Below are 57543 nucleotides of genomic sequence, written 5' to 3'. Positions count from 1 at the left end.
GCACGACCTGGGCGTCCTCGGCCGCGGCCTGCGCGGCGACCGGGGCGGTCTGCCCCGGGTCGGTCAGCTCGACGATGACCCGGGTGCTGCCCTCGGCGACGGCCAGGCCCTCTTCGAGCTTCTCCCCGGCGGCCGTGGCGGACGGCGACGGCGAAGGAGTGGCGGGGGGTTCACCGGCGAGGGAGGGAGCGGCCGGCAGTAATGCCAGCAAGACCGAGCACACGATCAGGCGTCGCAGTCGCACACGTCCTCCGAGGGGGGTGATGATCTCGGAGTGTAGAGAGCTTTGTCCGCTTAGCCCAGAGGATGCGGTGGTTTCTCAGCAAACGTTCATGCGAAAGCCGCCCGAGATCCGGGCGGCTTTCGCGCGCGCTCAGCCGGTGCCCGGCGTGTGCCTCAGCCAGATCGCGCCCAGCGGCGGCACCCGCAACGTCGTCGCGTACGGCAGGCCGTGGTGCGACTCCTCGGCCGCCTCCACCGTCCCGAGGTTGCCCACGCCGCTGCCCCAGTAGTCGAAGGCGTCGGTGTTGAGCGCCTCCTCCCACTGCCCGCCGTACGGCAGGCCGAGCCTGAACTCCTCGTGCGGAGCCCCGCTGAAGTTGACCACGCACGCCACCGCGGACCCGTCGAGCCCGAACCGCAGGAACGAGAAGACGTTGCCGGGCGCGTCGTCGGCGTCGATCCACCGGAACCCGTCGGGCGTGGTGTCCTGCTCCCACAGGGCAGGGGTCTGCCGGTAGAGGGCGTTGAGGTCGCGGACCAGCTTCTGCACCCCGCGATGCCCGTCGAAGTCGAGCACCCACCAGTCGAGCCCGCGCTCCTCCGACCACTCCGACCCCTGGCCGAACTCGCCGCCCATGAACAGCAGCTGCTTGCCCGGATGCGCCCACATGAACGCGAACAGCGCCCGCAACTGCGCGAACCGCTGCCACTCGTCGCCCGGCATCTTGCCCAGCAGCGAGCCCTTGCCGTGGACGACCTCGTCGTGCGACAGCGGCAGGACGAAGTTCTCGCTGTAGGCGTACATCAGCGAGAAGGTCATCTGGTGGTGGTGGTACTGGCGGAAGATCGGCTCGTGGCGCAGGTAGGCGAGCGTGTCGTGCATCCAGCCCATGTTCCACTTGAAGCCGAACCCGAGCCCGCCCAGATGCACGGGACGCGAGACGCCCGGCCAGGCGGTCGACTCCTCGGCGATCGTCGAGATGCCCGGCGCCTCCCGGTAGCAGACGGAGTTCATCTCCTTGAGGAACTCCACCGCGTCGAGGTTCTCGCGACCGCCGTAGATGTTCGGCGTCCACTCGCCCTCGCGCCGCGAGTAGTCGAGGTAGAGCATCGAGGCGACCGCGTCCACCCGCAGCCCGTCGATGTGGAACTCCTTCAGCCAGTAGAGCGCGTTGGCGACGAGGAAGTTGCGCACCTCGTTGCGGCCGAAGTCGAAGACGTAGGTGCCCCAGTCGGGGTGCTCGCCGCGGGCCGGGTCGGCGTGCTCGTAGAGCGGCGTGCCGTCGAAGCGGGCCAGCGCCCAGTCGTCCATCGGGAAGTGCGCGGGCACCCAGTCGAGCACCACCCCGATGCCGCGCTGGTGCAGGGCGTCGACCAGGTGACGGAACTCGTCCGGGGTGCCGAAGCGGGCGGTCGGCGCGTAGTAGGAGGTCACCTGGTAGCCCCACGAGCCGCCGAACGGGTGCTCGGCCACCGGCAGGAACTCCACGTGCGTGAAGCCCATCTCCTCCACGTAGTCGGCCAGCTGCGTCGCCAGCTCGGTGTAGCCGAGCCCCGGCCGCCACGAGCCGAGGTGCACCTCGTAGGTGCTCATCGGCAGCCGCTGCGGCACCTTGGTCTGGCGCTGGGCCATCCACGCGTCGTCGGCCCACCGGTAGTCGGAGTGGTCGACCACCGACGCCGTCTGCGGCGGCACCTCCGTCCTGCGCGCCATCGGGTCGGCCTTGTCACGCCAGAGCCCGTCGGCGCCGAGGATCTGGAACTTGTAGCGTTCGCCCACGCCGATGTCGGGCACGAACAGCTCCCAGACTCCCGACCGGCCCAGCGAGCGCATGGGGTGGGCGACGCCGTCCCAGTGGTTGAAGTCGCCGACCACCCTGATGCCGCGCGCGTTCGGCGCCCAGACGGCGAACGCGGTGCCGTCGACGTCCTCATGGCGCATCGTCCGCGCGCCGAGGGACTCCCACAGCCGCTCGTGCCTGCCCTCGCCGATCAGGTGCAGGTCCACCTCGCCGAGGGTGGGCCAGTGCCGGTACGGGTCGCGCATGTCGTACGGCTCGCCGCCGCTGTAGCGCACCCGCAGGACGTAGTCGGGGACCTTGTCCAGCCCGCCGACCGTGGCCTCGAACACCCCGTGAGCGACATGCCTCATCGGTCGCGCGTCGTCGTCGAAGACCACCTCGACCTGTTCGGCCAGCGGTCGCAACGCCCTGAACGTGACCCCGTCAGGACCCAGGTGCGCTCCGAGAATCGAATGCGGGTCGTGATGCGCCCCACCTGCGAGGCGGTCGAGCTCTGTCCTCATCGGCATGTTCCTTACCCTGCCCTACAGCGACCTTCCAACCCATGCCCTTGACCGCTGCCGCCATGCGAATTCTGGAGACGGGCATTTCAGAAAAATCGGATTAACCGCGGCGGTCGCCGCCAGAAACGTGCGCGACCTGTCCGCCGCCGCCCGCAGCCCGTGCGAGCGCCGGTGATCGCCACCGTGGCCATGGTAACCGCCACTGCCCCGATCAACCCGCCGCCACACCCATAGCCGTCATTTCGGGTCCGGTCATGACCGTAAGGGCATGGTCCCTCACCTACCGGCTCGGGGCCGTCAGGCGAGGGACCATGCCCTTTCCGCGGTGTCAGTACGGGTTGGTGGCGGTGACGTCGCGGGGCGTCACGCGGAACCCCTGCCAGTGGATCGGCATCGGGTCGGCGTCCTCGTCCCTGGCGACGTGGTGGAAGCCCACGTTCACCCACACCACCGGATCGGTCACCCGCTCGTCGTTGGCGTACCGGTCGACCGACCTGCCGCACCTGGGCGCGACGTTCTCGGTCGCGAGCCGCTCGCAGGCCCGGTACTGCGTCACGTACACGTCCGCGTGCGTGAACGCCTCGTCGGCGGGGCCGCGGTACTCCGCGCTGTCGGAGTTGTTGATCTCCCACGAGACCGGGTGCCGGTCGGTGTTGCGCACCCCCGGGTCCACCACCCGCCACCAGCGCATCCTGCTGTTGAGCGCCCTGGTCTCCCGGTTGAACACCGTCTTCACCAGCGACCGCTTCTTGGTGCGGTTGCCGGCGAAGTCGTACTGCTCGACGACGTCGCGGGCCCTGCCCTCGATGTCGAAGTCCATCCGCCAGAAGACGTTGTGGCTGTGGGACTCCTCGAAGTGCTTGCGCCCGACCCCGAGCGGCCAGCCGTGCTTCGGCGCGGTCGTGGTGCCCGCCAGCGAGCCCGTGGCGCCGATCCGCGGCGTGATCGAGCCGTCGTCGCCGAACACCCACTCGGAGACGTAGGTGTACCAGCCGACCTGGTAGGCGGCCAGCACCACCAGTTCCTGGCCCTGCGCCGTCCTGCGCTGGCTCTCGTCGCCCCAGCCGTCCTTGAGGTAGGCGTGGCCGCGCGGGCGCGTCGTCACGCACACCTTGCTCTTGGCCAGCTCGCCGCCGGGACAGTCGGCCGCCGTCAGCGTCACCGCGGCCGAGCCGAGCGAGCCGATGTCGTGGTAGCGCGGCTCGCCGCTGTCGTAGGGGACGTGGATCTGCGCCAGCGCCCCGCTGCGCAGCACGCTGATCGACCGGCTGTCCTTGGGCATGTAGCGCACCCTCGTGACGGTCAGGCCCTCGATCGTGCGTATCTCCCAGCACAGCCGCCAGCGCGCGCCGTTCGGCAGCGTCCTGTCGACGAGGTACGGCGAGCCGCACGCGTCGGCCGCGTCGGCCGCCGCCGGTGCGGACGGGGGCGGCGCGGGCGACGCCAGGGGCACGGCGAGCAGGCCGGCGAGCATGAGACGGAGGATCAACTCACCACTCCAGGGTGTGAACCCGCTTGGCGGACAGGTCGAGGACGATGCGGCTGGTGTCGAGGAAGGTGCCGTTGGGCAGCCGGACGAACAGCCGCAGGCACCGGTGCGTCCGGCACGGTCCCCGCTCCGGCGAGTAGATCAGTCCGCGCAGGGCCAGGTCGGACGGCGAGGCGAGCTCCCGCCCCGCGGCCTTCATGAACGACTGGCGCACTCCCCGCCCCAGCGCCGGGTCGGCCAGCAGCAGCTCGGCGGCGCGCAGTTCCTCCCGCCTGGACGGCGGCGGCTGCACCCCTCTGCCCGTGGTCTCCTCGACCACCCTGCTCTGGCCGAGGTCGACGGTCCTGACGGTCAGCGTGTCGTTGCCGTAGTCGTAGATGTAGGCCTCGGCGCGCCGCGCCTGCTCGGCGTCCTTGTCGTCGTCGCGCTCGACGTAGAGCAGCTCGGCCTGTTCCGCCTTCAGGTGGGTGCCGGCCGTGGCGATCTCGCCGGCTCGGGCGATCTCCTCGGGCGTCAGGGGATCTCCCGGCGCGGGAGACTCCTGGACGGCCTGCGCCGCCTCCGGCCCTTCCCCGCTGGTGGCGATCAGGAGCGTTCCGCTCAGGAGCGCCGTGCCCAGCCCAGCGGCCGCGAACACAAGACCTCGTCGCATCCGCCCCCCTTACTCTTCGCTTATGTAGGCATGCGAAGAGTAATGCTCCGGGTGGGCTGCGGAGGGGGAAACGCCGGGAACGCCTCAGCGGAAGGCGGCCAGCGGGATGGGCAGCCAGGTGGGGCGGTGGCGGGCCTCGTACATGACCTCGTAGACCGCCTTGTCGTACTCCAGCGCCCGCAGCAGCGCCGCGTCCTCGGCGCCCACGTCGGCGTACCCCTCGAGGAAGGCCGTCCTGTTGTGGGTGGCCCACTCGTCCGCCTTCGGGCGCAGCGTCTCGCCTTCGGGGTGGTCGGTCAGCAGATGCCCTGCGGCGTAGTCGAAGGAGCGCAGCATCCCGGCCACGTCCCGCAGCGGGGAGGCGAGCGCCCTGCGCTCCTCCAAGGGCTGTCCCGGCTCGCCCTCGAAGTCGAGGACGAACCATCCGACGGGTGTCCGCATGACCTGGCCCAGGTGGTAGTCGCCGTGGACGCGCTGCACGCGCACCTCTCCGGTCAGCTCCTCCACCTCGTGGAAGGCGCGCTCGACGACGTCGGCGTGCTCGGCCAGCTCGGGCACCTCGGCGACCGCCCTGGCCAGGCGGCGGCGGAAGCCCTCCACCATCCACTTGACCTCGTGCGGCTCGACGACGTCGGTGGGGAAGGCGGCCGCCAGCCGGCGGTGGATCTCGGCCGTCGCCGCGCCGAGCCGGTGCGACTCGGCGGCGAAGTCGCCGCCCGCCTCGGCCGCGGACACGTCCTCCAGCTGGCCGTAGAAGTCGCGGACGCTGGCCAGCGCCAGGTCCCAGCCGTCGTTGCTGGTGGACAGGAACTCCTGCATGAAGGCCAGCGTGGTCGGCACGCCGTCGAGGTCGGTCTCGATCCACCCGTACGGCTTGGCGATGTGCGGCGAGCCGCGCTCGGCCAGCGCGGTGACGACCTCGAGCTCCGGGTTGACGCCCGGGATGAGGCGGCGGAACAGCTTGCAGATGTAGGCGTCGCCGTACACCAGCGAGGTGTTGGACTGCTCGGCCCCGAGGACCAGGCTGCGCTGCGTGGTGTCGATCTCCACCCCGCGCGTGTGGCGGAACCTGACGGGACCGTGGTCCTGCCCCTCGGCCATGCCCTCCAGCAGCAGCCGGGCCAGGGTGGGGTCGTGCGCGGCGTCGTAGACGTGGACGCCGTCCTGCGTGATGCCGACGAGGGCGTGCTTGAGCCGGTCGGGCAGCTCCGCGCGGATGCCGATCAGGAGCTGGTAGCGGTCGCGCGCGTCGGCCTGCCGTACGGACAGGACCAGGTGGCACAGCTGGGCTTCGCCTTCGGTGCCGAGGACGGTGTGCGACTCGATGCCGAGGTCGTCGAGAGGGCGCCCCTTGCCCGCGAACCAGCGTTGATGGGTGATCCAGCGGGCAAGGAGGTCCTCAAGCACGACTTACTCCTCCTGGGGTACAGCGGGCGGAAGGGTGAACCAATAGAACCCATGCCCAGGGAGCGTCAAAAGATACGGAAGTTCGCCAATCGGTGGAAATGGAACTCCACCCATCGTCTCCACGGGCGATACGCCGACGAACCTTCGCAGGTCCAGCTCCACGGGCTGGGGGAACCGCGAGAGGTTGTTCACGCATAGCATGCGATCATCGCCGAGCTCGCGCACGAATGCCAGCACGCTGGGGTTCGACGAGTTGAGTTCGATGTACTCGCCGAGGCCGAAGACGGGGTGCCGCTTGCGGATCTCGATCATGCGCTTGGTCCAGTGGAGCAGCGAGCCGGCGTTCTTCTGCTGCGCCTCGACGTTGATCGCCTGGTAGCCGTAGATCGGGTCCATGATGACCGGCAGGTAGAGCCGGCCGGGGTCGCAGTCGGAGAAGCCCGCGTTGCGGTCGGGCGTCCACTGCATCGGGGTACGGACGCCGTCGCGGTCGCCGAGCCAGATGTTGTCGCCCATGCCGATCTCGTCGCCGTAGTAGAGCACCGGCGAGCCGGGCAGCGACAGCAGCAGCGCGGTGAACAGCTCGATCTGGTTGCGGTCGTTCTCCAGCAGCGGCGCCAGGCGGCGGCGGATGCCGACGTTGGCCCGCATGCGCGGGTCCTTGGCGTACTCGGAGTACATGTAGTCGCGCTCTTCGTCGGTGACCATCTCGAGCGTGAGCTCGTCGTGGTTGCGCAGGAAGATGCCCCACTGGCAGTTCTCGGGGATCTTGGGCGTCTGGGCCATGATCTCCGAGATCGGATAACGGGACTCCCTGCGCACGGCCATGAAGATGCGCGGCATGAGCGGGAAGTGGAAGGCCATGTGGCACTCGTCGCCGCCGTTGACCGGGTCGCCGAAGTACTCGACCACGTCGGACGGCCACTGGTTGGCCTCGGCCAGCAGCACGCGGTCCGGGTAGAGCCGGTCGACCTCGGTCCTGATCTGCTTGAGGTAGGCGTGGGTCCTGGGCAGGTTCTCGCAGTTGGTGCCGTCCTCCTCGAACAGGTAGGGGATGGCGTCCATGCGGAATCCGTCGATGCCCAGGTCGAGCCAGAACCTCAGCACCTCCAGCATGGCCTCCTGCACCGCCGGGTTCTCGTAGTTGAGGTCGGGCTGGTGGTGGAAGAAGCGGTGCCAGTAGTACTGCCCGCGGACCGGGTCGTAGGTCCAGTTCGAGGTCTCGGTGTCGATGAAGATGATCCGGGCGTCCCGGTACTTCTCGTCGGTGTCGGACCAGACGTAGAAGTCGCCGAACGGGCCCTCCGGGTCGTGCCGTGACGCCTGGAACCACGGGTGGGCGTCGCTGGTGTGGTTCATCACCAGGTCGGCGATCACCCGCATGCCCCGCTTGTGCGCCTCGTCGACCAGCTTGACGAAGTCGCCGAGATCACCGAAGTCAGGGAGGATCTTCATGAAGTCGGCGATGTCGTAGCCGCCGTCGCGCAGCGGCGACTCGTACAGCGGCAGCAGCCAGAGGCAGTCGACACCCAGCCACTGCAGGTAGTCGAGCCTGCTGGTGAGCCCCTTGATGTCGCCTGTGCCGTCGCCGTTGGAGTCGGCGAAGCCCCTGATGAGCACCTCGTAGAAGACCGCCCGCTTGTACCACTGCGGATCGCGGGGCTCTTCCTCGTCGAAGGTGTTCGGGATGGCAGCGGAGTTCACGGTGTCGGACAAATTGGACTCCCCGATCGCTGTTACCGATGAGCCGCTCGCACGGTGAAAACGTGCGCCGGATGAATATGAGGGTCGAGGCGCACGTAGTTGTTCTGCCGCCACCGGTACGACTCGCCCGACATCTCGTCGTCCACGACGAACTCGGAGTTCCAGTCGAGACCGAGAGCGGGGAGGTCGAGATCGACCGTCGCCTCATGAGTATTGTGCGGGTCCAGGTTCACAACCGCCAGGACCACGTCGCCGAGTCCGTGCCGTCGTGTGGCCGTGTCGTAGGCGCCGGGCAGCCGCTTGGAGAAGCAGACCATGTCCGGGTGGTCGATCCTGTGGAACCTCAGATTACGCAATTCCTGGACGGCCGGGTGCGCCCTTCGGAACAAATTCAGATGGGTGATGAAGGGGGCAAGCGTGCGGCCCTCACGCTCGGCCGCGGCCCAGTCTCGCGGCTTGTACTGATATTTCTCGCTATCGAGGTATTCCTCGCTGCCTGGCCGTACTGGGCGGTTTTCGGTGAGTTCGTAGCCGGAATAGACGCCCCACGTGGGGGAGACGAGCGCGGCCAGGACGGCCCGGATCTTGAAGGCGGGCAGGCCGCCGTGCTGCAGGTACTCGTGCAGGATGTCGGGCGTGTTGACGAAGAGGTTCGGCCTCAGGAAATGCGATGTTTCGTGTGACAGTTCCGAAAAGTAGGTTTCCACGTCGTACTTCGAGTTCTTCCAGGTGAAGTACGTGTACGACTGGTGGTATCCGATCTTGGCGAGTGTCTGCAGCATCGCGGGGCGCGTGAACGCCTCGGCCAGGAAGACCACGTCGGGGTCGGTCGTCCTGATGTCGGCCAGCAGCCGCTCCCAGAAGCTCACCGGCTTGGTGTGCGGGTTGTCGACCCTGAAGATCCGCACCCCGTGGTCCATCCAGTGCCTGACCACCCGCTTGACCTCGGCGTAGATCCCCTCCGGGTCCTTGTCGAAGTTGAGCGGGTAGATGTCCTGGTACTTCTTGGGCGGGTTCTCCGCGTACGCGATCGACCCGTCGGCGCGGATCGTGAACCACTCGGGGTGCTCCTTGACCCACGGGTGGTCGGGCGAGCACTGCAACGCGAAGTCGAGCGCCACCTCCATGCCCAGCTCGCGGGTCCTGCCGACGAAGTCGTCGAAGTCGTCGATCGTGCCCAGGTCGGGATGGACGGCGTCGTGCCCGCCGTCCTCCGAGCCGATCGCCCACGGCGAGCCCGGGTCGTCGTGCCCCGGCGTGAGCGTGTTGTTGCGGCCCTTGCGGAAGGTCGAGCCGATCGGATGGATCGGCGGCAGGTAGACCACGTCGAAGCCCATGCGGGCGATGGCGGGCAGCCGCTTGGCGGCGGTCTGGAAGTTCCCCGACTTGGAGACGCCGCCCTCCTCGACGATCGCCCCCTCCGACCTGGGGAAGAACTCGTACCACGAGCCGAACAGCGCCCTGCGCCGGTCCACCCTGATCTTCTGCGGCTTGCTCCTGGTCAGCAGGTCGCGCAGCGGATGCGCCTCCAGCATCGCGGTCGTCTCGGGCAACTGGGCGATCGACAGGCGGGCGCGGGGGTCGAGCGTCTCGTCGCGCAGCTTCGCCGCCACGGCCAGCAGCGCCGCCCGGTGCCCGCAGACCTCGGCCGGCTTCAGCTCCGTGCCCGCCCGCAGCGCGCCGGCCGTGACCATGTCCGTCTTCAACATGTCCGTTCTCAACGCGCCCGGCTTCTGCGCGGCGGTCGTGCCGGCGCCGGTCCTCAGCGTGCCGTTGCCGTTGCGCGTGGTCCCGTTGCCGGCGTGCGGGGCCGGGCAGTCGGCCGGCCGTACGGCACGGGCGGCGCGCTCGAACAGGCGCGCGCCCTCCTCGCACATCAGGTCGACGTCCATGCCGCGCGGGATCTTGATCTCCGCGTCGTGCAGCCACGTGCCGATCGGATCGCCCCAGGCCTCGACCCTGAACAGCCAGTCACCCTCGTCGGGCAGCGACACGCTCACGGACCACCTGTCGGTGCCCTTGGCCACCTCTCGCATATGTTTCAGGTGGCCACGCCTCCCATCGGGCGAGGTGAGCACCACCCCGGCGGCCACCGCGTCGTGTCCCTCGCGGAACACGGTCGCGGCGATCTCAAAGGTCTCACCAGCAACCGCCTTCGCGGGCCACTGCCCGCAGTCGACGGCTGGGAAAATGTCCGTGATAGGGATTCGACCGATCATCGCGTCCTGTTCTCATGGTCGAGTGGCCGACTGTCGCAATGACGATCCTCGCACCTTCACGCGTGAAGCTGAGGACGCCATCCCGGACGGTGTTTCGGGTTCAAAGTGGGGAGTGCCCCAAGTGTCCCCATTAATGCATCTTCACGGAAGGGTTGTCAGAGGGAAGTGATCGATCTACGGGACTGCTGCTTGTCCACCACCACTCACCACCTAGGGTCGGAATCGTGAGAGCTATCCGCAGGTTCACCGTCCGCACCGTCCTTCCCACGGAGTTGGCCGCCCTCGGCGAGCTCGTGCACAACCTCAGGTGGTCGTGGCATCCAGAGACCACCGACCTGTTCTCCGAGGTCGATCCGGCCGTCTGGGAACGCGTTGGGCACGACCCCGTCGCACTGCTGGGCGCCGTCGACCCGGCCAGGTTGCGCCAGCTGGCGGGTGACCGCCGCTTCCTGCGTCGCCTCGCCGACGCAGCCGACGACCTGCGCGAGTACATGACCGCGCCGCGCTGGTACCAGACGCTGCCCGACGCGGCCGAGGCGATCGCCTACTTCTCGCCGGAGTACGGCATCGCCGCGGCCCTGCCGCAGTACTCGGGCGGCCTCGGCATCCTGGCGGGAGATCACCTGAAGGCGGCCAGCGACCTGGGCGTGCCGATCCTGGCGGTGGGGTTGCTCTACCGCCATGGTTACTTCACCCAGTCGCTGTCGCCCGAGGGCTGGCAGCTGGAGCACTATCCCAGCCTCGACCCCGGCGGCCTGCCGCTCACCCTGCTGAAGGACGAGGAGGGCACCGCCGTCCACATTCGGATCGGCCTGCCCGGCCACCGCGCCCTGCACGCGCAGGTGTGGGTGGCGCAGGTCGGCAGGGTGCCGCTGCTGCTGCTCGACTCCGACGTGGCCGACAACGACGCGGCCGCGCGCGACGTCACCGACCGCCTCTACGGCGGCGGCACCGACCACCGGCTCATGCAGGAGCTGCTGCTCGGCATCGGCGGCGTCAGGGCGATCCGCGCCTACTGCGGGATCACCGGTCACCCCGAGCCCGAGGTCTTCCACACCAACGAGGGCCACGCCGGATTCCTCGGCCTGGAGCGCATCCGCGAGCTGACCGAGTCGCGGCTGAGCTTCGACGAGGCGCTGGAGGCCGTGCGCGCGGGCACGGTGTTCACCACCCACACGCCCGTCCCCGCCGGCATCGACCGCTTCCCCGCCGACATGATCGAAAGGCAGTTCGGCGGCGACAACGCCTGGCCGACCGTGCCCGTCGAGCGCATCCTCGCGCTGGGCGCCGAGCGCGAGCCGGGCCGCTTCAACATGGCGATCATGGGCATGCGCCTGGCCCAGCGCGTCAACGGGGTCTCCGAGCTGCACGGCGAGGTCAGCCGGGAGATGTTCAAGGAGCTCTGGCCGGGCTTCGACCTGCACGAGGTCCCGATCGGGTCGATCACGAACGGCGTCCACGCGCCCACGTGGGTCGGTCGCGAGATCATGGAGCTGGCCGGTCGCGAGCTGCCGTCCCTGATCGACAAGGGGCAGGGCTGGGAGGGCGTCCACAAGATCCCCGACGCCGACATCTGGGAGATCCGCGGCCTGCTGCGCGAGCGCCTGGTCGAGGCGGCGAGGGTACGGCTGCGCCGCTCCTGGCGCGACCGGGGTGCCTCCGACGCCGAGCTGACCTGGGTCGACGACGCGCTCGACCCCAACGTGCTGACCATCGGGTTCGCCCGCCGCGTGCCCTCCTACAAGCGGCTCACGCTCATGCTGCGCGACCCGGCGCGGTTGAGGGAGCTGCTGCTCGACCCCGACAAGCCGGTGCAGATCGTCATCGCGGGCAAGGCGCACCCGGCCGACGAGGGCGGCAAGAAGCTCATCCAGCAGATCGTGCGGTTCGCCGACGAGGAGGACGTGCGGCACCGCATCGTCTTCCTGCCCGACTACGACATGGCCCTGGGCCAGCTGCTCGTGCAGGGCTGCGACGTCTGGCTGAACAACCCGCTGCGACCGCTGGAGGCCTCGGGCACCTCGGGCATGAAGTCGGCGCTGAACGGCGGGCTCAACCTGTCCATCCGCGACGGCTGGTGGGACGAGTGGTACGACGGCACCAACGGCTGGGCCATCCCCACCGCCGACGGCGTCGCCGACCCCGACCGGCGCGACGAGCTGGAGGCCGCCGCGCTCTACGACCTGATCGAGCACGAGGTCTCCGACCGCTTCTACGACCGCGCCGCCGACGGCCTGCCCCGCAGGTGGCTGGAGATGGTGCGCCACACGCTGGCCTCGCTCGGGCCCAAGGTGCTGGCCGGGCGGATGCTCCGCGACTACGTCGTGGGTCTCTACACGCCCGCCGCCGCCGGCGCCCGCGCGCTGTCGGCCGACGTCTACGCGCCCGCCAAGGCGTTCGCCGCCTGGCGGCTGCGCGCCGCCAAGGCGTGGCCCGGCGTCAGGGTGGAGCACGTGGAGGCGTCGGGTGTCGGCGACACGCCTGAGGTCGGCGCCGCCCTCGACCTGCGGGCCACCGTCGCGCTCGGCGAGCTCGAGCCGTCCGACGTGCTGGTCCAGACGGCGTACGGCAAGGTCGGCCCGCACGACGAGCTGCTGAACCCCGGCTACCTGACGATGGCGCTGGAGGGCACGAACGACGACGGCAAGGCGCACTACGCGGGGAAGGTGCCGCTCGAGAGCACGGGCGCCTTCGGGTACACGGTGCGGGTCGTCCCGCACCACCCGCTGATGGCCTCGCCGGCGGAGCTCGGCCTGATCGCGCTGCCCGAGGAGCCGGCCGGCATGACCAACGGCACCCTCCGCTGACCACCTGCCCGCGGGGCCCGGGACACCGGGCCCCGCGGGACGGTCGAGGGCCTGCGGGACGGTCGAGGGCCCGGTTCCCCCGGGTGGCCGGGCGGCCTTCGAGACCCCAGGTCGAATCCCGCTTTGACGGTTTGTGGGAAGGACGTCCGACAGCGATCGGTGCGCCCGTCCAGGCCCCATAATCGGTATGTGGAAGACACCCGGAACGCTCTCAGGGCCGATACGCTCGTGGCCACCGTCCGCGGCGTCCTCCCGTCGCTGACCCCCGCCGCCCAGACCGTGGCCAGGCTCATCCTCGAGGACCCCGCCACCGTCGCCCGTAGCACCATCACCGAGCTCTCGGCCGCCTCGGGCACCAGCGAGGCGACGATCGTCCGCACGGCGAGGCTCCTCGGGTTCGCCGGCTACCCGCAGCTCAGGCTGGCCCTGGCGGCCGCCGCCGCGCAGCCTGACCGGCTGGTCCCGGGCGACCTGGCCCCGGACGACCCGCTGTCGGAGGTCATCCTGAAGGTGTCCCGCGCGGAGTCCGAGGCGATCAACGACACCGTCGCCCAGCTCACCTCCGAACGGCTCGGCCTGGTCGTCGACGCCATCGTGGGCGCCCGCAGGATCGACTCCTACGGCGTGGGCGCCTCCGGCCTGGTCGCCGAGGACATGGCGCAGAAGCTCATGCGCATCGGCCTGTCCAGCCATGCCTTCCAGGACGCCCACCTGGCCCTGACCAGCGCCGTCCTGCTCAAGGAGGGCGACGTCGCGATCGGCATCAGCACCTCCGGCGAGACCCCCGACGTGCTGGAGCCGTTGCGGCTGGCGGGGGAGGCGGGGGCCACGACGGTCGCCATCACCAACAATCCGCGCTCGTCGCTGGCCGAGCTGGCCGAGCACGTGCTGATCTCGGCGGGGCGGGAGACCGAGTTCCGCCCCGGCGCGCTGGCCAGCAGGATCAGCCAGCTGCTCGTCGTCGACTGCGTGTTCGTGGGGGTGGCGCAGCGGACGTTCGACACCTCACAGGAGGCGCTGCAGAGCACCAGGCGCGCGGTCGCCGACTTCACCCGCAAGCGCTGACACAGCGATCGGGACCCCACCCGGGCGGGCGGGGTCCCGATGCGAGGGACCTACTGGAACGACACCGTGACGTCGTCGGCCTTGACGAACATCACCCGGTGCCCGAACTGGACCTGCAGGTAGCGCGTCTTGCCGCGCACCACCGTGTGCGGCGCCGGGTCGAAGGTCACCGCCCGGTAGTACTCGGTGGCCGCGGGACCGGCGAGCGTGTACTTCTCTCCCGCCGAGAACGTGTACTGCAGCGGCGTCACCGCCTGGTACGGGATCCCCGCCGGGTAGGCCTCCTTCTCGGGGTAGGCCCTGCCGTACACGGGGACGGTGGCCAGCCCCGGGCGGGGGGTCACGACGAACCCCATGGACGGCACCGCGGTCGGGTTGTCGGCGGGGTTGTGGAACCACGCCTTCTGCCCGAGGTACCAGATGGCCGTCCAGTCGCCCTGCCGGTCGGCCACGGCGTAGCGCTGGCCGGTCGTGGCGCGGGCGCTGTGGTCGTAGACGCTGTAGAGCGAGTCACCGGTGGGGTGCTTGCCGATGTCCTTGACCAGCGGCGCGTCGGCGCGCGGCTCGGTGCGCAGCCACACCGTGGAGGCGGGCAGCGGCGGGCACGCCGCCGACGGGTTCTTGCGGTCGCACCCGTAGAAGTACGGCTTGTTGGTCGCGAAGTCGGGCTTGATCATGATCGAGCCGGCCTTCGGCCCGCCGAACTGGTGCAGCGGGGCGCCCATGAGCTCGAAGTAGTGCGCCCAGTCCCAGAACGGTCCGGGGTCCTCGTGCATGCCCCGCACCGTGGTCGGCAGCGTGCCGGGCACGTTGTCGTGGCCGAGGATGTGCGCCCGGTCGAGCGGCACGCCGTGGCGCATGGCCAGGTAGCGCACGAGCTTGGCGGACGTGCGGTACATCGCCTCGGTGTACCAGGTGCTTCCCTCGGCGAGGAACCCTTCGTGCTCGATGCCGATGGACTTGGCGTTGATGTACCAGTTGCCCGCCTGCCAGCCGACGTCCTTGGTCTTGATCTGCTGGGCGATGTGACCGTCGCTCGACCTGACCGAGTAGTGCCAGCTACCGGGCCACGTGGGGTCCTGGTTCATCCTGACGGACGGCGCCCAGTAGCCCTCCATGTCGTGGATGATGATGTAGTCGACCTTCTGGCTCTGCGGCCGGTCGGCCAGGTCGTAGTGCCCGTAGTCGTCGTCGGGCAGCTGCGCGTACGCCGCCGGGATCCACTCGCAGGAGATCGAGTTCGGGCACTCGACGCCGTCGCGGCGGGGCAGGGAGAGCCCGAGCTTGTCGAGCCACTCCACGATCTTGCCCAGTCCTGGCACGGGCTTGAGGGCGACCTGCTGCCCGTCGTCGGTCTTCCGCGTCATGCCCGAGGCGATCACCGAGTAGACCTCGTCGGCGAAGAACTTGGCCGCCTCGCGCTCGGTGGCGCCCGAGTAGCGGGCCACCGCGCCGTACCACTGCGCGGGGTCGTCGCTGAGCGGCGCCCCGAGCTGCTTCTGGTAGTCGGCGAGCAGGGCCGCGCCGCCGCGGATGTTGGCCGCGGGGTCGGTCCTGAGCGTCTCGTGCGACTCGCCGGTGAGCTCGGCCGCCTTCTCCATGGTCTTCAGCGAGGCGGGGATGTCGGCCGGGGCCGCGGGCGGCTCGGCGGGCAGGGCCAGCGGGCGGCTGTCGTCGCCGCGCGCGTCCTCCTCTCCCTCACCGTGGTGGTTGGCGCCGGTGAAGGCCGCCGCGTCCGTCAGGTGCATGGGGCCGAACCCCGCGTTGTTGCTCGGCTGGCCCGCGTGGGCGTCCCAGCGGGACTGCAGGTAGGACACGCCGAGCAGCACGCTCTCCGGTACCTGGTAGGCCTCGGCCGCCGCCGCGAACGCCTGCTGCCGGTCCTCCGGCGCTTCTGCCTGCGCGACCCCTGCGGGGATCAGTAGCGGTAAAAAGCACGCGACCGCCAACGCTCTGCGCATCGAAGACTCCTTGACTGGGGGGTCGTACCGGAGTCAGCGTCTCAACATTTTCCTTCCTCTAGAAGAGTATTGAGAAGATATTTTTCATAACGTCACCCGGTAGGGTGACCGCGCCATGGAACTCGTGATTCTCGGAGCCGGCCCGGCCGGCCTGGCCGCCGCCTGGCGCGCGGCCCTGCGCGGCGTGCGGGTCACCGTGCTGGAGCGCTCCGCCCAGGTGGGCGGGCTGTCGTCGAGCTTCGAGGTCGCCGGGATCAGAGTGGACCACGGCAGCCACCGCCTGCACCCCGCCACGCCGCCGAACCTGCTGGCCGACCTGCGCGGACTGCTCGGCGACGATCTCCAGATCAGGCCGCGCAACGGCAGGCTGCGCGTCGGCGACCGCTTCGTCGGCTTCCCGCTGCGGCCGGGCGAGCTGGCGCGGCGCCTGCCGTACCGGATGCTGGCCGGGATCGCGCGCGACGCGGTCGTCGCGCGCGGAGGGGACGACTCGTTCGCGGGGCTGCTGCGGGCGAGCCTGGGACCGACGCTTTACGGCGCCCTGTACGAGCCTTACGCGGTCAAGCTGTGGGGGTTGCCCGGCGAGGAGATCGACGCGGACCAGGCGCGCAAGCGGGTCACCGCCGACAGCCCCTGGAAGATCGCCCGCAGGGTGCTGCGCGGGTCGCCGACCGGGCAGGGAAAGATCTTCTTCTACCCGCGTCGCGGGTTCGGCCAGATCGTCGAGGCCATGGCCGAGGCGGCGGCAGCGGCGGGCGCCGACATCCGCCTCGGCACGGCCTGCCAGTCGCTCGTGCCGGGGCCCGCGGGCGTGACCGTGCACACCGACACCGGGCGGTTCGAGGCCGGGCACGTCTTCTCCACCATCCCCATGCCCGCCCTGGCGCGGCTGGTGACACCCGGCCCGCCCGCCGAGGTGACGGCGGCGGCGCGCAGGCTGGAGTTCAGGGCGATGGTGCTGGTCTACGCCGTGCACGAGGGCGGCCGCTGGTCACCGTACGACGCGCACTACCTGCCCGGCCCTGAGACGCCCGTGACCAGGATCTCCGAGCCCGCCAACTACCGCGTCAGCGCCGGCGACCCCGCCGGCCGCACCGTGCTGTGCTTCGAGATCCCCTGCCAGGTCGGCGACGCCGTCTGGACCGCGGACTCCTACGAGGACCTGGTCAAGGACTGCCTCCACGCCGCGGGCCTGCCCCCGCTGCGGCTCGCGGGCGTGGAGGTCCGGAGGCTGCCACACGTCTATCCCGTCTACCGCAACGGCTACGCGGGCCACCTGGCCGGGCTCGACGCGTGGGCGGGGCAGGTGCCGCACGTCACCACGTTCGGCAGGCTCGGCCTGTTCGCCCACGACAACACCCACCACGCGATGGCCATGGCCTACGACGCCGTCGCCGCGCTGACCCCGCGGGGCTGGGACGCCGCCGCCTGGGCGGCGGCCCGCGCCCGTTTCGCCCATCACGTGGTGGAGGACTGACCCGTCAGCCGTTGGCGGCGTCCTCGAGTGCCTTGACGTCGATCTTCGACATCTTCAGCATGGCCTGCATGGCCCGCTCCGCCCTGGCCGGGTCGGCGTCGCTGAGCAGCTTGGGCAGCGCCTTGGGGATGATCTGCCAGGAGAGCCCGTACTTGTCCTTGAGCCACCCGCACCGGCTCTCCTCGCCGCCGTCGGCGATGAGCTTCGCCCACAGCTCGTCGACCTCGTCCTGCGACTCGCAGTCGACGTAGAGCGAGATCGCCTCGGTGAAGCGGAACTGCGGGCCGCCGTTGAGCGCGAGGAAGCGCTGGCCCTCGAGCTCGAAGGTCACCATCATCGGAGTGACCTCGACGATCCTGGAGTTGCCGAAGATGGAGACGTAGTGGTTGGCCGCCTCCTCCGCCTGGTTGTCGAACCAGAGGTAGGTGGTGATCTTCTGCATGATGTGCTCCTTTCCGTTGTCGTTATAGTCGCCACCACCGACAGAACCGTTGTAGTGCCACGCTCACCGGTTTCGTGTGAAGGATTCACATGATCAGAGTCTTGATCGCGGAGGATGTGCGCATCCTGCGCGAGACGCTGGCCGCCGTCCTCGCGCTGGAGGACGACCTGGCCGTCGTGGCGGCCGTGGAGCGGGGCGACCAGGTCGTGCCCGCCGTGCTGGAGTCGCGGCCCGACGTGGCCGTGCTCGACATCGAGCTGCCCGAGCTCGACGGCCTGAGCGCGGCGGCCCTGCTCCGCGACCAGGCGCCCGCCTGCCGCACGGTGGTGCTCACCGGGTTCGCCAGGCCCGGCTACCTGCGCAGGGCGATGGCCTCGGGGGTCAGCGGGTTCCTGCTCAAGCACTCGCCGCCCGCCGACCTGGTCGACGCCATCAGGAAGGTGGTCAAGGGCGAGCAGGTGGTCGACCCCCACCTCGCCGTCGCCGCCCTGCGCAAGGCCGACAACCCGCTGGCCGCCCGCGAGGTCGACGTGCTGCGGCTGGCCGCGACCGGCGCGCAGGCCGACGAGATCGCCGTACGGCTCTCGCTCAGCAGGGGCACGGTGCGCAACTACCTGTCGTCAGCGGTCATGAAGCTCAACGCCAGGAACAGGGTCGACGCCATCCGCATCGCCGCCGACGAGGGCTGGCTGTAGCGGCAGCTCCGCCGCCAGCTCGAACCGGCCGGCCGCTCGCCCGGCCCGCAGCCGCCCGCCCAGCGCGGCCACCCGCTCCTCGAGGTTGCCGATCCCGGCGCCGCCGTCCCGATCGGGTACGGCCGGCGCCACCCCGTCGTTGGCCAGGCGCAGCCGTACCAGCGGCGCCTCGAGCGTGATCTCCAGCGTGCAGTGGCGCGCCGCGCTGTGCCTGAGCACGTTGGTGACGCCCTCCCGCAGCACGGTCGCCAGCGTCGCGTCCACCTCCGTGGGCAGCCGCACGGGTGTGAAGGACCAGCTCACCTCGACGCCCGCCGCCTCCAGGACGGCCCGCGCGGACTCGGCCTCGGCCGCCAGCGAGATCTGGGCGCGCCCCGCGGCCACGGAGTCGAGGTCGGCCAGCACCTGACGGGCCGCGTCGAGGCCGTCGGACAGCTGCCGCCCGGCCGCGGCGGGATCGCGCTCCAGCAGCCGGAAGGCCAGCTCCGCCTTGAGCACCACCACGGACAGGCCGTAGCCGAGCAGGTCGTGCAGGTCCCTGGCGAACCGCAGCCGCTCGCGCGCCACCTCGACCCTGGCCAGCTCGGCGCGGGCGGCCCGCAACTGGGCGGTCAGCCTGGCCATCCGCCAGAGCGCGTAGACGACGATCGCCCGCTCGGTCAGGTAGACGACGCCGTAGGCCACGTCGAGGCCGTTGCCGGCCAGGCCCGAGACCGTCAGGTGGAAGACGACGTCGCCGGCCACCACCGCGCCCGCCCCGATCCACCGCAGCGGGCCGCGCAGCAGCACGACGACGGCGCCCGGCAGGAACGTCGCGACGTACCAGAGCTTGGCGCCCAGCACCAGCGTCGGCGCGTAGGCCAGCACCAGCATGGCCGCCGGCACCCACCGCCGGTGGCGCCCGTCCGACAGGCAGGTCCGCAGGTACAGGGCCACGAACGCGGCCAGCGCGGCGACGAACACCGCCAACTGGAGCCCCGTCGGCCTGATCTGGAGGAGGTGGCGCACCTCATGAGGCACGATCATGAGCAGCAGGGTGACGACCACGAGCACCCGCACCACTCCGGCGGTCAGGTCGGCGGCCACCGCCCTGGCGGGCGCGCCGGCGCGGTGCGCGTGGGAGACGGACCTGACCTCGGTGAGCGCCGTTCGCGCCGTCGCGAGGCTCGACTCCAGCTCGGCGCGCGTCAGGCCGGGCCGCCGCAGGGCGGCGACGACGCGTTCGAGGCTTCCGCCGACCCGCGCGTTGAGCTCCTCGGCGAAGGTCAGCCGCTCGCGGGCGACCTCGGCGGCGGCCAGCTCCGCCCGGGTCGCGCCCAGGTCGACGATCAGGTCGTAGAGGCGGACCACGCCGTACAGCGCGACGCCGACGAAGGCGGCCTGCCCGACCACGAGGTAGAGCGCCTCGCTCACCGTGTCGCGCACGGTCGTCGCCGACCAGTACTGGGCGGCCAGCACCAGCGAGAACGCCGTCCAGCGCGGCCACGGCCTCCTGACCAGCAGCAGGACGGCGGCCGCGAGGAAGCCGGTGTTGCCGTACCAGGTGCCGGCGAACCACACCAGGCCCGCCGTCGTCAGCACCGCCTGGACGGCCAGCGTCACCGGCCACCGGCGCGGCCTGCTCCCGTCGGTCCGCCGAACGCAGTTGCGCAGGTGCAGCGCCAGCAGGGCGGCCAGCATCGCGAACGCGACGGCCTTCCGCGCGGGCGGGTCGGGGGAGTAGACGACGCCGATGACGCCGCCGAAGGAGAAACCCGCGCTGACCACCACGGCGACCAGCTGTGCCAGCCGTAACATCGCGCCTCCACTGTCACGTGTTCAGCTCACGATGCACCGCGGGGATCACCTTGCGAAGGTATTTGCCGAGCTTCACGAACGATTCACCGCTTTGCCGGAAGGCGTAGCGGATGGGCACCTCGCGATAGACGAAACCCTTGGCCAGCAGGTCGAGCGTGAGCACCTGGGCGTAGTTGTAGTCGTGGATCACCTCGGCGGCCGCGGCGGCGGCCGGGGAGAAGGCGCGATAGCCGCTCTGGCCGTCGGTCAGGTCGCGCCGCCTGGTCAGCCAGCGCATCCACACGGTCAGCACCCTGTTGCCGAACCTGCGGTGCGGCAGCATCCGCTCGATGGTGCCGGCGAAGCGGGAGCCGACCACGTAGTCGGCCGCGCCGCTGAGGACGGGGGCGGCCAGCGACTCCAGGTCCTCGGGGAAGTACTCCAGGTCGGCGTCCAGGTAGACGGCCGCGGCAGGGCGCAGCCGCGCCGCCTCCGCCAGGCCGCGCCGTACCGCCGCGCCGAGGCCCAGGTTGCGCGGCTGCGGCAGGACGACGGCGCCCGCCTCACGCGCGCGGGCGGCCGAGGCGTCGGTGGAGCCGTCGTCGATGACGAGCGTGACCAGGCTCCTGCCGGCGACGTCCGGGGGCAGCCTCCTGATCACCTCGCCGATCGTGGACTCCTCGTCGAAGACGGGGATGAAGGCGACGACGGGCGCGTCGTCCGGCACGGGACACGGTGCCGGACGGGACGGCAGCCGGCGCGGGAGCCGGAACCGGCCGAAGTAGCCGGGAGCGGGAACGCCCAGGGCGACGCCGCCCACGACGAGGGAGTAGGCGGTCTTCACCGCGTGCGTGAGCAGCGCGACGGCGAAGGCGGTCCCGCCGGGCACGGCCAGCGCCACCATGGCGGCGGTGGCCGCGGCCTCGTAGGAGCCGAACCCGCCGGGGGTGACCGCCACGGTCTGGGCGGCGATGGTGACGGCGGTGACGGCGACCGCGTCCGCGGCGGACAGGTCCGCCCCCGCCAGCCTGGCGACCTCGTAGACGACGGCGGCCTCCAGCACCCAGGCGAGCGCCGCGCATCCGCACACCGCGATCGCCCGCAGCCACTCCGCCCGGCCACGGACGCCCCCAGGCCCGCCGGTGCCTGGCGCCCTGGACGGTGCCGCCCGCGTCGCGGCGGCCCTGCGGTGGCGGGCGGCGAGCGCGAAGCCGGCGACCGTGGCGAGCGCCAGGACCGCGGCGACGGGCCACACCCACCACCCGGCGGCCGACGACACCAGCGCGGGCGCGGCGGCGACGGCCAGCAGGACGACGGCCAGCAGGTCCGCCGAGCGCGCCCCGACCGCCGAGGCGACCACCTGGGCGGGCGCCAGCGAGGTCCTGCGCAGCACGGAGGTCACCCGCAGCGCCTCGCCGAGCCGGAACGGCAGCACGTGGTTGCCCAGCAGCGACACGTGGATCGCCGCCCACGACTGCCCGAGCGGCAGCCCCGGCAGCACCAGGGTCCACGCCCACGAGCGCAGCACGAACGCCGCGCCGTACAGGAGGATCGCGGCGGCCAGGCCGAGCGGGTCGGCGAGCAGGGCGCGGGCGGCCCGGGTCAGCGCCGGACCCGAGACCACGTCCGCGAGGTACCAGACGGCCACGCAGAGCGCGACGACGCCGACGGCGCGGCGCAGGGCCTTGGGCATGACGTGCATCGGGATCCTTGGAGGTCAGGCGAAGTGAGGTTAGGCTACCTTTACCCTGCAAGGAGAAACGAGAGGCGGGGTAGCAGGTGACGTGCGTGGTGACCGGTTCCGCCGGATTCATCGGAAAGGCGATGACCGAGACGCTGCTCGCGGCGGGCCACAAGGTGATCGGGATCGACAGGATCCCGCAGCCGTCCCGTCCCGGGCTGACCGTCCTGACGGCCGACCTGATGGACGACGACGAGCTGGTCCGCGCCGCCCTGGAGGACGCCGACGCCGTCTACCACCTCGCCGGCCGCCCGGGGGTCCGCGACCACCGCCCCGGCATCGAATGGCACCGCCACCGCGACAACGTGCTCGCCGCCGCCAGGGTGCTGGCCGTCGTGCCGCGCCGCGTGCCCGTGGTCGTCGCCTCCTCCAGCTCCGTGTACGGCGGAGCCCGCCACGGGCGGCCCAGCGCCGAGACCGACACGCTGCGGCCGCTCGGCGGCTACGCGCGCAGCAAGGCCAGGCTCGAAGCGCTGTGCGCCGGCCGGCCGACCACGATCGTCCGGCCGTTCACGGTCGCGGGGGAGGGGCAGCGGCCCGACATGGCGCTGTCGATCTGGCTCGCGGCGGCCGTGGCCGGGCGCCCGCTGCGGGTGCTGGGGTCGCCGGAGCGCACCCGCGACCTCACCGACGTCCGGCAGGCCGCGCGTGCCCTCGTCGACCTGACCGGGATGCCCGGCGTGGTCAACCTCGGGACGGGGCGCGGGCACACGCTGCGCGCGATGGCGGCGGCCGTCGCGACGGTGACGGGAACGGACGTCGCGCTCGTCGTCGAGCCCGCGTCCGGAGCCGAGCCCCACGACTCGCTCGCCGACACGCGCCGGCTGCGGTCGCTGATCGGATGGACGCCCGAGACGGACCTGCTCGCCGTGATCCGGCGCCAGCACGCGACATCAGGGGAGCTGGTGGGCGCGGTATGAAGCCGCCGGTCCACCGCTCGCCCGACGGTCCCCGTCCAACGGTCTCCGAAGGGACGCCCGCGCACCCCGGCACGTCCGGCGGGGGGCGGATCGCCCTGCGGTGGGCGATGGCCGGGGCCGCGCTCCTCGCGGCCACGGCGGCGCTGCTCGGCATCGGGGTGCGGGCCAGCTTCGGCGCGCACGTCGCCGTCGACGAGCCGCAGTACCTGCTCACCGCCCTGTCGATCTACGAGGACTTCGACCTCGACATCAGCGACGAGCTCGCCGCGCGCAGGTGGGTGCCCTGGGGCGGCGAGGTGCTGCCCGTGCAGACCGAGGTGCTCGAGGACGGCAGGCAGATCAGCCCGCACGACCCGCTCCTGCCGGTGCTGCTGGCCGTACCGATGGGGCTCGGCGGGTGGGTGGCGGCCAAGGTGACGCTCGCCCTGATGGCGGGCGCGCTGGCGGCGCTCACCCTGTGGACGGCGGTACGCCGGTTCGGCGTGCCGTACCGGCCGGCGACGGCGGGGGTGGCGCTGGCCTTCGCGAGCGCGCCCTTCGCGGTGTACGGCCAGCAGGTCTATCCGGAGCTGCCCGCGGCCCTGGCGACGGTCGCCGCCGTCGCGATCCTGACCGCCTGGCCCGCCCGGCCGGTGTCCGGCCCCGCGGCGGACCCGCGCCGGCCTCGGCCGGCGGCCCTGTGGGCGTTCGGCCTGGTCGTCACCGCCCTGCCGTGGCTGTCGGTGAAGTACGCCCCGGTGGCCGCCGTCATCGCCCTGCTCGGCCTGTGGCGCGCCAGGTCGAGAGCGCTGGCGGCCGGGTTCGCCGTGATGGGCGCCGCCTACCTGGTGATCCACCGGCTGGTCTGGGGCGGCTGGACCGTCTACGCCAGCGGCGACCACTTCCAGCAGTCGGGCGAGTTCGGCGTGATGGGGTTCGACCCCGACTACGCCGGCCGCGCCTTCCGCCTGCTCGGCCTGCTCGTCGACAGGGGCTACGGCCTGGCCGCCTGGCAGCCCGCCTGGCTGCTGCTCGTGCCCGCCGTCGGCTGCGCGCTGCGCGCCCCCCGGCGGCCGGTCCTGCTGCTCCCGCTGGCCGCCGCCTGGCTGACGGCGACGTTCGTGGCGCTGACCATGCACGGCTACTGGTGGCCGGGCCGCCAGCTCGTCGTCGCGCTCCCGCTCGCGCTGATCCTCGTCCTCGCCTACGCGGCCACAGCCTCCAGGCCGGTGAAGGCGCTGGCCGCGCTGCTCGGCGCGGCGGGCGTGGTCACCTACGGCCTGCTGGTGGCCGACGGCCTCGCCGGCCGCATCGCCTGGGTCTCCGGGTTCGAGGACGTCAGCTCCCCGATCTACCGGGCCGCCCGCCTCGTCCTGCCCGACTACCGGCAGGGCTGGGCGCTCTTCTGGCCCTACCACGTCGCGTGGCTGGTCCTCGTGCTCGCTCTGGCTCTCGCTCCGACCATCATGCTGAGAAGGAAACCTCATGTCACTCCGTAAGCTGGTCGCCACCCTGCTCGTCCCCCTGGCGATGCTCACCGCTTGCGGCGGTGAGAAGGGCTTCGACGACGACGCGCTGGTCGTCTACTCCGGTCGCAACGAGAACCTGGTCGGCCCGCTGCTGGAGAAGCTCGAGAAGGCCACCGGGCTCGACGTCCAGGTGCGCTACGGCGACAGCGCCGAGCTGGCCGCCCAGATCATGGAGGAGGGCGACCGCACCCGCGCCGACCTGTTCTTCTCCCAGGACGCCGGGGCGCTCGGCGCGCTGGCCAAGCACGGCCTGCTCGGCACGCTGCCGCAGGACCTGCTCGGCAAGGTCGACCCGAAGTACCGCTCGGCCGACGGCACGTGGGTGGGCGTGTCGGGACGGTCCCGGGTGATCGTCTACGACCCGCGCACGGTGCCCGCGCCGCCCAAGAGCGTGTTCGAGCTGACCGACCCCAAGTGGAAGGGCGCGATCGGCTGGGCGCCCACGAACGCCTCCTTCCAGGCCTTCGTCACCGCCATGCGGGTGCTCGACGGCGAGGACAAGACCCGGCAGTGGCTGCAGGCCATGAAGGCCAACGGCACGCAGAGCTACCCGAACAACGTCGAGATCCTCAACGCGGTCGACGCGGGCACGCTGCGGCTCGGCCTCATCAACCACTACTACTGGTACGAGAAGGTCGCCGAGCGCGGGCAGAGCGGCGTGCCCTCCCGCCTGGCCTACCTGCCCGGCGGCGACCCCGGTGCGCTGATCAACGTGGCCGGCGTGGGCGTCCTGAAGAACGCCCAGCACGCCGACGCCGCGCGGAAGGCCGCCGCCTACCTGCTCGGCGCCGACGCCCAGCGCTACTTCGCCGCGAAGACCAAGGAGTACCCGCTGATCCCGGGCGTGGAGGCGGAGCCGGGCCTGCCCAAGCTCGCCACCCTCAACGGGCCCGCGGTCGACCTCGGCAAGCTCGACTCGTTGGAGCAGACGCTCAAGCTGCTCCAGGACGTAGGCCTGGTCTAGGTGGCCCGTCACATCCCCTCAGCCCTGCTGGTCCCGGCGGCCGTCACCGCGGGCCTGTCCCTCGCGCCCGTGGCCTACCTCGTCGTGCGGGCCGTGGAGGGCGGGCTGCCCGCCTTCGCCGCCACGCTGTTCCGCTCGCGTACGGCGGAGCTGGCCGTGCGCAGCATCGGGCTGGCGGTGGTCGTCACCGCGTTGTGCGTGGTGCTGGGACTGTCGCTGGCCTGGCTCGTCGTGCGGACGGACCTGCCGGGGCGCAAGGTGTTCGGCGTGCTGGCCGCCCTGCCGCTGGCGGTGCCGTCGTACGTCGCGGCGTACACCTGGATCTCCCTCTTCCCGGAGATCTCGGGGTTCTGGGGGTCGGTGCTGGTGCTGACGCTCTGCTGCTATCCCTACGTCTACCTGCCCGCCACAGCCACGCTGAGCCGGATGGACCCGGCGATGGAGGAGGTGGCGCTGTCCCTCGGCAGGGGCCGCGCCCCCGTCGTCGTGCGCCAGCTGCGCCCCGCCGCGGCCGCGGGCGGGCTGCTCGTGGCGATGTACGTGCTCGCCGAGTTCGGCGCCGTCTCGATCATGCGCTTCGACGTCTTCACCACGCAGATCTACACCGCCTACCGCGCCTCCTTCAACCGCACGCCCGCCGCCGTGCTGGGCCTGCTGCTGGTGCTCATCACGCTGCTGATCGTGCTGGGCGAGGCGCGCTCGCGGGGCAAGGCGGCCTACGCGCTGCGCGGCGCCCCCGCCAGGCGGCGCACCACGGTGCGGATGACCCCCGTCGCCAGGGTCGCCGCGACGGGCTGGGCGGCGGCGGTGGCCGCGCTGGCCGTCGGGTTCCCGCTGGCCGGCATCGGCTACTGGCTCCTGGACGGCTCGTCGCGCGGCATCGACGCCGCCGACCTCGGCGAGTCGGTGGCCGCCACGCTCGGCGTCTCGGCGGCAGGGGCGCTGCTGACGGGGGCGCTGGCCGTGCCCGTGGGGATCATCGCCGCCAGGCACCGCACGTGGGCGGCCAGGTTCGTGGAACAGTCGTCCTACGTCGGGCACGCGCTGCCCGGCATCGTGATCGCGCTGTCGCTGGTGTTCTTCGCCGTCCGCTACGCCTATCCCCTCTACCAGCAGTGGCCGCTGCTCGTGCTGGCCTACGCGGTGCTGTTCATGCCGGCGGCCGTCGGTGCCGTACGGGCCTCGGTCGTGCAGTCGCCACCCGTGCTGGAGGAGGTCGCCCGCTCGCTCGGCCGCGGCCCGCTCGGCGCGGTCAGGTCGGTCACGCTGCCGCTGGCACTGCCCGGAGTGGCGGCGGGCACGGCGCTGGTCTTCCTGACCGCGATGAAAGAACTGCCCGCCACCCTGCTGCTGCGGCCCACCGGCATGGACACGCTGGCCACCCAGCTGTGGACACAGACCGGCTCAGGTTCGTACGGCGCCGCGGCCCCCTACGCCGCGCTGCTGATGCTGCTGGCGGCGGTGCCGGGATTCCTGCTCGGGAGGCGTGAGGCATGAGCGGACTGACCGTTTCGGGGATCGTGAAGGCGTTCGACGGCGCGCCGGTGCTCAGGGGCGCCTCGCTGTCGGTGCGGGAGGGCAGCTTCGCCGCCGTGCTCGGCCCGTCCGGATGCGGGAAGACGACCCTGCTGCGGATCGTCGCGGGCTTCGAACGCGCCGACGCGGGATCGGTCTCCCTGGGCGGGCGCGAGGTGACCGCGCTGCCGCCGGAGAAGCGGCGGGTGGGGATCGTGCCGCAGGAGGCGGCGCTGTTCCCGCACCTGTCCGTCGCGCGCAACGTCGGGTTCGGGCTCCCGCGCGGGGGCTCCCGGGCGGAGTGGTCGTCACGGGTCGAGGAGTGCCTCGAACTGGTGGGCCTGGCGGGGTACGGCTCCCGCATGCCGCACGAGCTGAGCGGCGGCCAGCAGCAGCGGGTCGCCCTGGCCCGTGCGCTAGCGCCGCGACCGGGGGTGGTCCTGCTCGACGAACCCTTCAACGCGCTGGACAGGTCGCTGCGCGGGGTCGTGCGTGACGAGGTCAGGTCGGCGGTGAAACGCGCGGGGGCGACGTGCGTCCTGGTCACGCACGACCAGGAGGAGGCGCTGTCCATGGCGGACGTGGTCGCGGTCATGCGCGACGGCCTCATCGTGCAGTCGGACACGCCCGCCGAGGTGTACGCGTCGCCCGTCGATCTCGGGGTGGCGACGTTCGTGGGCGAGGCGGTCGTGCTGGACGCGATCTCGTCGGGCGGGGTCGCCTCGTGCGCGCTGGGCCGGTTGCGGCAGCGGTCGAACGGGGTGGCGGGGGCGGGCTTCGTCGCCCTCCGCCCGGAACAGGTCACCCTGACGGCCGGTTCCGCCCTTCCGGCCGACGGTGCAGGAAACGGGCAGGCCGGCAGCCCGGCGTCCGCGGCGCCGAGGGGGCGGGTGGCGCGGGTGGAGTTCTTCGGGCACGACGCCGCCGTCACCGTCACCATGGACGACGGCGTGGTGATCCGCGCCAGGACCAGGGGCGTCGCCGTCCACCAAGTGGGCGACATGGTCGAGGTCGGCGTCGACGGACCGGTGCTCTTCTTCCCCGCCGCCGGATAAGGTCGCCCCATGGGTGAGTTTGTACGCGTCGAGGTGTCCGGCCAGATCGCCACGATCAGGCTCGATCGTCCGAAGATGAACGCCCTCAACGGGCAGGTCCAGCGCGAGATCGCCGAGTGCGCCCGCGCCGTGGACTCAGACCAGGGCGTCCAGGCGGTGGTCCTGTACGGCGGGGAGCGGGTGTTCGCCGCCGGGGCCGACATCAAGGAGATGGCCGACATGTCCTACGCGGACATGGCGGCCCACTCCAAGACCCTCCAGGACTGCTTCACCGCCGTCACCCGCATCGGCAAGCCGGTCATCGCCGCGATCACCGGCTACGCGCTGGGCGGCGGGTGCGAGCTCGCCCTGTGCGCCGACTTCCGCGTGGCGGGCGAGGGCGCCAAGCTCGGCCAGCCCGAGATCCAACTCGGCATCATCCCCGGCGCGGGCGGCACCCAGCGCCTTCCCCGCCTGATCGGCCCGGCCCGCGCCAAGGACCTGATCTTCAGCGGACGCCACGTCGCCGCCGCCGAGGCCCTGTCCATCGGCCTGGTCGACAGGGTCGTCCCCGACGCCGAGGTCTACGAGGCCGCGCTGGCGTGGGCGGCCACGTTCGTCGGCGGGCCCGCGGTCGCCCTGCGGGCCGCCAAGCAGGCCGTGGACGCGGGGCTGGAGGTCGACCTGGACACCGGGCTCGAGGTGGAGCGGCTGCAGTTCTCCGGCCTGTTCGCCACGGAGGACGCGAAGACCGGCATGCGCGCCTTCGCCGAGAAGGCCAAGCCCACGTTCACCGGCCGCTGACCCTTCCATCCCGGGGGCTCGCCTTCGCGCCGAGCCCCCGGGCCCCGCGACGCCGGCGGCCTTCCCCGCGACCCCCGCGACCCCCGGGAGCGGCGTGCCGGGGGGTGGTCACTCCTTGATGACGGCGTCGCGCGGGCCGTCGTACACCGGGTTCCGGCGGTTCCCATGGCCCGATCTCCTTCGTCGGCAGGACTTGCGGACATCCATGCCTATGTGCCGAACAGGGCCAGCATTTCTGGTCAATCTCCAGAATCCCGACAGGCCCGGGTGGCAGAGGGTTTGCCGCTATCGTGGCGTTTCATGATGCGCGTCCTTGTCCCCGCGCGGCTGAGGAAGGCCGTGCGCTCGTGGTTCGACTCCCGCTACATCTCGGTCGCCGACCACCGCCAGGACATCAAGGACGCGTTGTGGGAGGTCCAGACCCTCCGCAGGGAGGTGACGAGCCTCCAGGAGGAGGTGCGGCGCCTCCGGGCGGCCCCCGGGCCCGCCCGGCCGCGCCCCGACCCCAAGGTCGCGGAGAAGGCGGACGAGGCGCACCGGCTGGCGCTCGAGACCGCGCAGGCGCTCGACAAGGTGCTCCAGAACGAGGTGCTCGTCTGGCAGGCGATCGACGAGCTGAAGGAGCGCTCGTGCGCGTGAGCTGGAGCGGGGGAGAGCTGACGTTCCGGCTCGACCCCGAGGACGAGATCACCGGCAGCGCCGCCGACGGCCACCCGGTGAAGCTGGCCACCAACTCGTGCGAGATCAGGGGCGTGCCGGGCGACGCGCACGACGACCTGTGGGCGGTGGCCGCGTGGACCGTCGTCGCGCCGTGGACGCGCAGGCGGATCACCTTCGACCGGCCGATATCGCCGGAGCTGGCGCGCGTGCTGCACGACGGGTGGGGCGTCGAGGCCGGGCCCGTCGGCGGGACGCCGCGCGCGGCGGGCAGGACGCTGGCCATCTCCTACAGCGGCGGCGCCGACTCGGTCGCCGCCGCGACGATCTTCCCCGACGCCCCGTTCGTGCACTTCAGGCGGGTGCCGCACCAGCGGGTGCCGAACCGCTGGCCGCACTACCGGTCGGACGTGCTGGCCAGGCTCGCCGCGCAGACGGGCCGCGAGGTCACCACGGTCGAGTCCGACCTGGAATTCACGCTGGCCGAGCCGCGGCCCGGCTACCCGGAGCACCACGCGGTCGCGGCGGGCGCGCTGCTGCTGGCCGACGAGATGGACCTGGGCGGGCTCGCGTTCGGTTACGAGCTCGGCTCGCGGTGGCTGGGCGGCGACCGCTACCTGCTGCGCTTCACCCCCGACAACCCCATGTGGGCGCCGCACGGCGCGTGGGGGCGGCTGTTCGCGGCGGCGGGGGTGCCCATCGTGCTGCCCGTGGGCGGCGTCAGCGAGGCGGTCACGATGCGCATCGCACTGGACTCGCCGCTGAAGGCGCAGGTCAGGTGGTGCCTGAGGGGCACCGGCGGGCCCTGCCGTACGTGCGGGAAGTGCCTGTACAAGGAGCTGATCCAGGCCGCGGTCGAGCGTCGCCCGATGGACACGCCGATCACCGCGAACCGTCCCGTGGCGCGCAAGTGGCAGGAGCCGCCGCCGTACGGCGGGCAGGAGATGATCGAGTACGGCTGCGCGCGCGTCCCCGGGATCGAGACGACGCCGTTCGCGAAGTCGGCCCACCACCTGCGGGCGACGGAGGAGTCGACGGCGTGGCTCGACCACTGCTACCGGCCGGCGGTCGAGGAGATCCCGCGGGCGTGGCGGGACCAGGTGGCGGACTTCATGGCGACGCGGGTCGGGTTCATGGACGCGGCGCAGGAGCGGCGGGTGGAGACGTGGGGCGCGTGACCCCCGGAGGAGCCGCACGGCTCTCTCATGAGAGGCACGCGGGCGGGTCCGGACCGGGCCGCGGGCGAGTGGAGGCGATGAGGTGAAGGTCTACCTGTCGGTCGACATGGAGGGCGTGACCGGGCTGACCGACCCGGAGGAGATGCACGCGGGCAAGCGCGGCTACGAACGCGGCTGCGAGCTCATGACCGCCGACGCCAACGCCGCCATCGAGGGCGCCTTCGCCGCGGGCGCCACCAGCGTGCTGGTCAACGACGCCCACGGCTCCACCAAGAACCTCCGGATCGACCTGCTCGACCCCCGCGCCACCCTCATCCGCGGCCCCGGCAAGTCGCAGCGCATGGCGCAGGGGCTCGACGCCTCGTTCGACGCCGCCATGTTCGTCGGCTACCACGCCCGCGCCGGGGTGCAGCACGGCGTGCTCAACCACACCTGGATGGGCAAGGAGATCCAGAACGTCTTCCTCAACGGCGAGCCGTGCGGCGAGACCCGGCTGGTCGCCGCCTGCGCGGGCTTCCACGGCGTGCCCGTCGTGCTGGTCGCGGGCGACGAGGCGGTCGGCGAGGAGGCCAGAGGGGTGCTCGGCGACGTCGAGACGGTCGCGGTGAAGAAGGGGATCGACAAGTTCTCCGCCGAGCTGCTGCCGCCGAGTCTGGCCCAGGCGCGCATCCGTGAGGGCGCGGCCCGGGCGCTTGACCGGTTGAGCGACTTCACGCCCTACGCGGCGGTCAGGCCGTACACGCTGGGTGTGGAGTGGAACTCCACGGCGATCGCGGCGGCCTGCGCGCTGGTTCCAGGGGTGAAGCAGGCGGGGCCGCGGGAGATCGAGTTCGTGACCGGCGACTTCACCGAGATCATGGCGTTGATGGGCCTGTTCGCGACGATCGGCGGGCAGGTGGCCTGCGGCAGCGGTCCGTATGGCTGACCGGGCGACGCTCACCAGGCGGAGCCTGCTGGTCGGGATCGGCGCGGCGGGCGGCGCGGGGGCGATGTACGCCGCCATGGGCGCGCTCGGGATGGCCCCCTCGGCGCAGGACAAGGCCTTCACCCCGCCCCGGCAGGGGGATTTCACGCTCAAGGGCAAGGGCGCCGGGTCCGTGGTCGTCCTCGGCGCGGGCGTCGCGGGCCTGACCGCCGCCTACGAGCTGGGCAAGGCGGGCTACGACTGCACCGTGCTGGAGGCGAGCGACCGGACGGGAGGCCGCAACCTCACCCTGCGCGGCGGCGACCAGCTCACCGAGCTGAACGGCCCCGCCCAGGACGTCCGCTTCGGCGAGGGCGTCTACTTCAACGCGGGGCCCGGCAGGATCGCGCCGTGGATGGTCACGATGGACTACTGCCGCGAGCTGGGCATCCCCGTCGAGACGTTCGTCAACACCAACGCCGCCGCCTACGTCCACACCAACGGCCGGACGGTCCGCAACAGGACCGCCCGCGCCGACATGTACGGCTACATCGCGGAACTCCTGGCCAAGGCCACCCACCAGGGCACGCTCGACCGCAGGCTCACCGAGGACGACCAGGAGCGCCTGCTGGAGTTCCTGCGCAGGTTCGGCGACCTGGGGCCCAAGCTGTCCTACGAGGGTTCGGAGCGCCGCGGCTTCACCCGGTACCCGGGCATGGACGGCGGGACGGCGATCGCCGGGCCCGTGTCCGTCCACGACGTCCTGGCGGCGGGGGTCGGCCGGGCGATCACCAACGACTTCGGCTACGACCAGGCGACGCCGATGTTCCAGCCGGTCGGCGGCATGGACGCGATCGTCGTCAAGCTGGTGGCGGCCGTCGGCCGCGACCGCATCAGGACCGGCGCGAGAGTCACCGCGATCACGAACCAGGACCACGGCGTCACGGTCACCTGGGACGGCGGCGAGCTCACCGCCGACTTCTGCGTGGCCACCCTCCCACCGCACGTGCTGGCGAAGATTTCCCACAACCTTGGGGCAAACGTTACGAGTGCCCTCAAGACCCCCGTTCCGGTCGCCGCCGGCAAGATCGGACTGGAGTACGGCAGGCGCTGGTGGGAGCTGGAGGACCGCATCTACGGCGGCGTCACCGAGACCGACCTCGACATCACCCACATCTGGTATCCGTCGCACGACTACCACGCCCAGCGCGGACTGCTCGTCGGCTACTACAACGCCGACGAGGCCGCGCACCTGTACGGCGCGCTGACCCCCGAGGACCGCAGGCGCCGCGCGCTCACCCAGGGCAAGAAGATCCACGGCGAGAAGTACCGGGCGGACCTGCTGTCGAGCGTCTCCATCGCCTGGGAGCGCCAGCCGCACCTGCAGGGCGGGTGGGTTCGCTGGCCATCCTTTGATTCGTCCTTCACTCTCCTGCAACGTCCGTCTGGAAGGGTTTACTTTGCGGGTGACTGGCTCACTCATCTGGTGGCCTGGCAGGCAGGCGCCATGGAGTCGGCCAGGAGCGCCGTGACCCAGCTCCATCAGCGGGCCGCCGCGTCCGCGTGAGGCGTAGGGTCCTGGTCATGACATTGCACTGGGTTTCCGCGCTCGATCGGCTCGATCTGCTCGCCGAACCGGTGGCGCTGGCCGTACGTCACATGGAGGAGGAGGTGCGCGTGGCCGAGATCGACCCTGACCTGGCCGACACGGCGGCCTTCTGCGACACCTTCGGTGTGGCGATGGACGCGTCGGCCAACTGCGTGGTGGTGGCCGCCAGGCGCGGCGGCGAGGTGCGCTACGCCGCCTGCATGGTGCTGGCCACGACGCGAGCCGACGTCAACGGTGTGGTGCGCAAACACCTCGACGCGCGCAAGGCCAGCTTCGCGCCGATGGACGACGCCGTCTCGCTGACCGGCATGGAGTACGGCGGCATCACCCCGCTCGGTCTGCCCGACGACTGGCCGATCCTGGTCGACGCCCGGGTGGCCGCGCATCCCGACGTGGTCATCGGCAGCGGGGTGCGGCACTCGAAGCTCGCCCTGCCGGGGGCGGCGCTGGCGGGGTTGAAGACCGCGGAGGTCCTGGATCTGGCGAATTGAGACTGAGGCGATACCGATGATTGGGAAACCCATGGGGGCGTGTCAGACGTTACACCTGCGTGGGAATGTGACCTCGAGGTTCATCTCTGGGGCGGGGTTTGAGCCGATATGGTGCTTCTGCCATGAACGATGACCGACTAGGCCCTTACCGGCTGCTCAGGCGGCTCGGCGAAGGCGGAATGGGCGTTGTCCACCTCGCTGTCGACCCGCAGGGGCGGCAGGTGGCGGTCAAGGTCCTGCGCGCGGAGGTCGCCGGCGACGACGTCGCCAGGCGGCGGCTCTCGCGCGAGGTCGACACGATGCGGCGGGTGCGCAGCAAGTACATCGCCGAGGTGCTCGACGCCGACGTGACAGGTCACCGGCCCTACATCGTGACCCGCTACGTGCCCGGACGTCCCCTCGACGAGGTCGTCAAGCAGGACGGGCCGCTGGAGCTGCCGGCGCTGGTCAGGGTCGCGCACGGGGTGGCCTCCGCGCTGGCCGCCGTCCACTCCGTCGGCGTGATCCACCGCGACCTCAAGCCGGGCAACGTGCTGATCCTCGACGGCGACCCCGTTCTCATCGACTTCGGCATCGCACAGGCGGTCGACGCGACCAGGCTGACGCAGACCGGCATGTTCATCGGCACGCCCGGTTACCTCGCGCCCGAGATCATCGAGGGCCAGGAGGCGGGCCCCGAGGTCGACATCCACGCGTGGGCCGGCACCGTGCTGTTCGGCGCCACCGGCCAGCCGCCCTTCGGCAAGGGCACGCTGGAGATGATCTTCTACAACATCACGGCGGGCAAGGCCGAGGTGTCGGCGGCGCCGCGCGAGCTGCAGCCGATGCTCAAGGCGGCCTTCCAGCGCAACCCCGCCAAGCGGCCCAAGGCCGCGGAGCTGGCGGAGCAGACCGCGCGGCTGCTGTCAGGGCTGTCGGGGCCGGCCAGGACGCCCGACGAGCTCTCCACCATGCCGGAGCCGGGCAGGCAGGGCTCCCGGCAGGTCACCGACCCGGCCGACGTGCCGACCCCCGCGATCCCGCCCGCGCGCCCGCCGCTCGGGACCTCTTCCGGGCCGCACGGCGCGCCCGCCCCCGGCAGCCAGGAGTTCGTCTCGCTGCTGGGCAACCAGGGCGGCGCGCCGCCCGCCGCCGGTCAGGGCCGGCAGGCCCCGCCGGGCGCGCAGGGCCCCGCCGCGGGCGGCCGGCAGCACGGCGGCGGCGACCACGCCCCGCAGGTCCACCCGCAGGGCGGCAGGCAGCAGGGCCCGCAGCCGACGCAGCCGCCCGGCCTGCCCGGACAGGGCCAGGTCCCGGGGCAGGGTGCGCAGGGCCAGGTCGCTCAGGGACAGGGTCAGGGGCCCGGTTCGCGCGGGCAGGGCCAGGTCCCTGGGCAGGGCGCTCAGGGGCAGGGCGCTCAGGGGCAGGGCGCTCAGGGGCAGGGGCCGCAGGGCGAGCCGACCACGACGGGCGGCGACCCGTGGCCGACGCGGCGCGTGAGCCCCGAGGAGCTGCGCCAGATGCGTGAGGAGGCCGCGGCGCACCCGTGGGACGCGCCGACCCGCGCGGCCACCGACCCGCCCGCCAGCCGTCCCTGGCCGGTGTCCGGCCGGCCCGACCATCACGCTTCGCCCCCCGGCCACGGAACGGCCCAGCCGCCCGCCGGCCAGGGTGGTGGCCACCCTGCGGGCGGCTTCCAGCAGGGAGCGGGGACGTTCCCGCCGGCCGGCGGCCAGGGCGCGCAGGGCGGCCGATCCGGCTACCAGGGCGTGCCCCCGCAGGCTCCGCCGTACCCGCACCGGGACGGCGACATCCCCACCCGCAGGGTCCGCACCGACTCGCCGGACTTCCCCTCCCCGTACGGCCAGCCGTACCAGGGGACGCCGCAGCAGGGCCAGCAGCAGGGCCAGCAGCAGGCCCACCAGGCGCCGCAGGATCCGGAGACGTGGCGCGAGCCGCGCATCCCCGGCTCGCGTCCAGGAGCGGCGTTGCAGCGCTCCAAGGCGTACGGCGTCGCCGGCGCCATGCTGCTGGTCATCATGATCGTGCTGGCGGTCCTGGCTCCCGTGGTGATGACCGCGGTGGTGCTGCCGTGCGTCGTGCTGCTGCGCGCGGCCGACCTGGCCCAGCCGCAGCTCAACGCCAGACGGCCGACCGGCGCCGCGGCGGCCGACGTGATCAGGGTGTTCGGCCGGCCCGCCGCGCTGCTGAAGTCGATCGGCATCACGATCGCGCTCGTGCCGTACGCGCTCATCCTCGGCCTGCCCGTGACGCTGCTGCTGACCGTGCTGACCTGGATGCCGTTGCCCAACGCGCTGGCCTGGGGCGCGGCGATCGCGCTGTGGACCGTGTGCGCGGGTCCCGGGGTCGAGTCTCCCGGACGGCAGATGCGCAGGACGCTCGCGTCCCTGGTTCCGTCGCGTACGGTGGCCATGGGGGTCGCGGGCGTGCTCGCGGTCGGAGCCGCGCTCTCGCTGGTCCTGGCGCTCGGCACGGTGCCGAACTCAGGCAGGCAGGCGGTGTGGTCGCCGGTCGGCGTGAGTCCGGTCACGGACAGGCTTCAGGACCTCAGGGGGAAGGCGGAGCAAGGAGGGGGATGAGTAGATGAGCACCGGCAACACCCAGGCGCCCGAGCGTCTCGGACCCTACCGGCTCGTCAGGAAGATCGGCGAGGGGGGCATGGGGGTTGTCCACCTCGGGATCGACGAGGAAGGGCGCGAGGTCGCCATCAAGGTGCTGCACCCCCACGTGGCCGCCGACCTCAAGGCTCGCGACAGGCTGACCCGCGAGGTCGAGACCATGCGCAGGGTGCGCAGCAGGAACGTGGCCGAGGTGCTCGACGCCGAGCTGGTCGGGGGCCAGCCGTACGTCGTGACCAGGTTCGCGCCGGGGCGCACCCTCGAGGAGACGGTGCTCACCGACGGGCCGCTGCCCGCCCAGGAGCTCATCAGGCTGGCCCAGGGGCTGTGCACGGCCCTGGTGGCCATCCACGCGGCCGACGTCATCCACCGCGACTTCAAGCCGTCCAACGTCATGCTGGTCGACGGCGAGCCGCTGGTCATCGACTTCGGCATCGCGCACCTGGTCAACGCGACCAGGCTCACGCAGACCGGGATGTTCGTCGGCACGCCCGGCTATCTCGCCCCCGAGATCATCCGCGACTCGGAGATCACCCAGGCCGCCGACGTGCACGCGCTGGCCTCCACGGTGTTCTTCGCGGCCGTGGGGGCGCCGCCGTTCGGCACCGGCACGTTCGAGGTCGTCTGCTTCAACATCATGGAAGGCAGGGCGCAGCTCGACAAGGCCCCGGCGTGGCTGCGCGGCTGGCTGTCCAGGGCGCTGTCGGTCGACCCGCAGACGCGGCCCAGCGCGCAGGACCTGCTGCGGATGGCGCGGCAGCTCGACCCGACGGTGACCAGCTTCCACGAGACGCCGCCGAACGGCACGCGGACGCTGGAGCAGCCGCCCAGGACCAGAACGTTCGAACGCGACGACAGCTACTCCGACCTGCTGCCGCCGGTGGAGTACGCCCAGCCGCCCAGGCCCGAGCCGAAGCCCCGCAAGGAGCCGAAGCCGCGCGACGAGCAGCGACGGCGCGAGCCGGCCACGCCGCCGCCGTACGTGCCCGCGAACGTGCCGCCGTACCGGCCGGCCGCGCCGTACCCCGACCAGCGCGTGGCCGGCTATCCACCACCGCCGGAGCAGGCGGCGGTCAGGCCGTACACGCCGCCGCCGCCGGCCGCCGCCCGCCCCTACACGCCGCCGCCCGCCGCGCGGCCGAGGTACCGCGTCGGGCACCCGCTCATCGCGGCGTTGCTGCTGACCCTGCTGATCGCGCTCGCGGTCATGATGCCGGTGATGGTGGGGGCGGCCGCCGTGGTGATCGCGCTGGTGCTGCGCGTGGGCGAGTACCTGTTCGGCGACCACGTGGCCCGCCGCCAGCTGCGCGGCAGCAGCGCGGCCGACCCGGCGCTGATCCTGCTCGGCACCCCGTGGGCGCTGATCAAGTCGGCGTTGATGTCGCTGGTGCAGGTGCCGCTGTCGATCCTGTGGGGCGTGTGCGTGTGGGGCGTGCTGAACTACGGGCTGAAGGTCGAGAGCGACCAGGCGGTGGCCTACGCCGCGGGCGCCTTCGCCGCCGGCCTGTTCGTGCTGCCGGGCGGGGGAGCGCCGCGCAAGGCGGTCACCCGCACGCTGACCGGCGTCATCCGCAGCCCGGGGGCCGGGCTGGTGGTGGCCATCGCGGTCGGCACCGCGGCCCTGCTCGCGATGATGTTCGCGATGGGCCAGGAGCCCACCTGGTATCCGTGGGAGCAGCCCTCCGACGTGGTCAGGGAACTGACCCGCAGCGCCCAGGAGAGCGTGACGGGGCTCATCACGGGGCTCATCGACTCGCTCATGACCAGCCTGGGGCTCGGCTTCCTGTCACCCTGGTCATAACGTGGTCTCCCGCCTCCGCGCGGGGCACTATGGAGTCATGAGCGAGCCGGACGGTGAGCACCTTGGCCCCTACCGACTGCTGTCCACTCTGGGCTCCGGCGGCTTCGGGGAGGTGCATCTCGCGCTCGACCCCGAGGGGCGCACGGTCGCCGTCAAGCTCCTGCACCCGCATGTCGCCGCCGACGCCTCGGCGCTGACCAGGCTGGAGCGCGAGGTCGAGACCATGCGGCTGGTCGAGGGGCCGTGCGTGGCCGAGGTGCTCGACGCCTCGCTCGGCGGCGACCGGCCGTACCTGGTGACGCGGTACGTGCAGGGGCGGCCGCTCAGCGTCGTCCCGGTGCCCGTGGCCGACCTGCGGCGCCTGGCGAAGGGGCTGGCGCAGGCCCTGCTGGCCATGCACGAGGCGGGCGTGGTGCACCGCGATCTCAAACCGGCCAACGTGATGATGGCCGACGGCGATCCCGTCGTGATCGACTTCGGCATCGCCTCGGCGCTCGACTCCCTGTCGGTCACCGCCTCGGGCGCGGTCATCGGTACGCCCGGCTACCTGGCGCCCGAGGTGCTGGAGGGGCAGGAGGCGGGCGCGCCCGCCGACGTGTTCTCCTTCGCCGCCACGCTGGCCTACGCGGCCACGGGGCGCCAGCCGTACGGGACGGGGCCGCTGTCGGCCATCGCCTACCGGGTGGTCCACCACGAGCCGGACCTGGAGGGGGTGCCGGCCTGGCTGGAGCCGCTGCTGGGCGAGTGCCTGCAGCGCGACCCCGAGGCGCGGCCGACGGCCGCGCGGATCTGCGCGCTGCTGGGCGCGGACCTGCCCGCCCGGGGCCGGCACGGCGTCACCGGCGCCGGTACGGCACGCCGCCGTCCCGCGCTGAGCGAGAGCCAGGAGCCGGCGGCGCTGCTCGACGCGTCGGGCGGCGGCTTCTTCTCGCGGGGCAGGCGTCGGCCGGGGCCGGGGCCCGCCCGGCCGGTCGAGCCCGGCGTGCACGACCTGTCCACCCGCGAGTGGCGGCCGGGCGCCGACCGGCACCGCAGGCCGCCCGAGGAGGCCAGGGCCCTGCACAGGGAGAAGATCCGCAGGAGGTGGGTGATCGGGTCAGGGGTGTTCGCCGCGCTGCTCGCGGCGGCCGCGCGCACCCCGCTGCCCGAGGTCTCGCTGCTGTTGCTGGCCTCCTACGCGCTGGTCGTGGTCGCCGACGCGGGGGTGGCCCTGCTGTCGCGCGGGCTGTTCAAGACCAGGCGCATGGTGACGGACCTCACGTCCGTGGCCGGCGTGGCGGTTCTGTGGCTGGCGCTGAGCAGCTTCTTCAGCCCGGCGACGCTGGCTCTCTTCGCCGTGACCGCGCTGGTCGTGGGCGTGGTCTTCCTCCTCAACGCCTGATCGGTCCTTCGGACGGGGGCCACGGCGGGCCTCCGGAACAAAGTTCGGTAGGGTGGGACGAGCTGCGGGTTTGCGTCAAAGCTACCCGTGGGTAACATGACCACCCGAGGGGCCGTGCAGCTGGCGCCCCGGGCAGTCTGGCAGTCTGGACAGCACCCATCCGAGCATGCGATTACGGGAGGTCGGCCACCGGCCATGAACATCGTCGTCTGCGTGAAGCAGGTCCCCGACACGGCGACCGAGCGCAAGCTCCGGTCTGATGACAAGACGCTCGACCGTGACGCCGCCGACGGCGTCGTCAACGAGCTTGACGAGTACGCGGTCGAGGAGGCCCTGAAGCTCAAGGAGGCCCACGGCGGTGAGGTGACCGTTCTCACCATGGGTCCCGGCAAGGCCACCGAGACCATCCGCAAGGCCCTGGCCATGGGCGCGGACAAGGCGGTTCATCTCAGCGACGACGCCCTGCACGGCTCGGACGCGCTCTCGACCTCCTACGCGATGGCCCAGACGCTGAAGAAGATCGGCTTCGACCTGGTCGTCCTCGGCTCCGAGTCGACCGACGCCCGTACCGGCGTGCTCGCCGCCATGCTGGCCGAGCGCCTCGGTGTCGCCCAGCTCACGCTGGCCAACAAGGTGGACGTCGAGGGCTCCTCGATCTCCGTCCAGCGCCTGACCGACTACGGCTACGACAAGGTCGAGGCCACCCTGCCCGCCGTCGTCTCCGTGGTCGAGAAGATCAACGAGCCGCGCTACCCGTCCTTCAAGGGCATCATGGCGGCCAAGAAGAAGCCGGTCGCCGCGATGGGCGTGGCCGACGCCGAGATCGACCCGGCGCAGGTCGGGCTCGGTGCCGCCTGGTCCGAGGTCGTCGACTTCGCCGCCGCTCCTCCGCGCGCGGCCGGCACGATCGTCAAGGACGAGGGCGACGGTGGCGTGAAGGCCGCCGACTTCCTCGCGTCCAAGAAGTTCATCTGAGAACGGGGGTTTTGCTGATATGTCGGAGATTCTCGTTCTCGTCGAGCAGGTCGACGGCGAGGTCAAGAAGGTCACGCTGGAGCTGCTGACCCTGGCCCGCTCGCTCGGCGCCCCGTCGGCCGTCTGGGCCGGCCCCGGCTTCACCGCCGACGCCAAGGCCAGGCTGGCCGAGTACGGCGCGGAGAAGATCTACGTCGCGGGCTCCGCCGACGTGGTCGACTACGTCGTCGCGCCCAAGGCCGAGCTGCTCGCCCAGCTCGTCGGCGCGGCCTCGCCCGCCGCCGTCCTCGTCGCCGCCACAGCCGAGGGCAAGGAGGTCGCGGGCCGCCTGGCCGTCAAGACCGACTCGGGTGTCATCACCGACGCGGTCGGCGTCGGCGAGGGCCTCGTCGCCGACCAGTCCATCTTCGGTGGCGGCGTCAACGTCCAGTCGCGGGTCACCAAGGGCACGCCGATCATCGCGGTCCGCCCCAACTCCACCACGCCGTCCCCGGCCCCCGCTGCGGGCGCCGAGGAGGAGGTGTCCGTCACGCTCTCCGACGCCGCCAAGGCCTCGAAGATCGTCGACAGGGTCAAGCAGGAGAAGGGCGCCCGCCCCGAGCTGACCGAGGCGGCGATCGTCGTCTCCGGCGGCCGTGGCGTCGGCTCGGCCGAGAACTTCTCGGTCATCGAGAACCTCGCCGACGCCCTCGGCGCGGCCGTCGGCGCCTCCCGCGCCGCCACGGACGCCGGGTGGTACCCGCACCAGTTCCAGGTGGGCCAGACGGGCAAGACCGTCTCGCCGCAGCTGTACATCGCCGCCGGCATCTCCGGCGCGATCCAGCACCGGGCCGGCATGCAGACCGCGAAGACCATCATCGCGATCAACAAGGACCCGGAGGCGCCGATCTTCGAGCTGGCGGACTTCGGTGTCGTGGGCGACCTGCACCAGGTCGTCCCGCAGCTCGCCGACGAGATCGGCAAGCGCAAGTAGGTCCATGCCGAAGGCGGCGGCTCCCCTGGGGGGCCGCCGCCTTCGCGTTTCCTATCGCAGGGCCGCCCTGATGCGGTCGGCCAGCTCCCTCGCCTGCTCCTGGCTCCACGGAATGAGGCCGTTCTCGCTCATGAGGGCGTGAAACTGCTGCTCGTGGTACGGCGTGCCGGGCGGGAGCGGCGCCACGTGCCAGTGCAGGTGCGCGTTGCCCTGCTGGCTGCCCAGCGTGAGCAGGTAGGTCCGCTCCGACGGCACGACCGCCTCGACGGCCAGCGCCACCCGGCGCACCACGGCCATCAGGGCCAGGTAGGCGACCTCGTCCAGGTCGCGCACGGCGTGCTCGAGGTGCGCCTTGGGGGAGACGAGGGTGTAGCCCGGCATGGTCGGGTACCTGGCCAGGAAGGCCAGGTGCGCGTCGTCCTCGTAGAGGATCTCCTCCAGGGCGTGCGCGGGATCGCCGGCCACGATCGCGCAGATGAAGCAGGGGCCGTTTCTGGTGCGCTCGACGTAGGCGTCCAGGTCCATGCGCTCGGTGCGGTTCATGATCCATTTTTCCCCTGCCGGACGGCCCCGCGTCCAGCGGACGGCACCGCGCCTGGTTTCCGCGTGCGCGGGTTCTGCGGGCGGCGGTGGTGCGTGGCGGAGGGGGCATGGCGGGGAGCCCTGGGAGGTGGGGCGCACGCCGTTCGGGTGGACGGGCGGGCGCCCCGCCGGGAGGTCAGGCGGCGAGCTCGGCGGGCTCGCGTCGCTCGACCGGGGCGATCGTGATGACCTCGGGCTCGGCGCGGGGCAGGAGGCGGGCGGCCACCGTGATGAGCAGGCCGAGCGCCACGGCGATGCCCAGCGCGGTCCGCAGCGAGGTGAGGTCGCTGAGGAAGCCGATCGCCACGGGGCCGAGCAGCAGGCCCGCGTACCCCATGGCGCCGGCCTGGGCGATGGCGGGACCGGGGTTGTCGGTCGAGGTGCCGGCCAGCGAGAGCGTCATCGGGGAGATCGTCGCCACGCCGAGGCCCACGAAGAACATGGTGAGCACGGCGATCAGCGGCGTGGCGGCGGTCAGCACGATCGCGAACGTCGCGGCCGTGGCCAGGCCCGAGACGGTCATGATGCCCCGCACGCCGAAGCGGGTGCGCAGCCTGTCGCCGCCGAGCCTGGCGACCAGCATGCCGATCTCGAAGATCGGGTAGCCGAGGGCGGCGACCGCCTCGGTGGCGCCCAGCTCGTTACGCATGAACAGGCCGTTCCAGTCGGCGACCGTGCCCTCGACCATGAACGCGAAGAACATGATCGCGCCCAGCAGGTAGACGATCGGCGGCATCCGCCTGCGCGCCCTGGTGACAGTCCCGGTCACGGGGGCCTCGGGCAGGTAGGTGCGTCCGGTGATCATGATCAGCGGGAGCGAGACGAGGGCGACGAGGGCGAGGTTGGCGGTGAAGGACAGGCCCAGGGCGATCGACAGGCTGCCGACGCCGCCCGCGGAGATCGCGCCGACGCACCAGCCCGCGTGCATGCCGTTCATCAGCGGCCTGCCGTAGGCCTGCTCGACCGTGGAGCCCTGGGCGTTCATCGCGATGTCGACCGTGCCGAACGCCAGACCGAACACCGCGACCGCGACCAGCAGCGACGGCAGGTTGGGCGCGCAGGCGACGCCGAGGAGCGACAGTGCCGTGGCAGGGCCGCCGACCCGCAACACCGTCCTGCTGCCCACGCGGTTCATGATCCCGCGCATCGCCTGCATGGTGATGAGCGCGCCCAGACCCCACACGAGCAGGATCACGCCGATCGTCGCCTCGGACAGGCCGAGCTTGTCGGTCAGCGCCGGGATGCGCACCGTCATCGTGCCCACCATGAAGCCAGCAAGGACAAAAGTGAGGATCGACCCAAAACGGGCAGTCCTCAGGTCGCGGGTCATCGTCAACACCTCTCAGGGTCGTCACATCGCACGCCGGCGCGCACGCGGGCGTCGTGGGGAAAACGGGTTGGGGAATGGGGGGAATGGGTGGCGCGACGGGGGCGCGCTACAGCAGGGCGAGCAGGCGGGCCTCGAGGGCCCGTAGGTCGCTCTCGGAGTTGAGGGCGGGGTCGTGGCTCGCCACGTCCCACAGGCCCTCACACGCCAGCCGTACGATCTGGGAAGCCACGGGGTCGGGCTCGTCGGCCAGCCCCTCGCGGTGCCACCTGGCCATGGCGTCGCGCAGCGGCGCGAGCAGGTACAGGTTGCCGGAGGCGCTCGTCACGACCGCCCATCGTCGCAGCCGGCCCGTGCGGACGGCCGCCAGCGTGGCACCCAGGTACCGTTTGGTGTAGGTGTCGTACGGCTGCGCCGCCACCAGGTCGTCGAACTCCGCGATGAGCCGCTCGACCATGCCCTTGATGAGGGCTTCCTTGCTGTTGAAGTGGTAGAGAAGTCCGCCCTTGCTCACGCCGGCCCGCTCGGCGACGGCGGAAAGGGTGAGCGCGGCCGAGCCCTGGTCGCAGAGGAGCTCCTCTGCGGCATCCAGCAACTCGTCACGCCTCATGGTTCTACTGTACCGTCCGGACGGTACAGTTGCAAACGAGATACCCTGAGCGGGTGAGCCCGGCCTACCTAGATCACGCGGCGACCACTCCGATGCTCCCCGAGGCCATCGAGGCGATGACCCGGCAGCTCGGCCGCGTGGGAAACGCTTCGTCGCTCCACGCGGCAGGACGGCAGGCCCGCCGGGTGGTCGAGGAGTCCCGCGAGGCGATCGCCGACGCCCTCGGCGCGCGTCCCAGCGAAGTCGTCTTCACCTCCGGCGGCACCGAGGCCGACAACCTCGCCGTCAAGGGCCTCTACTGGGCCCGCGAGCCGCGCCGGCGCATCCTGATGAGCTCGGTCGAGCACCACGCCGCGCTCGACCCGGCGACCTGGCTGGCCGACCGGCAGGGCGCCGAGGTCGAGTTGCTCGAGGTCGACGCCGACGGCAGGGTGCACCCCGACACGCTGCGCGCCGCCATCGAACGCGACCCCGCCGGCGTCGCCCTGGTCAGCGTGATGTGGGCCAACAACGAGGTCGGCACCGTCCAGCCGATCCACGTGCTGGCCGCGATCGCCCACGACCACGGCATCCCCTTCCACACCGACGCCGTCCAGGCGGTCGGCATGCTGCCCGTCTCCTTCGCCGACTCCGGCGCCGAGGCGCTCACGCTGAGCGGCCACAAGGTCGGCGGGCCGATGGGCGTCGGCGCCCTGCTGCTGGCCCGCGGCATCACGCCCGTCTCCGTCCTCCACGGCGGCGGCCAGGAACGCGACGTCCGCTCCGGCACCCTCGACGCCCCCGCCATCGCCGGGTTCGCCGCCGCCGTCACGGTGGCCGTCGGCAACCAGCAGGAGCAGGCGCGCCGCCTCGCCGCCCTCCGCGACGACCTCATCAAGCGGGTACGGCAGGCCGTCCCCGACGTGATCCTCAACGGCGACCCGGACGACCGGCTGCCGGGCAACGCTCACTTCTCCTTCCCCGGCTGCGAGGGCGACGCGCTGCTGATGCTCCTCGACGCCAAGGGCGTGGAATGCTCGACCGGATCGGCGTGCTCGGCCGGCGTGGCCCAGCCGTCCCACGTGCTGCTGGCGATGGGCGCGGACGCCGCGACCGCCCGGGGGTCGCTGCGGTTCACGCTCGGGCACACCTCGACGCAGGAGGACGTCGACCGGCTCGTCGACGTGCTTCCCGCGGCGGTGGAGCGGGCCCGCCGGGCCGGCCTCAGCTGACGGGGGGCGCGGGCCTGGGGCCCGGCGCAGGTCCGGCGTGGACACCAGGCGCGACGACCGGGCCCACGCCGGTTGGAACGGCGCCGAAAGGGCAGGTGAGAAGGTAAGCGAGCGGTGAAATGGCCACCTCATGAAGGAGGCCGTCGTGGAGCTTTCACAGCGCGAACGCCGGATCCTGATCGAGATCGAACTCGGCCTGCAGCGGGACCGGAGATACGCCCATCTCTTCGATGTGCTCGACGCCTCGCCGAGGCTGGGGCCGCAACGTTTCGCCTGCCAGGTCAGCACCACCGAGCTGGCGGTCGTCGTCGTGGTGGCGCTCGCGCTCGCGGTACTGCCGATGCTGGCCGTCCTCGCCCTGTGACCCGCGCCGAGGCGGACCCGGCCGGCGGCCCCGGGTCACCGCGGGTACGGCGCGTAGATCATCTGTGGCTGGGTCGCTGACCTGGGCTGACGTCCGAAGGCAGGCGTTGGGAGGCGCCGGCCGGTGGGTAGGGCGGTCGATACGCAACGTCAGGAGACATGATGTCGGACCGCGATCAGGCCGATGTGCGCTTCATCGGCAACGCCACCACACTCATCCGCTACGGCGGCTTCACCGTGCTGACCGACCCCAACTTCCTGCATCGCGGCCAGCACGCCTATCTCGGTTACGGTCTCACGAGCAGGCGGCGCACCGAACCGGCGCTGGATGTCGACGAGCTGCCGCCGCTGGACGCGATCGTCCTGTCCCACATGCACGGCGACCACTGGGACCGGGTGGCGCGCAGGGGCCTGGACAGGAGCACGCCCGTCATCACCACCCGCCAGGCCGCGCGCCGCCTGCGACGGCAGGGGTTCGGCGCGGCTGTGGGCCTCGACCTGTGGCGCGAGCACCGGCTGACGGCCGGCGACCGTACGCTCACGATCACGGCCCTGCCCGCCAAGCACGCGCCGGGCGTCGCGAACCTGCTGCTGCCTCCGGTCATGGGCAGCATGCTCGAGTTCGGCGACTCCTCGGGGCGGACGGACCTGCGCCTGCACATCAGCGGCGACACGCTGATGGACCACCGGGTCCTGTCGGGCATCCCGATCCGGTTCCCGGCCATCGACCTGGCGATCGTGCATCTGGGCGGCACCAGGCTGCTCGGAACGCTCCTGGTGACCATGGACGGCGAGCAGGGCAGCCGCTGGGTCCGCCTGATCGACCCCCGGGAGGTGCTGCCGGTCCACTACGACGACTACACCGTCTTCACCTCGCCGCTGGACGACTTCCTGCGTCACATCGACAGGTCGGGGCTGTCCGAGCGGGTGCGCTGCCTCTCCCCGGGCCAGAGCCTCCCGCTGCCCCTGCGCCCGGCGAGCCGTGAGCGCAGGGGGCGCGCGTAAGCGAGGCTAGACCACGCTGGTCGGCGTCTGGTGGCGGGAGCGGCTCAGCAACGTGTCCAGCGCCCACACCCCCGGGCCGAGGACCGCGATCAGCAGGAACGACCAGCTGTAGACCGCGGCCAGCTCGCCCTGGTTCTGCAGCGGCCACAACGCCTTCGGCTGGTGGACGAGGAAGTACGCGTAGGCCATCTCGCCGGAGCAGATCAGCGCCGCGATCCGGGTGAACAGGCCGACGATGAGCAGGCTCCCGCCGACGAGCTCGATGATGCCGGCGTACCACGCCGGCCAGCTACCGGCCGGGACCACTTCGCCGCCGAGCACGCCGAAGAGCTTGGCCGCGCCGTGGCAGGCGAACATCAGCGCCACGACGATACGGAACAGCGACAGGACGTACGGTCCGGCCGCGTCGATGTTTTTCATAATGGCTCTCCTCTACAGCAGTGCTCTGCCCGCGTGGTGAGGAGCGCCCGGCAACTCAAGACATTTTTGGTACGGATTTCACCTACCTGCGAAGCTCCCCGCGGGAGTCGCCCGTGGCAGGGCCGAGGACCAGGTCGAGCCGGGCGTCGTTCAGGCCGCGACTGCCTTCCGCAGCGAGCGCAGGCACAGCCCCAGCGCCTCGTGCTTGGACGCGCCCGAGTCGCGGATGTGCTGCCACGCGCTGTAGAGCAGGGACCACACGACCTGCTGCATCCAGTCGGCGGGCAGCTCGGCGTCGATGGCGCCCTCGGCCTGCCCCCGCTCGATCAGCTCGATCAGCGCGCGGTCGGACGGGGTCTCCTCCTCCCACATGTCGCTGACCACGAGCTGGGGTTCGGTGAAGGCGAGCATGAGCCCGTCGCCGAGCTCGAAGTACTCCTGGCAGAGCCGGTCGAGCGCCTGGAGCGCCGGCCCCTCGGTGGGTCTGGCCCGCGCGGTGGCCGCCGCGATCCTCTCCAGCACGTCGTTGCCGATGGCCGTGATCAGGTCGGACCGTTCGGGGAAGTAGCGGTGGATCGTGGTGCGACCCACACCCGCGGCGGCGGCGACGTCGCTCAGCGACGCGCCGGGGTCCTTGGAGAGCGTGGCGACCGCCGCGTCGAGGATGGCGCGCCTGGTCCGTGCGCGCATGCCGGTCTCAACAGCAGTCATGTGTCCCACGGTAGCGCATCGTGCCCCATCGTGGAACAAGCTTGACCGTTATGGAACACATATGTTCCACTGGAGAGCATGCGTGTTCCCGTCTTTTCGCGGCTCCGTGTCCTGTGGTCGTTCGCCCGGCCCCACCGGGGCAAGCTGGCGATCGGCCTGCTGCTCGCGCTGATCGGCTCGGCGCTGGGCCTGGCGACCCCCATGGTGACCAAGTGGGTGCTCGACTCGCTCGGCGCCGCCACCTCGCTCACCGGACCGGTCGTGGCGCTCCTCGTGCTGCTGCTGATCGGCGCGTTGATCTGGTCGTGCCAGTGGATCGTGCTCGGCGCGCTCGGCGAACGCGTCGTGCTGGAGGCGCGCGAGTCGATGGTGCGCAGGCTCTTCAGGGCGAAGGTGCCCGAGGTGACCAGGCGGCCGACGGGCGAGTTCGTCACGCGCGTCACCTCCGACACCGTCCTGCTGCGCGAGGCCGCCTCCTCCAGCCTGATCGGGCTGATCAACGGCGTGGTCATGTTGGCCGGCACGCTCGTCCTCATGGGCGTGCTCGACCTCGTCCTGCTCGGCACCACGGTCGCCGCCGTGGTCGTGGTCGGCGTGCTGTTCGCCGTGCTCATGCCGGCCATCGCGAAGGCGCAGGAGCAGGCGCAGGAACACGTGGGCAGGCTCGGCGGCGTGCTGGAAAGCGCGCTGCGCGCCATCAGGACCGTCAAGGTCAGCAGGGCAGAGGACCGCCAGGCCGAGCGGATCATCGCCGACGCCCGCGCGTCCACCCGGCACAGCGTCAGGGCCGTGCGCAGGGAGGCCGTCGCGTGGACCCTCGCATGGTCGGGCATCCAGCTGGCGATCATCCTCATCCTCGGCATCGGCGCCTGGCGGGTCGCGGCCGGCCACCTGGAGGTCTCCAGCCTGATCGCGTTCCTGCTGTACGCGTTCGCGCTGATGGAGCCGGTCACCGAGCTGAGCCAGAACGTCACCGCGCTCCAGTCGGGCATCGCGGCGGCCGAGCGCATCCGCGCGGTCGACGACCTGGAGCTGGAGAGCGACGTGCCGGTGACACCGCAGGGACCGCCCGCCGCGCCCTCCGGGCCTGTCCTGGAGCTGCGCGGGGTCTCGGCCGCCTACGGGCCGGGCGCCGAGCCGGCCGTACGCGGCGTCGACCTGGTGATCCCGCGCACGGGCCACACGGCGATCGTCGGGCCGTCAGGCGCGGGCAAGACCACGCTGTTCTCGCTGCTGCTGCGCTTCCTGGAGCCGCAGGAGGGGCAGATCCTGCTGGACGGCGTGCCGTACACGGGGCTCACGCACGAGCAGGTGCGCGAGCGGCTCGCATACGTCGAACAGGACACGCCGATCGTGCCCGGCACGATCCGCGACAACCTGTTCTTCTCCCACCCCGACGCGACGGAGGAGGAGCTGGAGCGGGTCCTCGCCGAGGTACGGCTGGCCGGCATGGTCGACCGGCTCGGCGACGGGCTGGACACGCCGCTGTCCTCCACGTCGGTGTCGGGCGGCCAGCGGCAGCGGATCGCGCTGGCCAGGGCGCTGCTGCGCACGCCGGACGTGCTGCTCCTCGACGAGGCCACGGCGCAGCTCGACGGGCTGACCGAGGCGGCCGTCCACGAGTGCATCGCGGCCCGCGCCCGGACGGGCGCCGTGGTCACCGTCGCGCACCGGCTCTCCACGGTGATCGACGCGGACACGATCGTGGTGATGGAGGACGGCGGCGTTCGCGCCCAGGGCACCCACGAGGAGCTGCTGGAGTCCGACGAGCTGTACCGCAGGCTGGTCGAGGCGCTGCGCATCGCCGCGGAGGAGGTTCCCGCCAAAGCGGCGTGAACCGGTCGGCGGCCTTCGGCGAACAAGGGGTGGATCTTTTCCTTGTGACCCGTGAGGTGGCTGATGACCTTAGGTAAGTCGTTCGTCGCCGCTCTGCTCGCCGGAGCGGTCGGCTTCACACCGGCACCGCGACAACCGTCGGACGCGGTGGGCTTCACGCCGGCACCGCGGCAACCGTCGGACACCGAGAAGGCAGTCGGCGGCACCGCCCAGAGGGGCAGCGTGACCCTGATCACCGGCGACCGCGTGGTGGTGACCGGCCATGGCCACCGCGTGGAGCCGGGTGCGGGCAGGGAGGTGAGCTTCACCAGTCAGGTGCGCGGGGGCCATCTGTACGTGATCCCCTCCGACGCTCATCCACTCATCGCCGAGGGCGTGCTGGACCGGCGGCTGTTCGACGTCACCCAGCTGCTGGCCTGGCGGTACGGCGACGCCGACACCCCGGACATCCCGGTGATCTCGCAGACGACGGGTGGCCAGGCCGCCCTGGTGCCGCAGGGGGCGCGGCAGACGCGGCAGCTGTCCGGCCTCGGGATGAGCGCCTCGCGGGTGCCCAAGGCGGGCGCGGCGCAGGCGTGGAAGGGCCTGGTGGGCGGGGGCGCCCGGCTGGCGGCAGGGAACTCGAAGTTGTGGCTGGACGGCCGCCGCTCCTTCTCGCTGGACCAGAGCGTCAAGCAGATCGGCGCTCCGCAGGCCTGGCAGCAGGGTCTGACCGGCAAGGACGTCACGGTCGCCGTGCTCGACTCCGGCTACGACCCCGACCACCCGGACCTGAAGGACGCGGTGGCGCAGGCGCGCAACTTCAGCGAGGACCCCGACGTCCGCGACACGCTCGGCCACGGCACCCATGTCGCCTCGATCGTGGCGGGCAGGGGCGAGAGGTACCGCGGGGTGGCGCCGGAGGCCAAGCTGGCCATCGGCAAGGTGGGTACCGCCGCCGGACCGGTCGACTCGGCCATCCTGGCGGGCATGGAGTGGGCCGCGATGGAGGTCAAGGCCAAGGTCGTCAACATGAGCCTCGGCGACGTCGACTCCATGGAGCTCGACCCGCTGGAGCAGGCGGTCGACACGCTGTCGGAGCGTACCGGCACGCTGTTCGTCGTGGCGGCGGGCAACGACGCTCCGCACGGCGTGGTGAGCAGCCCGGGCAGCGCCGACGCGGCGCTCACGGTGGGCGCCGTGGACAGGCAGAACCGGATGGCGGACTTCTCCAGCCCCGGGCCACGGGTGAGCGACCACGCGATCAAGCCGGACGTCACCGCGCCCGGCGTGGAGATCGTGGCGGCGGCCGCCTCCGGCACCGCCGACGGCCCCTACGTGGCCTACAGCGGCACGTCGATGGCGTCCCCGCACGTGGCGGGGGCGGCGGCGATCCTGGCCCAGCGGCATCCCGAATGGACCGGCGCGCAGCTGAAGGCGGCGCTCGTCGGCAGCGCCGCCCCGCAGCAGGGGGCCGGGCCGTACCAGCAGGGGGCCGGGCTGGTCGACCTGGTCCGCGCGCTGAAGCAGCCGGTCGCGGCGACCACCGGCAGCGTGTGGGCGGCCTTCCCGTGGAACGGCACCGGCGAGCGGGTGACGACCAGGACGATCACCTACGCCAACGCGGGCGACACGCCAGTCACCCTGGACCTGGCGGCCGAGGGCGAGGTGCTGAAGCTGGCGGCCGACCGGCTCGAGGTGCCCGCCAAGGGCCAGGCGTCGGTCACGCTGACGATCGACGCGACCGGCAAGGCGCCGGGCGACTATCCAGGCACGGTCACCGCCCGCTCCGGCGAGACGGTGGTCCGCACGCCGGCCGGCGGCTACGTCGAGCCGGAGTCCTACGACGTCACCATCACGCTGGTCGACAGGCAGGGCCAGCCGGCCAGGCCATGGATCGCCGAGCTCTACGACGCCGACACCGGCGACGTCCGCGTGCCGGCCGTCAAGGACGGCGTGGCCAAGCTCCGCCTGCCGGAGGGCGACTGGAACCTCTACAGCGAGGTGCCCGAGCGCGACGCGTTGACGATCTCCGACACCCCGGTGAAGGTCGACAACGGCGACCAGCAGGTGACGGTGGACGCGCGCCAGGGCAGGCCGATGCGGGTCACGATCGATGACCCCACCGTCGCCACCGGGCCCGCGCTCGAGATCAACATCGGCCATGGACCGTGGACCACGCAGTCCAGCGTCCACGGCTGGGACCCCAACACCGAGGTGTACGTCGTTCCCACCCGCCAGCCGGGGCTGACCGCCATGTTCAGGACGGTGTGGCGCAGCAAGGACGTGTCCCCCAGCCCGTACGTCTACGACCTCGTCGACCAGCGGACCGGCGGCTTCCCCGACGACCTGTCCTACCACGCCAGGAAGAACGACCTGGCCAAGGTGACGGCGACCTACCGGGCCTCCGGCGTGGCCGCGAAGGGCTGGCCCGCGACCGGGCCGCGGTTCCGCGGCCGGCCGGGCATGGTGACCTCGGTGACAGGCGCGATCGACCTGCCCGGCACGATCACCCACTACCGGACCCCCGGGCTGGTGTGGGACGGCACGCTCGACGTCGGCACCGCCGTCGTCGCCGACGCGGGCAGGCTCATGGGCCGTGGCCAGACCAGCGAGGTCTGGAACGCGGCGGTCACCGGACCGTCGTTCCCCGCGCCCAGCGGCAGCCGAACCGGCGACCAGCTGACCTTCTCCGGCGCCGGGCTGTTCGCCGACGGCGGCGCGGGCCGGACCGGCTCCGACAGCGCCGCCACCGGCAGCGCCACCCTCACCAAGGACGGCCAGGTCATCGCCAGGACCGACCTGACCGGCTGCGTGTACTACCTGTCCGAGTCGTGCCGGCTCCACGCCGATCTGCCGGCCGGGCAGGCCACCTACACGCTGACCGCCTCGGCGCGCCGGCAGGTGCCGTACTCGACCCTCTCGACCGGCGTGGACGCCACCTGGACGTTCCCGTCCTCGACCGCCACCACGGAGCAGCCGCTCCCGCTGATGGCCGTGCGCTACACCCCCGCCGGGCTCGACGACCACAACCGCGCCAGGCCCGGGTCCCTGACCCGGCTGCCGCTGTCCGTCGAACGCAACCCCGGCGCGGCGAAGGCGGCGGTGACGTCCGTCCGGCTGGAGATGTCCACCGACGACGGCACCACCTGGCGCCGCATCCCCGTGGTCCGCACCGGATCAGGCTGGACCGCCGCCGTGCCCAACCCCGGCACGGCGGGGTTCGTCTCCCTCCGGGCGAGCGCGCATGACAGCGCGGGCGCGAGCGTGACCCAGACGATCACCCGCGCGTACGCCGTGGGCTGACCCCTCACGCTCTGGTACGGCCGGCCGCAGCCGTACCAGAGCACCGAGGTGGCGGCCCCGCACCTCCGCCCGCAGAATGCTCAGCGTGAAGCTGATCGCCCGAGGACGGGACGCCGACGTGTACGCCCTGGACGGATCGAAGGTTCTGCGGCGCTACCGCTCCGGGGGCCCGACCGAACAGGAGGCGCGCCTGATGGCGCACCTGGCGGCGTGCGGGTTCCCGGTCCCCCGTGTGCACGAGGCCACCGGCACCGACATGGTCCTCGACCGGGTGCCCGGCCCGACGATGCTGGAGACCCTGACCCGCCGGCCGTGGCAGGCGGGCTCCCTCGGGCGGCTGCTGGGCGCCCTCCACGACCGGCTCCACGCCCTGCCGGCGCCGCACTGGCTGCCCACGCGGTTCGCGAGCCAGGCGGGCAACCGGATCCTGCACCTGGACTTCCACCCGGGCAACGTCATCCTGTCGCCCGCCGGCCCCGTGGTGATCGACTGGCGGAACGCGGCCGCAGGAGACCCCGCCGCGGACGTGGCCATGACCCTCGTGACGATCGGCAACGCCGATCTGCCCGGTTGGGTGCTGCGGACGGTACGCGGCCGGCTCCTGCGAGGGATGCGCCGGGGCACCAGGACCGATCCCGGCCCCCGCACCGGCGAGGTGACGCGCGCCCGGCTGGCCGATCCGAACCTGACTTCCGGCGAAGCGGCCAGGTTGGCCCGCCGTATGGCGAACCCGTCCTGACGCCTTCCCGTCCTGCCCTCCGCGTTTCTAGGACAGGAAGGGGGCGACCGCCGTCCAGCCGGGGTCGGTGACCACGTCGACGAGCGGCTGGCCCTCCTCCCAGCTCACGATCAGCTCCTTGGCGTGGATGGCCGCCTCGCCCGTCGGGTCGGCGTAGACGTGGATCACCCTGGCGCCCTCCGCGCTCAGGTGCGCCGCCAGCACCCCGTCGGCGTGCTGCCTGCCGAGCCTGGCCGCCAGCCGTTCCTCGAACTCCCGCAGTGACGTCAGCGACTCGCCCACCGGCAGGCCGTTCTCGTCGGCGTGGGCGTAGGGGAGGGTGATCTGGATGTGCTGGTCGTAGAGCGGGTGGTCGACGGGACGCAGCGGGAAACGGGCCGTCGCGATCAGCGGCGCGCCGCCCGCGGTCTGCCCTTCGAGCAGCGCCCACTGCTCCTCGGCGAACTCGGTGGCCAGGTCGGCGATCACCGCGGGCAGGTGCACGGCCTCGACCGAGTCGATCGGCTGGAACGTCGCCGGGGTGATCTCGCCCACCCACCTGGCCACGTCGTCCTCGCCGAGCAGCCAGTCGAGGGACAGCAGGGTGGCCTCCATGCGGGTGTCCTCGTCCAGCATGACGAAGACGGGGTGGAAGGCCGCGATGTCGATGCGCGGGTTGCCCCTCGGCACCCGCAGCCCGAGCAGCAGCTTGTCGAGCGCGAACTCGTAGCCGCCGACGTCGAGCGTGAGCTCCATCGCCTCGGGGTTGGCCTGGCGCGAGGGGTGGTACTCCCACAGCGCGTCGGTCTCCGGCGCGCCCTTCGACCACCGGTGGGCGAGCGAGCGCAGTTCGGGGTCGCCCGCGGCGGTCACCACCAGCGCCTGCTGGGCCTGCCTGCCCGGCGCGACCTCCCAGACCAGGCCGGGATGGATCGCGGTGACCGCGGGCGCGATCAGCTCCGACAGCCGCTCGGCCTCGCCGGCCTCGACCAGCGCGTCGATCTGGGGCCTGGTCTCCCGCCACCACTCCCAGAACTCGGCCAGCGCGTCGCCGGTCTCGCCGGTCTCGCCGGCCTCTTCCTCGTCGTCCTTGCGCCCGAACAGTCGCATAACCCAGCATTCTCGCACCTCGCGGGCGCGTAACTCGCCGATCTCCGCCCGCCCGGCGAGCCGGTCACGTCTCCCCGGAGGGTCGAGAAGCCGCCCGTGGACGGTAGTCTCGAAACGTCATGGGACTGCGTGTGCTTGCCGCCATGTCGGGCGGCGTCGATTCCGCCGTGGCCGCCGCTCGGATCGCCGAGGCCGGTCACGATGTCACCGGTGTGCATCTGGCGCTCTCGGCCAACCCGCAATCCCACCGCACGGGCGCCAGGGGCTGCTGCACGATCGAGGACTCCCGCGACGCCCGCCGCGCCGCCGACGTCATCGGCATCCCGTTCTACATCTGGGACATGGCCGAGCGTTTCCAGCGCGACGTGGTCGAGGACTTCGTGGCCGAGTACGCCGCCGGCCGTACCCCGAACCCGTGCCTGCGCTGCAACGAGAAGATCAAGTTCGCGGCGGTGCTCGACAGGGCGCTGGCGCTGGGGTTCGACGCGGTGGCGACGGGCCACCACGCCAAGCTCGAGGACGGCGTGCTGTCCAGGAGCGTCGACCAGGGCAAGGACCAGTCCTACGTGCTCGGCGTGCTCACCAGGGAGCAGCTCAGGCACGCGATGTTCCCGCTGGGCGGCTCCACGAAGGCCGAGGTGCGCGAGGAGGCGGCCAGGCGCGGCCTGACCGTCGCCGACAAGCCCGACAGCCACGACATCTGCTTCATCGCCGACGGTGACACGCGCGGCTTCCTCGCCAAGCGGCTCGGTCAGGAGCCCGGCGCCATCGTCGACCAGCAGGGCGCGGTCGTCGGCACGCACGAGGGCGCGTACGCGTTCACGGTCGGCCAGCGCAAGGGCCTGCACCTCGACCGTCCGACCGTCGACGGCAGGCCGCGCTACGTGCTGTCGATCGAGCCGGTGTCCAACACGGTGACCGTCGGGCCGAGGGAGGCGCTGCAGGTCTCCGAGATCGTCTGCGTCCGGCCGGTGTGGAACGGGCCCGACCGGTTCGACGACCTGTCTGTGCAGCTCCGGGCGCACGGCGAGGTGTACGGCTGCCGCTACGAGGAGCGCGACGGCACGCTCGTCGTCTCGCTCGACCGGCCGGCGACCGGAGTGGCGGCGGGGCAGGCGGCCGTCCTCTACTCGGGCGACACGGTCATCGGCTCGGCCACCATCTCCACGGCCGCCTGACCGCCCGGCGGGAAGACCCGGGTCAGGACAGGGTGGCGGAGTCGCCGACCGCCAAGCGGCGGATGTCGGCGCCCTGCTTCTCCGCCTCCATCCTCAGCCAGTTGTCCACCAGCCCGAGCCCCGCTTCGCTGTACAGCGCGTCATGCGTGGAGTACGCCCGGGCGGGCTTCACCGTGCGCAGGTACTCGATCACCTCCGCCAGCTTCAACCACGGCGCACCCGTCGGCACCAGCAGCGTCCCGACCGGCACCGGCGGCACGGTGAACGCGTCGCCGGGGTAGAACACCTCCCCGTCCACCAGGAACCCCACGTTGTCCACGACCGGCAGGTCGGGGTGGTTGGCGGCGTGCCACTCGCCGAACACCTTCATCTCGAACCCGGCGGCCTCGAAGGCGTCGCCGTGCCGTACGACGTGGGCGTCGAGCCCCTCGGCCGAGCCCGAGGCGACACCCTCGCACGTCCAGATCGACACCTCGGGCGCGAGAGCGGCCAGCTTGTCGCGGTCGGCGTGGTCGAAGTGGTCGTGCGTGACAAGGACGACGTCGGCCCCGTCGAGGGCGGAGGCGTCGGTGAAGACGCCCGGATCGATGACCAGCACTTTGCCGTTCTTCTCGATCCTGACGCAGGCGTGGCCGTATTTGGTGAGTTTCACCTTCCCACGATAGTTCAGGGCCCGTTGTCCGGATCGGCGCGGGCGCCGGCCGGAGCGTGACACCCGGGAGCCCGCGGTGGGCCGGGCGGGGTGGAGATGGCGGCTCGGCCGCCGCTCTAGGCTTGGAGCCATGTCTTTTGGCGCAACCGGTGTCGGATCCCATCCCGGCGAGGACCATCTCGAGGCCCTCAGGACGGTGTTCGGAGAGCTGCCCGACCTGCCGTACCTGCCGGAACTGCCCGCCAGGGGCGTGGGCGCCGACATGGCGGGCCGTACGGCGGCGCTGCTGGTCGACCTGCCGGTGGAGGTCCAGCCCTCGGGCTGGCGGCTGGCCTCGCGTCCCGGCCGCGACCACCGCAGGGCCGTCGACCACCTGGCGCGCGACCTCGACGGCCTCGAAGAGGTCGCGCAGGGCTACACCGGGCCGCTGAAGGTGCAGGTGTGCGGGCCGTGGACGCTGGCGGGCGCGATCGAGCTGCGCCACGGCGACAAGATGCTGTCCGACGCGGGCGCCGTCAGGGACCTCACCGCCTCGCTCGCCCAGGGGGTGGCCGACCATGTGGCCACCGTGCGCCGCAGGGTGCCAGGGGCCACCGAGATCCTGCTCCAGCTCGACGAGCCGGGCCTGCCGGGCGTGCTGGCGGGCACCGTGCCGACGGCCTCGGGGTTCGGCAGGCTGCCCGCGGTGGAGGAGTGGCGGGTGGAGGAGTCGCTGCGGCTCTTCCCCGGCGCGATCGTGCACTGCTGCGCGCCGAGGGCCCCGATCGCGCTGCTGCGCAGGGCCGGCGTGCGGGCGATCTCGCTGGACGCCGCGCTGCTGTCGCGGCGCGACGAGGACCCGATCGGCGAGGCGGTCGAGGCGGGCGTCGACTTCTTCCTGGGCGTGGTGCCGGGCGTCGACACCCGGCTGCCCGACCTGAAGGTGATCGCCAAGCCGGCCGTGGAGCTGTGGGAGCGGCTCGGGTTCGCCGCCGAGGAACTGCAGCGCCGGGTGGTTCTCACGCCCGCCTGCGGGCTGGCCGGCGCCTCGCCGGCCTACGCGCGTCTCGCCTTGTCGAAGTTGAGGGAGACGGCAAGGGCGCTGCAAGCCGGCTGAGCTATCCAGGAGGGATGAGGCGCCACCTCCGCCCCAGGGGGGCCGACGCGTGACGGCCGGAGACTTCGCCGGCGCGAGCGCGCTGCTGCTGGGCACCGGCACCCACGGCTCCGGCTCCGACCTGCCCGACCTGCCGTCGGTGGCG

At 72.0% G+C, this 57543-nt stretch carries 48 protein-coding genes (2 of these 48 running past the window's edge); 30 read left to right on the top strand and 18 right to left on the bottom strand.

Annotation, left to right across the window (positions count from 1 at the left end; genetic code table 11):
* On the bottom strand, positions 1-244 hold the 5' end (the start) of the coding sequence (locus ABZX22_RS17610; protein ID WP_354909874.1) for a S8 family serine peptidase. 1640 nt of this gene lie to the left of the window's left edge; only the first 244 of its 1884 coding nucleotides appear in the window; it begins with the start codon at positions 242-244; its stop codon lies off the left edge, out of view.
* Positions 245-373: 129 nt separating this feature from the next.
* Positions 374-2527, bottom strand: coding sequence for a 1,4-alpha-glucan branching protein GlgB (gene glgB, locus ABZX22_RS17605; protein WP_354909873.1), 2154 nt, complete (start codon positions 2525-2527; stop codon positions 374-376).
* 4 nt (positions 2528-2531) lie between these two features.
* Between glgB and ABZX22_RS17600 the strand changes: the two genes are divergently transcribed.
* Entirely contained in the window at positions 2532-2702 is a 171-nt protein-coding gene (locus ABZX22_RS17600) for a hypothetical protein (protein ID WP_354909872.1), read from the top strand.
* Between the two features lie 153 nt (positions 2703-2855).
* On the opposite strand, the gene ABZX22_RS17595 is transcribed toward ABZX22_RS17600, so the two are convergent.
* The 5 genes from ABZX22_RS17595 to ABZX22_RS17575 form a co-directional block, all read right to left on the bottom strand.
* Positions 2856-4016, bottom strand: coding sequence for a copper amine oxidase (locus ABZX22_RS17595; protein ID WP_354909871.1), 1161 nt, complete (start codon positions 4014-4016; stop codon positions 2856-2858).
* 1 nt (position 4017) lies between these two features.
* Positions 4018-4668 carry a hypothetical protein gene (locus ABZX22_RS17590; RefSeq protein ID WP_354909870.1) on the bottom strand — a complete coding sequence of 217 codons (651 nt, stop codon included), beginning with the start codon at positions 4666-4668 and terminating at the stop codon, positions 4018-4020.
* Between the two features lie 84 nt (positions 4669-4752).
* Positions 4753-6075: an aminoglycoside phosphotransferase gene (locus ABZX22_RS17585; RefSeq protein ID WP_354909868.1), complete on the bottom strand. Its 1323-nt coding sequence runs from the start codon at positions 6073-6075 to the stop codon at positions 4753-4755.
* A gap of 3 nt (positions 6076-6078) precedes the next feature.
* The gene (gene treS, locus ABZX22_RS17580) at positions 6079-7791 is read right to left on the bottom strand and encodes a maltose alpha-D-glucosyltransferase (protein ID WP_354909865.1); all 1713 of its coding nucleotides are present in this window, start codon (positions 7789-7791) and stop codon (positions 6079-6081) included.
* Between the two features lie 20 nt (positions 7792-7811).
* Positions 7812-9998, bottom strand: coding sequence for an alpha-1,4-glucan--maltose-1-phosphate maltosyltransferase (locus ABZX22_RS17575; protein ID WP_354909862.1), 2187 nt, complete (start codon positions 9996-9998; stop codon positions 7812-7814).
* A 224-nt stretch (positions 9999-10222) separates the two neighbouring features.
* On the opposite strand from ABZX22_RS17575, the gene glgP reads away from it, so the two are divergent.
* Together glgP and ABZX22_RS17565 are read left to right on the top strand one after the other, a co-directional pair.
* On the top strand, positions 10223-12805 hold the full coding sequence (gene glgP / locus ABZX22_RS17570; protein ID WP_354909859.1) for an alpha-glucan family phosphorylase: 2583 nt from the start codon (positions 10223-10225) through the stop codon (positions 12803-12805).
* 189 nt (positions 12806-12994) lie between these two features.
* Complete coding sequence (locus tag ABZX22_RS17565; protein WP_354909857.1) at positions 12995-13870, top strand: MurR/RpiR family transcriptional regulator; 876 nt, start codon at positions 12995-12997, stop codon at positions 13868-13870.
* 50 nt (positions 13871-13920) lie between these two features.
* On the opposite strand, the gene ABZX22_RS17560 is transcribed toward ABZX22_RS17565, so the two are convergent.
* Positions 13921-15831, bottom strand: coding sequence for a peptidoglycan recognition family protein (locus tag ABZX22_RS17560; RefSeq protein WP_354909855.1), 1911 nt, complete (start codon positions 15829-15831; stop codon positions 13921-13923).
* A gap of 115 nt (positions 15832-15946) precedes the next feature.
* Between ABZX22_RS17560 and ABZX22_RS17555 the strand changes: the two genes are divergently transcribed.
* A complete protein-coding gene (locus ABZX22_RS17555) occupies positions 15947-17308 on the top strand; it encodes an FAD-dependent oxidoreductase (protein ID WP_354909853.1) in 1362 nt (453 codons plus the stop codon).
* 4 nt (positions 17309-17312) lie between these two features.
* Here ABZX22_RS17555 and ABZX22_RS17550 read toward each other — a convergent pair whose 3' ends face one another.
* Complete coding sequence (locus ABZX22_RS17550; protein WP_354909850.1) at positions 17313-17750, bottom strand: VOC family protein; 438 nt, start codon at positions 17748-17750, stop codon at positions 17313-17315.
* Positions 17751-17839: 89 nt separating this feature from the next.
* On the opposite strand from ABZX22_RS17550, the gene ABZX22_RS17545 reads away from it, so the two are divergent.
* Complete coding sequence (locus ABZX22_RS17545) at positions 17840-18445, top strand: response regulator transcription factor (RefSeq protein ID WP_354909847.1); 606 nt, start codon at positions 17840-17842, stop codon at positions 18443-18445.
* Here the strand turns inward: ABZX22_RS17545 and ABZX22_RS17540 are convergent.
* Both ABZX22_RS17540 and ABZX22_RS17535 read right to left on the bottom strand, forming a co-directional pair.
* A complete protein-coding gene (locus tag ABZX22_RS17540) occupies positions 18371-20242 on the bottom strand; it encodes a histidine kinase (protein ID WP_354909844.1) in 1872 nt (623 codons plus the stop codon). The genes ABZX22_RS17545 and ABZX22_RS17540 overlap by 75 nt on opposite strands.
* Before the next feature lie 13 nt (positions 20243-20255).
* The gene (locus ABZX22_RS17535; protein WP_354909842.1) at positions 20256-21923 is read right to left on the bottom strand and encodes a lysylphosphatidylglycerol synthase domain-containing protein; all 1668 of its coding nucleotides are present in this window, start codon (positions 21921-21923) and stop codon (positions 20256-20258) included.
* An 86-nt stretch (positions 21924-22009) separates the two neighbouring features.
* On the opposite strand from ABZX22_RS17535, the gene ABZX22_RS17530 reads away from it, so the two are divergent.
* The 16 genes from ABZX22_RS17530 (at position 22010) to ABZX22_RS17455 (ending at position 41294) form a co-directional block, all read left to right on the top strand.
* Positions 22010-22882, top strand: coding sequence for an NAD-dependent epimerase/dehydratase family protein (locus ABZX22_RS17530; protein ID WP_354909839.1), 873 nt, complete (start codon positions 22010-22012; stop codon positions 22880-22882).
* The gene (locus ABZX22_RS17525) at positions 22879-24360 is read left to right on the top strand and encodes a hypothetical protein (protein WP_354909837.1); all 1482 of its coding nucleotides are present in this window, start codon (positions 22879-22881) and stop codon (positions 24358-24360) included. The genes ABZX22_RS17530 and ABZX22_RS17525 overlap by 4 nt, the downstream gene beginning before the upstream one ends.
* A complete protein-coding gene (locus tag ABZX22_RS17520) occupies positions 24347-25354 on the top strand; it encodes an iron ABC transporter substrate-binding protein (RefSeq protein ID WP_354909834.1) in 1008 nt (335 codons plus the stop codon). The genes ABZX22_RS17525 and ABZX22_RS17520 overlap by 14 nt, the downstream gene beginning before the upstream one ends.
* Positions 25355-26851: an iron ABC transporter permease gene (locus ABZX22_RS17515; RefSeq protein WP_354909832.1), complete on the top strand. Its 1497-nt coding sequence runs from the start codon at positions 25355-25357 to the stop codon at positions 26849-26851. It begins immediately after the preceding gene.
* Positions 26848-27924, top strand: coding sequence for an ABC transporter ATP-binding protein (locus ABZX22_RS17510; protein ID WP_354909830.1), 1077 nt, complete (start codon positions 26848-26850; stop codon positions 27922-27924). The genes ABZX22_RS17515 and ABZX22_RS17510 overlap by 4 nt, the downstream gene beginning before the upstream one ends.
* A 9-nt stretch (positions 27925-27933) precedes the next feature.
* Positions 27934-28707 (top strand): enoyl-CoA hydratase-related protein, encoded by a 774-nt coding sequence (locus ABZX22_RS17505; protein ID WP_354909827.1) that lies wholly within the window; start codon positions 27934-27936, stop codon positions 28705-28707.
* A 300-nt stretch (positions 28708-29007) separates the two neighbouring features.
* A complete protein-coding gene (locus tag ABZX22_RS17500) occupies positions 29008-29346 on the top strand; it encodes a hypothetical protein (RefSeq protein WP_354909826.1) in 339 nt (112 codons plus the stop codon).
* Complete coding sequence (locus ABZX22_RS17495) at positions 29337-30542, top strand: DUF6395 domain-containing protein (protein ID WP_354909823.1); 1206 nt, start codon at positions 29337-29339, stop codon at positions 30540-30542. Before ABZX22_RS17500 ends, ABZX22_RS17495 begins: the two co-directional genes overlap by 10 nt.
* A gap of 82 nt (positions 30543-30624) precedes the next feature.
* On the top strand, positions 30625-31467 hold the full coding sequence (locus tag ABZX22_RS17490; protein WP_354909821.1) for a M55 family metallopeptidase: 843 nt from the start codon (positions 30625-30627) through the stop codon (positions 31465-31467).
* Positions 31460-33013 (top strand): flavin monoamine oxidase family protein, encoded by a 1554-nt coding sequence (locus tag ABZX22_RS17485; RefSeq protein WP_354909818.1) that lies wholly within the window; start codon positions 31460-31462, stop codon positions 33011-33013. The genes ABZX22_RS17490 and ABZX22_RS17485 overlap by 8 nt, the downstream gene beginning before the upstream one ends.
* Before the next feature lie 17 nt (positions 33014-33030).
* Entirely contained in the window at positions 33031-33546 is a 516-nt protein-coding gene (locus ABZX22_RS17480; RefSeq protein WP_354909815.1) for a YbaK/EbsC family protein, read from the top strand.
* Positions 33547-33668: 122 nt separating this feature from the next.
* Positions 33669-36125 carry a protein kinase gene (locus ABZX22_RS17475; RefSeq protein WP_354909813.1) on the top strand — a complete coding sequence of 819 codons (2457 nt, stop codon included), beginning with the start codon at positions 33669-33671 and terminating at the stop codon, positions 36123-36125.
* A 4-nt stretch (positions 36126-36129) separates the two neighbouring features.
* The gene (locus tag ABZX22_RS17470) at positions 36130-37965 is read left to right on the top strand and encodes a serine/threonine-protein kinase (protein WP_354909810.1); all 1836 of its coding nucleotides are present in this window, start codon (positions 36130-36132) and stop codon (positions 37963-37965) included.
* 37 nt (positions 37966-38002) lie between these two features.
* Complete coding sequence (locus ABZX22_RS17465) at positions 38003-39346, top strand: serine/threonine-protein kinase (protein ID WP_354909808.1); 1344 nt, start codon at positions 38003-38005, stop codon at positions 39344-39346.
* 195 nt (positions 39347-39541) lie between these two features.
* The gene (locus ABZX22_RS17460; RefSeq protein WP_354909806.1) at positions 39542-40321 is read left to right on the top strand and encodes an electron transfer flavoprotein subunit beta/FixA family protein; all 780 of its coding nucleotides are present in this window, start codon (positions 39542-39544) and stop codon (positions 40319-40321) included.
* 19 nt (positions 40322-40340) lie between these two features.
* Positions 40341-41294 carry an electron transfer flavoprotein subunit alpha/FixB family protein gene (locus ABZX22_RS17455; RefSeq protein WP_354909803.1) on the top strand — a complete coding sequence of 318 codons (954 nt, stop codon included), beginning with the start codon at positions 40341-40343 and terminating at the stop codon, positions 41292-41294.
* A gap of 51 nt (positions 41295-41345) precedes the next feature.
* Here ABZX22_RS17455 and ABZX22_RS17450 read toward each other — a convergent pair whose 3' ends face one another.
* The 3 genes from ABZX22_RS17450 to ABZX22_RS17440 all read right to left on the bottom strand — a co-directional run bounded on the left by ABZX22_RS17450 (position 41346) and on the right by ABZX22_RS17440 (position 43813).
* The gene (locus ABZX22_RS17450; RefSeq protein ID WP_354909800.1) at positions 41346-41837 is read right to left on the bottom strand and encodes an HIT family protein; all 492 of its coding nucleotides are present in this window, start codon (positions 41835-41837) and stop codon (positions 41346-41348) included.
* Positions 41838-42012: 175 nt separating this feature from the next.
* Positions 42013-43206, bottom strand: coding sequence for an MFS transporter (locus ABZX22_RS17445; RefSeq protein ID WP_354909798.1), 1194 nt, complete (start codon positions 43204-43206; stop codon positions 42013-42015).
* 106 nt (positions 43207-43312) lie between these two features.
* Positions 43313-43813, bottom strand: a complete 501-nt coding sequence (locus ABZX22_RS17440) for a TetR/AcrR family transcriptional regulator (protein ID WP_354909797.1) — start codon at positions 43811-43813, stop codon at positions 43313-43315.
* Positions 43814-43866: 53 nt separating this feature from the next.
* On the opposite strand from ABZX22_RS17440, the gene ABZX22_RS17435 reads away from it, so the two are divergent.
* From ABZX22_RS17435 to ABZX22_RS17425, 3 genes are all read left to right on the top strand, one after another.
* Positions 43867-45024: a cysteine desulfurase family protein gene (locus ABZX22_RS17435; protein ID WP_354909795.1), complete on the top strand. Its 1158-nt coding sequence runs from the start codon at positions 43867-43869 to the stop codon at positions 45022-45024.
* Between the two features lie 145 nt (positions 45025-45169).
* On the top strand, positions 45170-45388 hold the full coding sequence (locus ABZX22_RS17430) for a hypothetical protein (protein WP_354909792.1): 219 nt from the start codon (positions 45170-45172) through the stop codon (positions 45386-45388).
* Positions 45389-45546: 158 nt separating this feature from the next.
* Positions 45547-46392 carry an MBL fold metallo-hydrolase gene (locus ABZX22_RS17425; RefSeq protein ID WP_354909789.1) on the top strand — a complete coding sequence of 282 codons (846 nt, stop codon included), beginning with the start codon at positions 45547-45549 and terminating at the stop codon, positions 46390-46392.
* Positions 46393-46398: 6 nt separating this feature from the next.
* Here the strand turns inward: ABZX22_RS17425 and ABZX22_RS17420 are convergent, their stop codons facing one another.
* Together ABZX22_RS17420 and ABZX22_RS17415 are read right to left on the bottom strand one after the other, a co-directional pair.
* Positions 46399-46812 carry a DoxX family protein gene (locus ABZX22_RS17420; RefSeq protein WP_354909787.1) on the bottom strand — a complete coding sequence of 138 codons (414 nt, stop codon included), beginning with the start codon at positions 46810-46812 and terminating at the stop codon, positions 46399-46401.
* A gap of 150 nt (positions 46813-46962) precedes the next feature.
* Positions 46963-47523 (bottom strand): TetR/AcrR family transcriptional regulator, encoded by a 561-nt coding sequence (locus ABZX22_RS17415; protein WP_354909784.1) that lies wholly within the window; start codon positions 47521-47523, stop codon positions 46963-46965.
* Between the two features lie 78 nt (positions 47524-47601).
* Between ABZX22_RS17415 and ABZX22_RS17410 the strand changes: the two genes are divergently transcribed.
* The 3 genes from ABZX22_RS17410 (at position 47602) to ABZX22_RS17400 (ending at position 53383) form a co-directional block, all read left to right on the top strand.
* Positions 47602-49359 carry an ABC transporter ATP-binding protein gene (locus tag ABZX22_RS17410; RefSeq protein WP_354909782.1) on the top strand — a complete coding sequence of 586 codons (1758 nt, stop codon included), beginning with the start codon at positions 47602-47604 and terminating at the stop codon, positions 49357-49359.
* Between the two features lie 63 nt (positions 49360-49422).
* Positions 49423-52644: a S8 family serine peptidase gene (locus ABZX22_RS17405; protein ID WP_354909780.1), complete on the top strand. Its 3222-nt coding sequence runs from the start codon at positions 49423-49425 to the stop codon at positions 52642-52644.
* 85 nt (positions 52645-52729) lie between these two features.
* Complete coding sequence (locus tag ABZX22_RS17400) at positions 52730-53383, top strand: aminoglycoside phosphotransferase family protein (protein WP_354909777.1); 654 nt, start codon at positions 52730-52732, stop codon at positions 53381-53383.
* 27 nt (positions 53384-53410) lie between these two features.
* Here the strand turns inward: ABZX22_RS17400 and ABZX22_RS17395 are convergent, their stop codons facing one another.
* Positions 53411-54472 (bottom strand): DUF695 domain-containing protein, encoded by a 1062-nt coding sequence (locus ABZX22_RS17395; protein WP_354909775.1) that lies wholly within the window; start codon positions 54470-54472, stop codon positions 53411-53413.
* A 119-nt stretch (positions 54473-54591) separates the two neighbouring features.
* On the opposite strand from ABZX22_RS17395, the gene mnmA reads away from it, so the two are divergent.
* Positions 54592-55650 carry a tRNA 2-thiouridine(34) synthase MnmA gene (mnmA, locus tag ABZX22_RS17390; protein ID WP_354909772.1) on the top strand — a complete coding sequence of 353 codons (1059 nt, stop codon included), beginning with the start codon at positions 54592-54594 and terminating at the stop codon, positions 55648-55650.
* 22 nt (positions 55651-55672) lie between these two features.
* Here the strand turns inward: mnmA and ABZX22_RS17385 are convergent, their stop codons facing one another.
* Complete coding sequence (locus ABZX22_RS17385) at positions 55673-56302, bottom strand: MBL fold metallo-hydrolase (RefSeq protein WP_354909770.1); 630 nt, start codon at positions 56300-56302, stop codon at positions 55673-55675.
* A gap of 130 nt (positions 56303-56432) precedes the next feature.
* Here ABZX22_RS17385 and ABZX22_RS17380 point away from each other — a divergent pair, with 130 nt between their 5' ends.
* Both ABZX22_RS17380 and ABZX22_RS17375 read left to right on the top strand, forming a co-directional pair.
* Positions 56433-57398 carry a methionine synthase gene (locus tag ABZX22_RS17380; RefSeq protein ID WP_354909767.1) on the top strand — a complete coding sequence of 322 codons (966 nt, stop codon included), beginning with the start codon at positions 56433-56435 and terminating at the stop codon, positions 57396-57398.
* A 49-nt stretch (positions 57399-57447) separates the two neighbouring features.
* A protein-coding gene (locus ABZX22_RS17375; protein WP_354909765.1) for a hypothetical protein crosses the window boundary here: on the top strand, positions 57448-57543 show its 5' end (the start). 4101 nt of this gene lie beyond the right edge of the window; only the first 96 of its 4197 coding nucleotides appear in the window; its start codon is at positions 57448-57450; its stop codon lies beyond the right edge, outside the window.

Origin of the sequence: Nonomuraea sp. NPDC003804 (assembly GCF_040610675.1) — a bacterium.
Taxonomy (GTDB): Bacteria; Actinomycetota; Actinomycetes; order Streptosporangiales; family Streptosporangiaceae; genus Nonomuraea.
The sequence above is the reverse complement of the archived record's forward strand: the minus strand, read 5'-3'. Positions and strand labels throughout refer to the sequence as shown.

Coding starts and splice junctions, on each gene's coding strand:
- ABZX22_RS17475 (WP_354909813.1), top strand. CDS start 33,669: ATGAACGATGACCGACTAGGCCCTTACCGGCTGCTCAGGCGGCTCGGC.
- ABZX22_RS17500 (WP_354909826.1), top strand. CDS start 29,008: ATGATGCGCGTCCTTGTCCCCGCGCGGCTGAGGAAGGCCGTGCGCTCG.
- ABZX22_RS17525 (WP_354909837.1), top strand. CDS start 22,879: ATGAAGCCGCCGGTCCACCGCTCGCCCGACGGTCCCCGTCCAACGGTC.
- ABZX22_RS17470 (WP_354909810.1), top strand. CDS start 36,130: ATGAGCACCGGCAACACCCAGGCGCCCGAGCGTCTCGGACCCTACCGG.
- ABZX22_RS17380 (WP_354909767.1), top strand. CDS start 56,433: ATGTCTTTTGGCGCAACCGGTGTCGGATCCCATCCCGGCGAGGACCAT.
- ABZX22_RS17505 (WP_354909827.1), top strand. CDS start 27,934: ATGGGTGAGTTTGTACGCGTCGAGGTGTCCGGCCAGATCGCCACGATC.
- ABZX22_RS17510 (WP_354909830.1), top strand. CDS start 26,848: ATGAGCGGACTGACCGTTTCGGGGATCGTGAAGGCGTTCGACGGCGCG.
- ABZX22_RS17520 (WP_354909834.1), top strand. CDS start 24,347: ATGTCACTCCGTAAGCTGGTCGCCACCCTGCTCGTCCCCCTGGCGATG.
- ABZX22_RS17445 (WP_354909798.1), bottom strand. CDS start 43,206: ATGACCCGCGACCTGAGGACTGCCCGTTTTGGGTCGATCCTCACTTTT.
- ABZX22_RS17590 (WP_354909870.1), bottom strand. CDS start 4,668: ATGCGACGAGGTCTTGTGTTCGCGGCCGCTGGGCTGGGCACGGCGCTC.
- ABZX22_RS17405 (WP_354909780.1), top strand. CDS start 49,423: ATGACCTTAGGTAAGTCGTTCGTCGCCGCTCTGCTCGCCGGAGCGGTC.
- ABZX22_RS17440 (WP_354909797.1), bottom strand. CDS start 43,813: ATGAGGCGTGACGAGTTGCTGGATGCCGCAGAGGAGCTCCTCTGCGAC.
- ABZX22_RS17545 (WP_354909847.1), top strand. CDS start 17,840: ATGATCAGAGTCTTGATCGCGGAGGATGTGCGCATCCTGCGCGAGACG.
- ABZX22_RS17455 (WP_354909803.1), top strand. CDS start 40,341: ATGTCGGAGATTCTCGTTCTCGTCGAGCAGGTCGACGGCGAGGTCAAG.
- ABZX22_RS17485 (WP_354909818.1), top strand. CDS start 31,460: ATGGCTGACCGGGCGACGCTCACCAGGCGGAGCCTGCTGGTCGGGATC.
- glgB (WP_354909873.1), bottom strand. CDS start 2,527: ATGAGGACAGAGCTCGACCGCCTCGCAGGTGGGGCGCATCACGACCCG.
- ABZX22_RS17460 (WP_354909806.1), top strand. CDS start 39,542: ATGAACATCGTCGTCTGCGTGAAGCAGGTCCCCGACACGGCGACCGAG.
- ABZX22_RS17600 (WP_354909872.1), top strand. CDS start 2,532: ATGTTCCTTACCCTGCCCTACAGCGACCTTCCAACCCATGCCCTTGAC.
- ABZX22_RS17560 (WP_354909855.1), bottom strand. CDS start 15,831: ATGCGCAGAGCGTTGGCGGTCGCGTGCTTTTTACCGCTACTGATCCCC.
- ABZX22_RS17540 (WP_354909844.1), bottom strand. CDS start 20,242: ATGTTACGGCTGGCACAGCTGGTCGCCGTGGTGGTCAGCGCGGGTTTC.
- ABZX22_RS17395 (WP_354909775.1), bottom strand. CDS start 54,472: ATGCGACTGTTCGGGCGCAAGGACGACGAGGAAGAGGCCGGCGAGACC.
- ABZX22_RS17420 (WP_354909787.1), bottom strand. CDS start 46,812: ATGAAAAACATCGACGCGGCCGGACCGTACGTCCTGTCGCTGTTCCGT.
- ABZX22_RS17550 (WP_354909850.1), bottom strand. CDS start 17,750: ATGCAGAAGATCACCACCTACCTCTGGTTCGACAACCAGGCGGAGGAG.
- mnmA (WP_354909772.1), top strand. CDS start 54,592: ATGGGACTGCGTGTGCTTGCCGCCATGTCGGGCGGCGTCGATTCCGCC.
- ABZX22_RS17555 (WP_354909853.1), top strand. CDS start 15,947: ATGGAACTCGTGATTCTCGGAGCCGGCCCGGCCGGCCTGGCCGCCGCC.
- ABZX22_RS17480 (WP_354909815.1), top strand. CDS start 33,031: ATGACATTGCACTGGGTTTCCGCGCTCGATCGGCTCGATCTGCTCGCC.
- ABZX22_RS17410 (WP_354909782.1), top strand. CDS start 47,602: ATGCGTGTTCCCGTCTTTTCGCGGCTCCGTGTCCTGTGGTCGTTCGCC.
- ABZX22_RS17575 (WP_354909862.1), bottom strand. CDS start 9,998: ATGATCGGTCGAATCCCTATCACGGACATTTTCCCAGCCGTCGACTGC.
- ABZX22_RS17415 (WP_354909784.1), bottom strand. CDS start 47,523: ATGACTGCTGTTGAGACCGGCATGCGCGCACGGACCAGGCGCGCCATC.
- ABZX22_RS17450 (WP_354909800.1), bottom strand. CDS start 41,837: ATGAACCGCACCGAGCGCATGGACCTGGACGCCTACGTCGAGCGCACC.
- ABZX22_RS17535 (WP_354909842.1), bottom strand. CDS start 21,923: ATGCACGTCATGCCCAAGGCCCTGCGCCGCGCCGTCGGCGTCGTCGCG.
- ABZX22_RS17425 (WP_354909789.1), top strand. CDS start 45,547: ATGATGTCGGACCGCGATCAGGCCGATGTGCGCTTCATCGGCAACGCC.
- ABZX22_RS17465 (WP_354909808.1), top strand. CDS start 38,003: ATGAGCGAGCCGGACGGTGAGCACCTTGGCCCCTACCGACTGCTGTCC.